Source organism: Streptomyces sp. NPDC007088 (assembly GCF_042869355.1).
In the GTDB taxonomy this organism is placed as follows: Bacteria; Actinomycetota; Actinomycetes; order Streptomycetales; family Streptomycetaceae; genus Streptomyces.
Map to the genome: position 1 here is coordinate 1 of NZ_JBIAFO010000035.1, position 43,756 is coordinate 43,756.

General features: G+C 74.0%; 38 protein-coding genes, 1 rRNA gene and 1 pseudogene. 13 read left to right on the top strand and 27 right to left on the bottom strand.

Features of this window, described 5'->3' with window-relative positions; translation table 11 throughout:
• Positions 1-540 precede the first annotated feature (540 nt).
• The 3 genes from ACFYMP_RS31035 to ACFYMP_RS31045 all read right to left on the bottom strand — a co-directional run bounded on the left by ACFYMP_RS31035 (position 541) and on the right by ACFYMP_RS31045 (position 4,022).
• The gene (locus tag ACFYMP_RS31035) at positions 541-1,587 is read right to left on the bottom strand and encodes a helix-turn-helix transcriptional regulator (RefSeq protein WP_388863826.1); all 1,047 of its coding nucleotides are present in this window, start codon (positions 1,585-1,587) and stop codon (positions 541-543) included.
• A gap of 309 nt (positions 1,588-1,896) precedes the next feature.
• On the bottom strand, positions 1,897-2,754 hold the full coding sequence (locus tag ACFYMP_RS31040) for a hypothetical protein (RefSeq protein ID WP_388863828.1): 858 nt from the start codon (positions 2,752-2,754) through the stop codon (positions 1,897-1,899).
• Positions 2,751-4,022 (bottom strand): glycosyltransferase family 4 protein, encoded by a 1,272-nt coding sequence (locus ACFYMP_RS31045; RefSeq protein ID WP_388863830.1) that lies wholly within the window; start codon positions 4,020-4,022, stop codon positions 2,751-2,753. Before ACFYMP_RS31045 ends, ACFYMP_RS31040 begins: the two co-directional genes overlap by 4 nt.
• Before the next feature lie 560 nt (positions 4,023-4,582).
• Between ACFYMP_RS31045 and ACFYMP_RS31050 the strand changes: the two genes are divergently transcribed.
• A complete protein-coding gene (locus tag ACFYMP_RS31050) occupies positions 4,583-5,353 on the top strand; it encodes a hypothetical protein (RefSeq protein ID WP_388863832.1) in 771 nt (256 codons plus the stop codon).
• A 514-nt stretch (positions 5,354-5,867) separates the two neighbouring features.
• Positions 5,868-6,260 carry a hypothetical protein gene (locus ACFYMP_RS31055; RefSeq protein WP_388863834.1) on the top strand — a complete coding sequence of 131 codons (393 nt, stop codon included), beginning with the start codon at positions 5,868-5,870 and terminating at the stop codon, positions 6,258-6,260.
• 84 nt (positions 6,261-6,344) lie between these two features.
• Here the strand turns inward: ACFYMP_RS31055 and der are convergent, their stop codons facing one another.
• The 4 genes from der to ACFYMP_RS31075 all read right to left on the bottom strand — a co-directional run bounded on the left by der (position 6,345) and on the right by ACFYMP_RS31075 (position 10,593).
• The gene (gene der / locus ACFYMP_RS31060; protein ID WP_388863893.1) at positions 6,345-7,829 is read right to left on the bottom strand and encodes a ribosome biogenesis GTPase Der; all 1,485 of its coding nucleotides are present in this window, start codon (positions 7,827-7,829) and stop codon (positions 6,345-6,347) included.
• A 65-nt stretch (positions 7,830-7,894) separates the two neighbouring features.
• On the bottom strand, positions 7,895-8,581 hold the full coding sequence (locus ACFYMP_RS31065) for a lysophospholipid acyltransferase family protein (RefSeq protein WP_388863836.1): 687 nt from the start codon (positions 8,579-8,581) through the stop codon (positions 7,895-7,897).
• Positions 8,539-9,219 (bottom strand): (d)CMP kinase, encoded by a 681-nt coding sequence (cmk, locus tag ACFYMP_RS31070; protein ID WP_388863838.1) that lies wholly within the window; start codon positions 9,217-9,219, stop codon positions 8,539-8,541. Before cmk ends, ACFYMP_RS31065 begins: the two co-directional genes overlap by 43 nt.
• A gap of 279 nt (positions 9,220-9,498) precedes the next feature.
• Positions 9,499-10,593 (bottom strand): prephenate dehydrogenase, encoded by a 1,095-nt coding sequence (locus ACFYMP_RS31075; protein WP_388863840.1) that lies wholly within the window; start codon positions 10,591-10,593, stop codon positions 9,499-9,501.
• A 242-nt stretch (positions 10,594-10,835) separates the two neighbouring features.
• Between ACFYMP_RS31075 and ACFYMP_RS31080 the strand changes: the two genes are divergently transcribed.
• From ACFYMP_RS31080 to ACFYMP_RS31105, 6 genes are all read left to right on the top strand, one after another.
• Positions 10,836-11,693, top strand: a complete 858-nt coding sequence (locus ACFYMP_RS31080) for a helix-turn-helix domain-containing protein (RefSeq protein ID WP_388863842.1) — start codon at positions 10,836-10,838, stop codon at positions 11,691-11,693.
• Positions 11,694-11,824: 131 nt separating this feature from the next.
• Positions 11,825-12,142 (top strand): hypothetical protein, encoded by a 318-nt coding sequence (locus tag ACFYMP_RS31085; protein ID WP_388863844.1) that lies wholly within the window; start codon positions 11,825-11,827, stop codon positions 12,140-12,142.
• Between the two features lie 2 nt (positions 12,143-12,144).
• A complete protein-coding gene (locus tag ACFYMP_RS31090) occupies positions 12,145-13,536 on the top strand; it encodes a hypothetical protein (protein WP_388863846.1) in 1,392 nt (463 codons plus the stop codon).
• A gap of 51 nt (positions 13,537-13,587) precedes the next feature.
• Positions 13,588-14,247 carry a hypothetical protein gene (locus ACFYMP_RS31095; RefSeq protein ID WP_388863848.1) on the top strand — a complete coding sequence of 220 codons (660 nt, stop codon included), beginning with the start codon at positions 13,588-13,590 and terminating at the stop codon, positions 14,245-14,247.
• Entirely contained in the window at positions 14,244-14,414 is a 171-nt protein-coding gene (locus ACFYMP_RS31100) for a hypothetical protein (RefSeq protein WP_388863850.1), read from the top strand. The genes ACFYMP_RS31095 and ACFYMP_RS31100 overlap by 4 nt, the downstream gene beginning before the upstream one ends.
• Positions 14,414-14,848, top strand: coding sequence for a hypothetical protein (locus tag ACFYMP_RS31105; RefSeq protein ID WP_388863852.1), 435 nt, complete (start codon positions 14,414-14,416; stop codon positions 14,846-14,848). The genes ACFYMP_RS31100 and ACFYMP_RS31105 overlap by 1 nt, the downstream gene beginning before the upstream one ends.
• A 17-nt stretch (positions 14,849-14,865) precedes the next feature.
• On the opposite strand, the gene ACFYMP_RS31110 is transcribed toward ACFYMP_RS31105, so the two are convergent.
• The 11 genes from ACFYMP_RS31110 to ACFYMP_RS31160 form a co-directional block, all read right to left on the bottom strand.
• A complete protein-coding gene (locus tag ACFYMP_RS31110) occupies positions 14,866-15,111 on the bottom strand; it encodes a hypothetical protein (protein ID WP_388863854.1) in 246 nt (81 codons plus the stop codon).
• A 99-nt stretch (positions 15,112-15,210) separates the two neighbouring features.
• Positions 15,211-16,212 carry an ADP-ribosylglycohydrolase family protein gene (locus ACFYMP_RS31115; RefSeq protein WP_388863857.1) on the bottom strand — a complete coding sequence of 334 codons (1,002 nt, stop codon included), beginning with the start codon at positions 16,210-16,212 and terminating at the stop codon, positions 15,211-15,213.
• A gap of 163 nt (positions 16,213-16,375) precedes the next feature.
• On the bottom strand, positions 16,376-17,560 hold the full coding sequence (locus ACFYMP_RS31120) for a pseudouridine synthase (RefSeq protein WP_388863859.1): 1,185 nt from the start codon (positions 17,558-17,560) through the stop codon (positions 16,376-16,378).
• Complete coding sequence (gene scpB, locus ACFYMP_RS31125; protein ID WP_388863861.1) at positions 17,560-18,291, bottom strand: SMC-Scp complex subunit ScpB; 732 nt, start codon at positions 18,289-18,291, stop codon at positions 17,560-17,562. Before scpB ends, ACFYMP_RS31120 begins: the two co-directional genes overlap by 1 nt.
• Positions 18,288-19,484 carry a segregation and condensation protein A gene (locus ACFYMP_RS31130; protein ID WP_388863863.1) on the bottom strand — a complete coding sequence of 399 codons (1,197 nt, stop codon included), beginning with the start codon at positions 19,482-19,484 and terminating at the stop codon, positions 18,288-18,290. Before ACFYMP_RS31130 ends, scpB begins: the two co-directional genes overlap by 4 nt.
• 174 nt (positions 19,485-19,658) lie before the next feature.
• Positions 19,659-20,279 (bottom strand): hypothetical protein, encoded by a 621-nt coding sequence (locus ACFYMP_RS31135; RefSeq protein WP_388863865.1) that lies wholly within the window; start codon positions 20,277-20,279, stop codon positions 19,659-19,661.
• Complete coding sequence (locus tag ACFYMP_RS31140) at positions 20,264-21,391, bottom strand: ParA family protein (protein WP_388863895.1); 1,128 nt, start codon at positions 21,389-21,391, stop codon at positions 20,264-20,266. The genes ACFYMP_RS31135 and ACFYMP_RS31140 overlap by 16 nt, the downstream gene beginning before the upstream one ends.
• Positions 21,392-21,817: 426 nt before the next feature.
• The gene (gene ald, locus ACFYMP_RS31145) at positions 21,818-22,942 is read right to left on the bottom strand and encodes an alanine dehydrogenase (protein WP_388863867.1); all 1,125 of its coding nucleotides are present in this window, start codon (positions 22,940-22,942) and stop codon (positions 21,818-21,820) included.
• Positions 22,943-23,095: 153 nt separating this feature from the next.
• Complete coding sequence (locus tag ACFYMP_RS31150; RefSeq protein ID WP_388863869.1) at positions 23,096-25,546, bottom strand: AAA family ATPase; 2,451 nt, start codon at positions 25,544-25,546, stop codon at positions 23,096-23,098.
• A gap of 291 nt (positions 25,547-25,837) precedes the next feature.
• Positions 25,838-26,464, bottom strand: coding sequence for an NUDIX domain-containing protein (locus tag ACFYMP_RS31155; protein WP_388863871.1), 627 nt, complete (start codon positions 26,462-26,464; stop codon positions 25,838-25,840).
• Positions 26,465-26,629: 165 nt separating this feature from the next.
• Positions 26,630-28,288, bottom strand: coding sequence for a CTP synthase (locus ACFYMP_RS31160; RefSeq protein WP_388863897.1), 1,659 nt, complete (start codon positions 28,286-28,288; stop codon positions 26,630-26,632).
• Between the two features lie 471 nt (positions 28,289-28,759).
• Here ACFYMP_RS31160 and ACFYMP_RS31165 point away from each other — a divergent pair, with 471 nt between their 5' ends.
• From ACFYMP_RS31165 to ACFYMP_RS31175, 3 genes are all read left to right on the top strand, one after another.
• Positions 28,760-30,586, top strand: coding sequence for a glycoside hydrolase family 15 protein (locus ACFYMP_RS31165; protein WP_388863873.1), 1,827 nt, complete (start codon positions 28,760-28,762; stop codon positions 30,584-30,586).
• A 109-nt stretch (positions 30,587-30,695) separates the two neighbouring features.
• Positions 30,696-32,363, top strand: coding sequence for a PucR family transcriptional regulator (locus tag ACFYMP_RS31170; protein WP_388863899.1), 1,668 nt, complete (start codon positions 30,696-30,698; stop codon positions 32,361-32,363).
• Positions 32,364-32,472: 109 nt separating this feature from the next.
• Positions 32,473-32,823: a hypothetical protein gene (locus ACFYMP_RS31175; protein WP_388863875.1), complete on the top strand. Its 351-nt coding sequence runs from the start codon at positions 32,473-32,475 to the stop codon at positions 32,821-32,823.
• On the opposite strand, the gene ACFYMP_RS31180 is transcribed toward ACFYMP_RS31175, so the two are convergent.
• The 5 genes from ACFYMP_RS31180 to ACFYMP_RS31200 form a co-directional block, all read right to left on the bottom strand.
• Positions 32,787-33,989, bottom strand: a complete 1,203-nt coding sequence (locus ACFYMP_RS31180) for a glycosyltransferase family 4 protein (protein ID WP_388863877.1) — start codon at positions 33,987-33,989, stop codon at positions 32,787-32,789. The two genes, ACFYMP_RS31175 and ACFYMP_RS31180, sit on opposite strands and share 37 nt — an antisense overlap.
• 148 nt (positions 33,990-34,137) lie before the next feature.
• On the bottom strand, positions 34,138-35,892 hold the full coding sequence (gene recN, locus ACFYMP_RS31185) for a DNA repair protein RecN (protein WP_388863879.1): 1,755 nt from the start codon (positions 35,890-35,892) through the stop codon (positions 34,138-34,140).
• Between the two features lie 50 nt (positions 35,893-35,942).
• Complete coding sequence (locus ACFYMP_RS31190) at positions 35,943-36,881, bottom strand: NAD kinase (RefSeq protein ID WP_388863881.1); 939 nt, start codon at positions 36,879-36,881, stop codon at positions 35,943-35,945.
• Positions 36,878-37,693 carry a TlyA family RNA methyltransferase gene (locus tag ACFYMP_RS31195; protein WP_388863883.1) on the bottom strand — a complete coding sequence of 272 codons (816 nt, stop codon included), beginning with the start codon at positions 37,691-37,693 and terminating at the stop codon, positions 36,878-36,880. The genes ACFYMP_RS31190 and ACFYMP_RS31195 overlap by 4 nt, the downstream gene beginning before the upstream one ends.
• Positions 37,694-37,725: 32 nt before the next feature.
• Positions 37,726-38,010 carry a hypothetical protein gene (locus tag ACFYMP_RS31200; protein ID WP_388863885.1) on the bottom strand — a complete coding sequence of 95 codons (285 nt, stop codon included), beginning with the start codon at positions 38,008-38,010 and terminating at the stop codon, positions 37,726-37,728.
• Between the two features lie 42 nt (positions 38,011-38,052).
• Between ACFYMP_RS31200 and ACFYMP_RS31205 the strand changes: the two genes are divergently transcribed.
• A complete protein-coding gene (locus tag ACFYMP_RS31205; RefSeq protein ID WP_388863887.1) occupies positions 38,053-38,400 on the top strand; it encodes an alkyl sulfatase C-terminal domain-containing protein in 348 nt (115 codons plus the stop codon).
• 30 nt (positions 38,401-38,430) lie between these two features.
• On the opposite strand, the gene ACFYMP_RS31210 is transcribed toward ACFYMP_RS31205, so the two are convergent.
• The gene (locus ACFYMP_RS31210) at positions 38,431-39,462 is read right to left on the bottom strand and encodes an HAD-IIA family hydrolase (RefSeq protein WP_388863889.1); all 1,032 of its coding nucleotides are present in this window, start codon (positions 39,460-39,462) and stop codon (positions 38,431-38,433) included.
• Between the two features lie 72 nt (positions 39,463-39,534).
• Between ACFYMP_RS31210 and ACFYMP_RS31215 the strand changes: the two genes are divergently transcribed.
• The gene (locus tag ACFYMP_RS31215; protein ID WP_388863891.1) at positions 39,535-40,824 is read left to right on the top strand and encodes a DUF1015 domain-containing protein; all 1,290 of its coding nucleotides are present in this window, start codon (positions 39,535-39,537) and stop codon (positions 40,822-40,824) included.
• A gap of 136 nt (positions 40,825-40,960) precedes the next feature.
• Here ACFYMP_RS31215 and ACFYMP_RS31220 read toward each other — a convergent pair whose 3' ends face one another.
• From ACFYMP_RS31220 to rrf, 3 genes and pseudogenes are all read right to left on the bottom strand, one after another.
• Positions 40,961-41,869 carry a tetratricopeptide repeat protein gene (locus tag ACFYMP_RS31220; RefSeq protein ID WP_388863901.1) on the bottom strand — a complete coding sequence of 303 codons (909 nt, stop codon included), beginning with the start codon at positions 41,867-41,869 and terminating at the stop codon, positions 40,961-40,963.
• A gap of 54 nt (positions 41,870-41,923) precedes the next feature.
• A pseudogene (locus tag ACFYMP_RS31225) lies at positions 41,924-43,264 on the bottom strand (hypothetical protein); the annotation flags it as partial.
• Between the two features lie 163 nt (positions 43,265-43,427).
• Positions 43,428-43,544: ribosomal RNA gene (gene rrf / locus ACFYMP_RS31230) — 5S ribosomal RNA — on the bottom strand.
• Positions 43,545-43,756: the final 212 nt, after the last annotated feature.

Here is a 43,756-nt window from a genome sequence, read left to right on the forward strand (position 1 = left end):
GGGGGGGGGGGGGGGGGGGGGCCGGCACGCCATGCGGCCACCGTAGGGCCGCCGGGCCCCGTACGGAAGCGCACGGGGCCGCCCCGAGGACGGTCAGGAGCCCTCGGGGCGGAGCGGGCCGGGGGGCGAACCGCGGCCCGGGACACCGAGACGCCGGGACGCCGGGACGCCGAGACGCCAAGGCACCAAGGGGCCAAGGGGCCAAGGGGCCAAGGGGCCGAAAGACCAAGGGCCCAAGGGAAAGCGCTACCAGCCGGTCCGGCCCGGTACCCGGTGTGACCGATGCCGACCCGGTCACACTTGTGTCACAGGACTGTGCCACGCGTCTCCGGGGAAGTTCGTCACACGTTTGGCCGCTCCATTCATTTATCTCTTTATTACATCGGACGCGTGAATGATCGCGCTTTCCGTTCGGCGCCCGACGGGAAAGCGCGCGGGCCGGTCACGGCAAATAGCGTGCGCTCGGGGGCCGGACGGGGGACGGACCGGAAAAGGCGGTGCCCGTCCAATTCACCGCCACCCGGCCGGGCCCGGGGAACGTCACTCGCTTTTGTCCGGGAGGGCGGGGAGCGCCGGGGGCGATACCGGAACCCGTCCTTCCTCGTGCGCCCCGTCCTCCCGGTTCCCCCGCTCCAGAGCCGCGTCGAGCCGGTCGCGGGCGAGGCGTATCCGGTCGGTGAGCCCGGCCGGCTCCAGCACCTCGAAGGCGAAGCCGAGGAGCACCACGTGGACGACCAGGGCGTCCAGGCCGGACGCCCCCGTCCGCAGCAGACAGGTCGTGGGGGTCTCCGCCTCGACTTCGCCCGCGCCCGGCCAGAGCGCCGCGGCCGCCTCCTGCCGGGGCACCAGGAGCCGCAGCACCGCCCGCTCGGCATGGGAACGGCTGCTGATCCCACGCCCCACGTAGGCCGCGAGGTCCTCGGCCGGCGGGGTGCGCGGGGGACGCCGGGGGCCGTGCGGCGGCTTCGGCACGAGCCGGTCCACCCGGAAGGTGCGCCAGTCCGCCCGGTCGGTGTCCCAGGCGACGAGGTACCAGCGCCGGTCCGAGCACACGAGCCGGTGCGGCTCCGCCGTACGGCGTGAGGCGACCTGATGGTGGTCCTGGTAGGTGAAGCGCAGCAGCTCCCCGTCCCGGCACAGGCGGGCCAGTTCGCTCAGCAGCCCCGGGTCGACGGCGCCGGCCCCCGCCCCGCGCGCCAGCGGCACGGTGTAGGCGTTGAGGGTGCCGACCCGGTCGCGCAGCCGCTCCGGCAACACCTGCTCCAGCTTGGCCAGCGCGCGGACCGAGGCGTCGGCGATGCCCTCGACGGCCTGGCCCGCGGCGGTGCGCAGACCGACCGCGACGGCCACCGCCTCCTCGTCGTCCAGCAGCAGCGGGGGCAGCCGGGCGCCGGCCCCGAGCCGGTAGCCCCCGCCCGTCCCCGGACTCGCGTGGACCGGGTACCCGAGGGCGCGCAGGCGGTCGACGTCACGACGGACGGTCCGGGCGGTGACCCCGAGGCGTCCGGCGAGTTCGGGACCGGCCCACTCCTGGTGGGCCTGGAGCAGGGAGAGCAGACGCAGGAGACGTGCGGAGGTGTCCAGCATGGCGGGGAGTCTGCCACCCCTCGCGGACAGCCCCGGTCCGCGAGACGCGGGGGCTCGTCCCGGTACGGGCGTCCATACGGGCCGGGCCTCCCGTACGGGCGTCCGCGTACGGGCCGGGGCTCCCCGTACGGGCGTCCGCGTACGGGCCGGGGCGCCACCCGGGCAGATGTGCCCGCGGCCCACCAGCGGCACCCGCGGCGCGTACGGGAGGGCCCGGCCGAGCACGGGGACGGCCAGGGCGCGCGCCCTGGCCGAGGGCGGGCCCGCCCGCGCCGGACTACCGCGGGCGGGCCCGCCGTCCCCGCCGGGTCACGCTCCGGCGGCCTCACGGACGCGCAGCACGAGGTCGTTGTCCTCCGTGTAGGCCGGACCCGCACACAGCCCACCGCTCTCCGCGGGCGGGTACGTGCAGATGGCGTGCCGGTCGTGCAGATCGTCCAGCAGCCGCGAGATCCGCACCTCGGGGCCGGAGACGCCGGCCGGCCGCAGCCACAGCGACCAGTCCCCCGTACCCAGGGAGACGAAGTCCCGGTGCGGCAGGCCGGCCGCGAACGCGTGCCCCTCGCCTGCCGCCTCGAAGCGCCGCACCCGCGCCGGGTCCTCGCCGTCCCCGAAGCGGGCCTCGACACAGGCGCCGGGGCCGAGTTCGGTGCCGTAGAGCCTGCCGTGGACGGTGCTGCGGTCGGGGTCCACCCGGATCTCCCCGGCCTCGGCGTGCGGGGCGCGCTGCCAGCTGCGGACGGAGAGGTTGCCGAACTTCGTGGGGTACGGAATCCGTACGGCGACCCGGGAGGCGCCCTCGGGGTCGCGGTCGACGAGGGCGCGCAGGTCGTTGAGGCCGGGCAGCAGGCGCACCGGACGGCCGCCGGCGGGTTCGGCGAACACGTCCCAGCGGCCCTCGGCGAGGTCCATGCTGCTGGGCAGCGCGGCCCGGAGCCGGCCCTCTCCCGCGGGGGTGAGCGGCAGTCGTACCTCCTCCTCGCTCGACCTGCGGCGCAGCAGCAGGTGGGCGCCGAGGAGCCTGCCCCGGTCGGCGAGGTCGAAGGTGAGGCCCCCGGCGAAGTCCGCGAGGCAGTCGGCCTCAGGTGCGGACCGGCGCCCGGGGGCGGGCAGAGGTACTTCGGGGCCGGGGCGGCGCGGTGCGGGCGGCGTGGCCACGGTCTTCATGCGGTGCGTCCCTTTCTGAGCAGTGCCTGACGCCCGGTCTCACGAGCGCCGAGCGCGCCGCCGACGAGGCTGCCCCGGCCCCGGTGCAGGGCGGCGCGCAGCCGCCCGCCGGGCCCCTTGCCGCGGGCGGACAGGCGGTTGGTGAACAGCGTTTCGTAGTGTTCGGCGATGCGCGCGGGGTCGAAGCGCTGCGAGGACTCGAGCGCGGCCCGGGACATCCGGCCACGCAGGTCGTCGTCGTTGATGAGCTGGAGCAGGCCCCCGGCGACCGCCTCGGTGTCCCCGACGGGGACGAGCCGGCCGTCCACGCCGTCCTCGATGATCTCGCCGGGGCCCAGCGGGCAGTCGGTGGAGACCACCGGGAGCCCGCAGCGCATCGCCTCGACGATGGTCATGCCGAAGGACTCCATGGAGGAGGTCACCGCGGCGACCGAGCCCTTGATCCACTCCGACTCGATGGGGTGCGCGGGGCCCATGAGGAACACGTGGTTGTAAAGGCCGAGTTCGTCGATGAGGCCGCGTAGCCGGTCGCGCTGGCCGCCCCCTCCGTAGATCCGCAGCCGCCAGTCGGGCCGCTCCTCGCGCACCCGCGCGAAAGCCCGTACGAGGAGGTCGTAGCGCTTGACCGGGGCCAGCCTTCCGGCGGCCACCACCCACTTGCCGTGGCCGTCCACCGGGTCGACGCTCGGCGCGGGGACCGGGTTGGGCACGGCCTGGACGGGCACGCCCGGCATCCGCATCGTGGAACGGTAGACCCGCGCGTCGGCCTCGGTGGTCGTGGTGAAGGCGTCGAGCCGCGGATAGGCGCGCTGGAGCGCCTGCCGCAGTTCCGGGCTGTGCGTGTCCAGCGTCAGGTGTTCCTGGCCGACTCTGACCGGGCCCGGCCTGGTCTGGCGGGCGAGGTGGACGTTGAGCCCGGGGCGGGTCCCGACCACGACGTCCGAGTCGACGGAGCCGAGGAAGGCGGCGATCCGCTCGTCGGTCAGGGCGCTGTACTGGTGGTGGCGCCCCTCGGCGGCCGGGAAGACGGTGGCCGGCGCCTTCAGCAGGGGGTGGGACCGGTCGGAGGTCGGACTGTCCTTGCGCAGGTCCACGAGGTGGCGCACGCGCACCCGGGGGTCGGGCGGGAGCGCCGGCACCTCCCGGTGGCGGAAGACGGAGACGACCTCGACGTCGTGGTGCTCGGCGAGCTGCGCGGCGAGGTTGTACGTCGTACGGATCGTTCCTCCGATTCCGTAGCCGTTGTGGATCAGAAAAGAGATCTGCATTCGTCCCCGTATCCCGCTCTTCGTGATGGTTGCCCCTGGTGGTCCGTCTTCTGCTGAGTGAGACGGCTCCGCCGGGCGCAAGGTTGGGCGACTTCCCGGTCGTGTTCCCGGGCCGCCGTGCGACCGGCGGCCCGCAAACGGGAACCGTCCGGGATCGCCGCAGGTCACGCACGGAAGACAACAACTTGGGAGCGAGTGCCCCACGACCCACTCCGGACGCACTCCCGAACGAACCCGTTCGACGGTTTCCAGCCAGTCCGTGACGGTTGTTTTGACAGCATTTGACGGATTCGCACCACGGGCGGAGGCACCGTGCACGCCCGGCACACACTGCGTTCACGTCCGGGAACCCGCCGTTCACCGGCTGGTTCGTCCCGGCGGACGGCTGCGGGCGACCCGCTCGGGTCCGACCGGGACCCGCGCGCCGGAGAGGTCCATTCCGCACCGGGTGCGGCGTGACCCGCGCACCGGTCGCCCGTTGACGGTGCATGAGCCGGGGACCGCCCGGTGCGTGCGCCGGACCCGCCGGCCACGCGGACACACGAAACCGAGGAGCCCCCGTGCCGCGCATTCTGGACGTCGCCGACGACGTACGCGCCGAGATCGGTGACGAAGAAGCCGACCGGCTGCTCGCCGGAGAGAGCGCCCCCGGCGCCTACGACTGCACGTCCTGCCGTACCCCCGGCGACGCGGAGCGCGAGCGGACCAGCACCGTCCTGTTCGTCGGCGAGGAGACGGCCGTGCTCGCCTTCGCCCACTCCGGCTGCCTGCCCTCCCAGGTCGTCCGGGTCTCCGAGGACCAGCTCCAGGGGGCCGTCGCCTCGATCACCGGCGGGGAGGGCCTGGACGCCGCGCCCGAGCAGGCGGTCCTGGGCGTGACGAGCGGTCTGGTCCTGATCGACGGGGAGCTGCACCCGGCCCTGGTCGTCGAGCCCACCGGGCCGATCGCCCGGCCGGGCACGACGGGCCCGGACGACGCCTTCCTTCCGCTGCTGCGCGAGCAGGGCTTCGCCCCGGTCCCCGATGTCGCCGTCGTCCCCGACGTCCTGCACGGCTGGTCGGTCCTGCTCGCGGTGGGCCAGCTGCACGCGGTGCTCCAGCCGGGCCAGGCCGGCGGCCCCCCGGTCGCGTGGTGGCAGGCACACCAGCCGCTCCAGGTCACGGAGGGCTGGCGTACCGCGGCGAACAAGCGCCAGACGGTGGTGGTGTACGCCGTCCCGGCCGGCACGGTGGGCCGTCAGCCCCGTGAGGACCTGCTGCGGGACGCGCTGGACCGGGCGGCCGCGGCGGGGCTCCTGGTGGCCGCCGCGATGCCGCTCGCAGGGACCTGAGCCGGTTCTGAGGCGGTCCGAGGCGGCTCTGGCCCGCATCCGGGTCCTTTCCCGGCCGGGTCCGGCCACCTCGCGGCCCTGCGGCCGGGAGCACGACGCGGCCCGGCGCGTGCCACGACGTCCGCCCGCGGCGCAGAACGGCCCGGCGGGTGCGGAGAGCGGCTCCGCACCCGCCGGGCCTCGGCGTGCCTGGACGGGGGCAGAGGTTCACCGGGAGGCGGGAGCCGGATGCCGGGAGCCGGATGCGGAGGCCCGTGGCCCCCGGCCTCGTGGACGCGTGGACGCGTGGACGCGTGGACGGCTCAGTCGCCCGCAACTCGCACGCGTGCGGACCGCCCCACGGCATGCGCGCGACCGCCCCACGGCTCCCGCATACGCGCACGGGGGTGGGCCGTGCGCCGCGGGAGGGCGCCACGCGCGGGGCACATGCCGTGTTCGACCGCATCCGTCCGGGTGCGGGGTCGTTGGCAGGTACGTGCACCTCTATGAGCCGCCCCGACGCCCCATTCCCGCGATGCGCCCCGCGCAGACGCCGCCCGGTCCCTCGCCGACGCCGATCTACGACGCGCTCTACGCGGAGTACCGCAAGCTGTTCCGCACCGTCCCCGGGGACCGGGGCGGCGAGGACGAACTGGGCCTTCCGCTGTTCGGCTCACAGGGCCAGGGGCTGAGCCGTTCGTCGCACGCGGCCGGCCGGTACGGGCCCGGCGCGCCGGGCGCCGCACCGCGCGCGGCCTCCGGCGCGCACCGGGGCCCCTCCGACACGGAGTCCGGCCACGGCTCGCCGGCCGCGCCCGGCCCGCACACCGGCTACGGCTGGGGCCAGCAGCCCGCGCCGCAGCCCGGCTGGCCGCGCCGGTCCGGCCCGCGCGCCGCGCTGCCCCCGGCACCGCGCGGCGGCCAGTGAGCGCCGCCCGGCGGGACGGCTCTCCGGGCACGCCGCGGGGCGCGAGCCGTCGCCGGCCCGCGCCCCGCGCAACTGCGCTGGTGGCTACTTCTTGCGGCCGCGCTTCTCGCGGACCCGGACGGAGATCTGGATCGGGGTGCCCTCGAAGCCGAACTCCTCGCGCAGCCGGCGCTCGATGAACCGCCGGTAGCCCGCCTCGATGAACCCGGAGGCGAACAGCACGAAGCGCGGCGGCCTGGTGCCGGCCTGGGTGCCGAAGAGGATACGGGGCTGCTTACCGCCGCGCACGGGGTGCGGGTGCGCGGAGACCAGTTCGCCGAGGAAGGCGTTGAGCCTGCCGGTGGGTACCCGGGTCTCCCAGCCCGCGAGCGCCGTCTCCAGCGCCGGGACCAGCTTCTCCATGTGGCGGCCGGTGCGGGCCGAGATGTTGACCCGGGGCGCCCAGGCGACCTGCGCGAGTTCGCGCTCGATCTCCTGCTCCAGGTAGTAGCGGCGCTCCTCGTCCAGGGTGTCCCACTTGTTGTAGGCGAGGACGAGGGCGCGCCCCGCGTCGACCGCCATGGTGAGGATGCGCTGGTCCTGGACGGAGATGGTGTCGCTCGCGTCGATGAGGACGACGGCGACCTCGGCCTTCTCGACGGCGGCGGCGGTGCGCAGCGAGGCGTAGTAGTCGGCGCCCTGCTGGAGGTGGACGCGCTTGCGGATGCCCGCGGTGTCCACGAACTTCCAGGTCACCCCGCCCAGCTCGATCAGCTCGTCCACCGGGTCGCGGGTGGTGCCGGCCAGTTCGTTGACGACCACCCGCTCCTCGTTCGCGACCTTGTTGAGCAGCGAGGACTTGCCGACGTTGGGGCGCCCGATGAGGGCGACGCGGCGCGGGCCGCCGAGGCCGGTGCCGCCGAAGGTCTCCCGGGGCGCCTCGGGCAGCGCTTCGAGGACGGCGTCGAGCATGTCGCCCGTACCGCGCCCGTGCAGGGCCGAGACGGGGTGCGGCTCGCCGAGGCCCAGCGACCACAGCGCGGCCGCGTCGGCCTCTCCGGAGAGGCCGTCGACCTTGTTGGCGCACAGCACGACGGGCTTGCCCGACTTGCGCAGCAGCCGGACGACGGCCTCGTCGGTGTCGGTCGCGCCGACCGTCGAGTCCACGACGAAGACGACGGCGTCGCTCGCCTCGATCGCGTACTCGGCCTGGGCGGCGACGGAGGCGTCGATGCCGAGGACGTCCTGCTCCCAGCCGCCGGTGTCGACGACCTTGAAGCGGCGGCCGGCCCATTCGGCCTCATAGGTCACGCGGTCCCGGGTGACACCCGGCTTGTCCTCGACGACGGCCTCGCGGCGGCCGATGATGCGGTTCACGAGAGTCGACTTGCCGACGTTGGGGCGGCCGACGACGGCGAGGCGCGGCAGCGGGCCCTGGCCGGCCTCGCCGAGGGCGTCGTCGACGTCCTCGGCCTCGAAGCCCTCCTCGGCCGCCAGCTCCATGAACCGCTCGTATTCGGCGTCCCCGAGCGCGCCGTGCTCGTGCGCGGACGGCTCGGCGTCGCCCTCGGACGGGAAGTGGTCGTTCATGAAGTGCGTACCTCTGTCATCAGTCATCGGCGGACCCCTGTCCGGGGCCGCTACTCAAGTGTCGCTCAGCGCCCGGTGAGGCGCTTCGCGTGGTCCAGGTGGGCGGTGAGGCGCTCCTGGATACGGACGGTGGCCTCGTCGAGCGCCTTGCGGGTGCGGCGTCCCTCGCCGGCGCGGAAGGGCTCCCCGAAGACGAGGTCGACCCTGCCGCGCAGCGCGGGAAGCTGCCTGACCAGGCGTCCGGCCCGGTCGTTGGAGCCCAGTACGGCCACCGGCACGATCGGCGCCTCGCCGCGCAGCGCGAAGTAGGCGAGGCCGGCGCGCAGGGCGGCGAAGTCGCCGCTGCCCCGGGTGCCCTCGGGGAATATGCCGAGGACGCCACCGGCCCGCAGGACGTCGAGGGCGCCGGTGATCGCGGCCCGGTCGGTGCCGGAACGGTCCACCTTCAGCTGCCCGATGCCGCGCAGGAAGGGATCGAGCGGGCCGACGAACGCCTCTTTCTTGATCAGGAAGTGCACGGGCCGGGGCGCCGTGCCCATGAGCATCGGGCCGTCGATCATGTGCGAGTGGTTGACGGCGAGGATCACGGGACCGCTCGCGGGCACCCGCCAGGCGCCCAGCACGCGCGGTTTCCACAGCGTGTTCATGAGGCCGATGCCGATGCCCCGGCCCAGGGCGGCGCCCTTCTCGGAGGGCGAGGGGGCTTCGGTCACCGGCCGGTCCGCTTCTCCTCGACCAGGGTCACGACGCATTCGATGACCTGCTGGAGGCTCAGGTCGGTGGTGTCGACCTCGACGGCGTCCCGCGCCTTGGCGAGCGGGGAGGTCTTGCGGCCCGAGTCGGCGGCGTCCCTCTTGATGAGCGCCTCGCGGGTGGCGGCCAGGTCGGCGGCCTCCTTGCCCTTCAGCTCTCCGCTGCGCCGGGCGGCGCGCGCCTCCGGGGAGGCGGTGAGGAAGATCTTGAGGTCGGCGTCGGGCAGTACGGTCGTGCCGATGTCGCGGCCCTCGACGACGATGCCGCCGTCCGCCTCCCGGGCGATGGAGCGCTGCAACCCGGTGATCACCGAGCGCACCTCGGGCACCGCGCTGACCGCGCTGACCTTGGAGGTGACCTCCTGGGTGCGGATCGGCGCGGCCACGTCGACGCCGTCGACCGTGATGGTCGGGGCGGACGGGTCGGTGCCGGAGACGATCTCCGGCTTGCCCGCGGCGGAGGCGACGGCGAGCGGGTCGGTGACGTCCACGCCGTTGTGCACCATCCACCATGTGATCGCGCGGTACTGGGCACCGGTGTCCAGGTAGCGCAGACCGAGCTTGGCGGCCACCGCCTTGGACGTGCTGGACTTCCCCGTCCCGGAGGGGCCGTCGATGGCGACGATCACGGATTCCACGGTGGCGGACACCTTCCTGGTGCGGATGTGCTGGGCGGTACGGATCTGAGGCACCACCCGCCGGGCGGCCGGCGGCGCGGGCCGGGCGGGTGGACGGCCGCGGGCAGGGCGCTACGCCGAACGGGCCATTGCCCTAGGTTACTGGCAACCCGGGGGGCCCGGTCCCGGGGCCGTCACCGAGCCGGTGCGCGCGGGGACGGCCGCCGTCCCCGGGGCCTCCGGGACCGCCACGTGGGCCCGGTCGGGCTCAGCGTGCGCCCGGCCCGGCTCGCCGTGCGCTCACTGGCGCAGGGACCAGCCGCGTTCCCGCAGCGCCGCGCCGAGCCCGGCTGCGGCGGCCGGGTCCACCGAGAGCTGGACGCGGCCCGCCTGCTGTCCGGTGGCGTGCTCGATGCGCACGTCCTCGACGTTGACCCCGGCGCGGCCCGCGTCGGCGAAGATCCGGGCGAGTTCCCCGGGCTGGTCGCTGATGAGCACGGACACCGTCTCGTAGCGGGCGGGCGCGGTGCCGTGCTTGCCGGGGACCCGGCTCTGGCCCGCGTTGCCGCGGCGCAGCACCTCCTCGACGGTACGGACGCCCTCGGCGCGCTTGTCCTGGTCGGCGGATTCCAGCAGGCGCAGCGCCCGGACGGTCTCCTCCAGGTCCTGGCCGACGGCGGTCAGGATGTCGGCGACCGGACCGGGGTTGGCGGAGAGGATGTCGATCCACATACCGGGTTCGGAGGCGGCGATACGGGTCACGTCCCTGATGCCCTGCCCGCACAGCCGTACCGCCGCGTCCTCGGCGTGCTCCAGCCGGGCGGCCACGAGCCCCGACACGAGCTGCGGCATGTGGGAGACGAGGGCCACGGCGCGGTCGTGCGCCTCGGCGGCCATGACGACGGGCACCGCCTTGCAGTGCGCGACGAGTTCGAGCGCCTGGTTGAGCACCTCGGTGTCGGTACCGGCGGTGGGGGTGAGCACCCAGGGCCGGCCTTCGAAGAGGTCGCCGGTGGCGGCGAGCGGGCCGGAGCGTTCCCGGCCCGCCATGGGGTGGGTGCCGAGGTAGCGCGAGAGCTGCGCCTCGTCCAGGCCCAGGGCCTCCAGCTCGCGGCGCGGGCCGCCCTTGACGCTGGCGACGTCGAGGTAGCCGCGCGCGGCCCCGTCCCGGATCAGCTCGGCGAGGGTGTGCGCGACGTGCGCGGGCGGTACGGCGACGACGGCCAGGTCGACGGGGCCCTCGGGCCCTTCCTCGGTGCCGGCGCCGAGGGCGGCGGCGGTCCGGGCCCGGTCGGGGTCGTGGTCGCGCAGGTGCACGGTGATCCCGCGGGAGGTGAGAGCGAGGGCGGCGGACGTACCGATCAGTCCGGTGCCGATGACGAGGGCGGTTCTCACAGTGCGACGTCCTCACGTTTCGTGGTGGCTCCACGGAGGTGGCCGGTCCGTTCCCCCGCGCGCCGGGCCTCGTCCGGCGGCTCCTGCCGCACGGCGCCCCGAACCGCTCGTACCGCCACTGTGCCGCTCCCTCGCCTTGCCGTGTCCCGTACCTGACCAGGGTAGTCAAGCCGTTGACCGGCCCGGTCCGGCAGCCCGCCCACCGAGACACCGCGCGCCCGGGGGCGGGGGACAATGGACGGATGAGTGAATCCTCCAGCGATCTCGGTACGGTGCTGCGCGGCTGGCGGGACCGGACGCCTCCCGCCGAGGTCGGGCTGACGGCCGGGCGGGGGCGCCGGGCGGCGGGCCTGCGCCGTGAGGAACTGGCCGCTCTGGCGGGGCTGTCGGCCGACTACCTCACCCGCCTGGAACAGGGCCGTTCCACCGCGCCCTCCCCGCAGGTGCTGTCGGCGCTCGCGCGGGCGCTGCGGCTGACCGAGGCCGAGCGGGCGCACCTGTACCTGCTCGCCGGCCGGCGCCCACCGGCCCCGGACCAGTTGCCCGGCCGTATCCCGCCCGGGGTGCGGCGGCTGGTCGACCAGTGGGCCGGGGCCCCGCTGAGCGTCCTGGACGCCGGGTGGAACCTGTTGTTGTGGAACCCGTTGTGGGCGGCGCTGATGGGCGACGCCTCCGCCCTTCAGGGGCGCGAACGCAATATCGCCTGGCGCCACTTCACGGGCCGTCCCGGCCGGGTCGTGCACACCCCGGAACAGGAGCGGGGCTTCGAGGAGACCGTGGTGGGCGATCTGCGGGAGGCGACGGCGCGCTATCCCGCGGACGAGGGGCTGCGCTCCCTGGTGGCCGGGCTACGGGACGTCAGCCCGGCCTTCACCCGGCTGTGGGACTCGGCGGTCGTCGGCCCCCACGAGTCGGCGCGCAAGACCGTACGCCATCCGCGCCTGGGCACCCTGCGTCTGGACTGCGACGTGCTGCTCGCCCCCGGCAGCGACCTGCGGATCGTGGTGTACACGGCGGCCCCCGGCAGCGAGAGCGCCGCCCGCCTGACCCTGCTCGACGCCACCCGCCACGAGGAAGTGGCCGCGGTTCCGCGCGGCTGAACGCGACGCGCGGGGGACCGCCGGAATTCCGTTCCTTTCGGGCGAACGGAGCGTGAGGCTCCCTACTATCCTCCGGGTTGACGGACCCCGCTGGGCGCGGCGTTCGGCACGACAGGGCAACGGGGAGCAGCATGTCAGGCGGCGGGGACCACACCAGGCTTGACCTGGACGTGATCAAGGCTATGGGCCAGGGGCTGGCCAAGGTGAAGAAGGCGTTCGACGGTCTCGACGACCTCGGCAACTCCTGTGCCGACGACTTCGGCGACGGCGATCTCGCGGGGAAGTTCGAGGACTTCGCGAACAACTGGAAGATCAGCCGGGAGAAGCTCACCGCGGAGGTCGACGCGCTCGCCACCATCGCGAAGGAAGCGGCGAAGGCGTACGAGAGCGTCGATCACCAGCTCGCGGAGGCCATCCGCGGCGCCCAGCCCGAGAAGAAGGGAAAGTAGCCGTGGGGCGCCCTTCCGACTGGGCCCCGGTCGCAGACCGTGACCCGGTACCCGGCGACCCCGACCGCATTGCCTCCCTCGGCCGGAGTCTGCGCAGGACCGCCGACGAGCTGGAACGGCAGATCAGAAATGTCAAGGCGGTCGCCGCGGTCGACGCGTGGGACAGCGAGGCGGGTCGTGAGTTTCGCGAGAAGGCCCACGGGAACGTCAGGAAACTTGAGGCCGCTTTCAAGCGTTACGACACCGCGGCGGACGTGCTGGGCACCCGCGTCGAGGAGATCGGCGGTGACTACGCCGCGAAGCGGGACGCCAAGGACACGACGTACGCCACCGACCTCAACCGCGCTCAGGAGATCGCGGATCAGGCCCGCAAGGAAGCCCAGCAGGCCGACGAGGACAAGACGGAAGCCAGACGGTCCCTCGACGCCGTCACCGGCGCGGACCGCGAGGAAGCGAAGAAGGCCGGGGAGGACGACCCCGGGAAGAAGTTCCAGCACCGTGTGGACGCGGCCGACGACGCGATCTCCGCGGCCCGCGACAAGATCGAGACGGCCAGGGAGATACGGGACCGCGCCGCCAGGAAGGCACGCGAAGCGCTCAGCGACGTGGTGGACCACGACTCGCTGAAGGACGGTTTCTGGGACACACTGCTCGACCACATCACCGAGTGGACCAGCAAGATCGCCACCATCTGCGGTATCGCCTCGATGCTCGTGGGCTGGATTCCTGTCATCGGGCAGGCACTCGCCGGGGTACTCGGCGCCATCTCGATGATCGCCACCCTCGTCAACACCCTGGCCACCCTCGTCCAGGTGTTGCGCGGCAACGCCGAGTGGATGGACCTCGGCATGGCCGCACTCGGCTTCGCGCTCATGGGTGTAGGCAAGGGTTTCTCGAAAATCGCCGGGAGATACGCGGGAAAGGTGCTCACCGGCCGACTCGGCAGGGCGGCTGCCGCCCGCACGCCGAAACAGCTCAGCAGGGCCGCGAGCAATCTCAACCGTTCCTCCCGTACCAAGCTGGGCCTGGGCAAGTCCGACGTGTGGAAGTCGCTCAAAGAGCCGTTCACCGACCCCTTCAGGGGGTCCACCTGGGGCAAGGACAGCTTCAAGGCCCTGTTGAAGCGCTCTAGTTGGGGCGAGATGCGCAACACACTGGGCGCTCGCGGCGGCGGCAGCGCTCTGCGCGGCGTGCCACGCTCGCTCTCGGTCGTGGACCCGGGCGTCGTCAGTCAGCTCAAGAACGTCAAGGGTCTCGCCGGCGCCGCCGCGCATGTCGCACCGGCCGCCGTCAACCGGATCAGCAGGACGGCGACCGGCCTCAGCGTCTTCGGCTCGGGAGTCACGCTCGCCGGGCTCGGACTGGACGGAAACCTGAACCCGCTGCTTGGCTGAGCGGACTCCGGTGAGAGGCCCCCGTGCGGAGCGACAAGATGAGGAGGCCACGTGCCGGACGCGCAGGACACCAACCGGCCGGGGACGGACGAGGGAGAACTGTTCGCGGTCTCCGCCGAACTGCCCAGCGGCTGGTTCGAGGTGAATCTCCTCGAAGGCACCGTCGCGGAGGCGACCGTCCGGGCCGGACACGTACTCGCAGCGATGAACCCCCGCGAACTCCGGGTACGCGAATCGGCCCTGACCGACGATGTCGTGGAACGGGCTCTGGCAGCGTACGAGCAACGCCCTGCTCTCAGCGCCCTCTGCTACACGACGGCGGGCGAGTGGGCAGCGGAGCTCCTCGTGGAAGGCTTCAGCCCCGACGAGGGCCGGCCGGAGCCGGCCGACATGGCGCGGATGCTGTACGACTGGGAGGACGCGACGATGGTCGCGGACCCTGAGGTCACTTTTCCCGAAATGCCCTCCGGCCCGTCGGTCCGGGTCCGGGGTACCTTCCGCAAGAAGCGCCGCAGGCTCTTCGGACGCCCCATGGCGGAGTTCATCCGGTACGCGATCTACGCGCCGCAGATACGTGGCGTCGTCGTCGTGACGGCGATCTGGAACACATTCGCCCTGGACGACGAGGTGGCGGCCTCCGCCGACCTGATCGCGCGGGGGCTGGAGATCGACAGCGGCGAGAAGGCCACCGAGGAGGACCGGGCCCAGTGAGGACCGCAGCCCAGTTCACCACCCCTCCTTCCGACTACCGGCTCGTGGTCCCGGACGGCTGGTATCAGCTCGCGCTGGAGCCCGAGCACGCGACGCCTCCGTACTCGCCCTCGCCGAGCGGCAGTTCCGCGGTGTCGACAACGCCCCCCACCTCAAGCACGAGTTGATGCGCGAACTCCAGCGCCAGGCCCGCGAGGCGTACGCGGCAGGCGGTACCGAGCTCTATCTCTCGACGCTCGTCGTGGGCCCGGTGCCGCTCTCCTCCTCGCTGTTGATCAGTGTCCCGCCCCCGGGCGAATGGCCGGGCATCAGCGGGACGGCGTCCCTCGCCCGCCACTTGGAGGGGCTGCCGGGCAGGCAGGAGGTGGGACTCGTCGACCTGGAGGCCGCCGGCCGGGCCGTGCGCACCCGGCACAAACAGGAGCCCGACCCCGCTCAGCAGTTCGGGAACACGCTGCCGACCACGTCTCTCGCGTACTACGTGCCCATTCCCCTCACCGGGAACTGGCTGGTCCTGGACTTCTCCACCCCGATCGACCCGCTCGCCGACCGGATGGTGGAGCTCTTCGACACGGTGGCGGGGACACTGCACTGGTTGTGAGCCGGTCACTTCTTCGGTCACTCCTGAGCGGTGCGCCAGCGCGTCGCCACAGCCACCAGGGCCCCCACCGCCGTCGCGGTGGCGAGGCCGCCGGTGAGCCGGAGCCACGGGAAGTCCTGGTACGTGTCCGTCGGCGGGCCGGGGTGGCGGCCCGTGGGCGCCCGTGTGGCGACGGCCACGGTCACGGCGATGGCCACGCCGAGGACGAGGAGCGCGAACGGCCACGAGAAGCGGTCCTCGTCGTCGCGCGAGCGGGTCCGCACGGGCGCGGGGGCCGGCCGTGGACCGGAAAACCGGCCGCCGCGCGGCGGCGGCCCGGACGGCGCGAGGAGCCCTCCGTGGGGGCACCGGTCAGGAGTCCCTCAGCCCTTGTCCCACAGCTCGCCCAGTGCGAGCAGTTCGCCGCGGTACTCGATCCGCTCCGTCCACGCCGCGGGCCAGGCGTCCGCGCCGAGGTGGGCGCCCGCGAACGCCCCGGCGAGGCAGGCGACGGAGTCCGAGTCCCCCCGTGTGCAGGCGGCCCGGCGCAGGACCCGCACGGGCTCCTCGGGGAAGAGCAGGAAGCACAGCAGGGCGGTGGCCAGGGCCTCCTCGGCGATCCAGCCGTCCCCGGTCAGTTCGCACGGGTCGCGTTCGGGGTCGCGGGGCGCCGTGTCGAGCCGGTCGAGCATCGCGAGGCACTCGTCCCAGCCACGGGCCGCGAAGGTCTCCGGGTCCGGGTCCCCGGCCCGCTGCCACAGGTCGCCCAGCCAGTGGCCCGCGTACGCGGTGCGCCGCCCCAGCGCGTAGGAACGCAGCTCGCCGGTCAGGCGCTGCGGCCGGGTGCCGTCGGCGAGCAGTCGCACGGCGCGCGCGGTCAGGTCGCTCGCCGCGAGGGCGGTCGGGTGGCCGTGGGTGAGGGCCGACTGCCACTGCGCGAGCGCGGAGCGTTCGTCCTCGGAGAGCCCCGGGATCAGGGCGACGGGCGCGACCCGCATGTTGGCGCCGCAGCCCTTGGAGTGCGTCTGGCTCGCCGCCTGCCAGGGCCCCTGCCGCGCGAGCCGTCCGCAGGCGACCATGCAGGTGTGGCCGGGCGCCCGGTTGTTCTCGGGGGAGCGCGACCACGCGACGAACTCCTCGCGCACCGGCCGCTCGCAGCGCGGCGGCCCGAGCGGGCCGCGCTCCCTCGCCGTCCGCAGCCCCCGTCCGAGGGCCAGGGTCATCTGGGTGTCGTCGGAGACGACGGCGGGGGTGGAAAGGGCCATCTCCTGCCAGGGGCCGCACCTGGCGAGGATCGAGGGGACGTCGTCGAACTCGGTCGGGTAACCGAGCGCGTCGCCCAGGGCGAGCCCGAGGAGGGCTCCGGTCGCGGGGTTCTTCGTCACACCAGTCCTTGCCGTCGACGTCAGCTCGCGTTACAGCGTCAGAATGACGATAAGGGGGGCGGCGGCACCCGGGCAAGCCCCGCGCACGAGGCAGCACACGCCTCAGGGCGGCCGTCCTCCGGTGGGGACGGCCGCCCTGAGGCGCTCGGGGAAAGAGGCGGGCCTAGAGGTCGACCTCCTGCATCAGCATCCCCACCTCGGTGTTGCTCAGCCGGCGCAGCCAGCCGGACTTCTGGTCGCCGAGGGTGATCGGCCCGAAGGCCGTGCGCACGAGCTTGTCGACGGGGAAGCCCGCCTCGGCGAGCATGCGGCGCACGATGTGCTTGCGGCCCTCGTGGAGGGTCACCTCGACCATGTAGTTCTTGCCGGTCTGCTCGACGACCCGGAAGTGGTCGGCGCGGGCGTAGCCGTCCTCCAGTTCGATGCCGTCCTTGAGGCGCTTGCCCAGGTCGCGCGGGATCGGGCCGACGATGTGCGCGAGGTAGGTCTTCTTGACGCCGTAGCGCGGGTGGGTCAGCCGGTGGGCCAGCTCTCCGTGGTTGGTGAGCAGGATGACGCCCTCGGTCTCGGTGTCGAGCCGGCCGACGTGGAAGAGCCGCGTCTCCCGGTTGGTGACGTAGTCGCCCAGGTTCTGCCGGCCCTCGGGGTCCTCCATCGTGGCGACGACCCCGGCGGGCTTGTTGAGCGAGAAGAACTGGTACGACTGCGTCGCGACGGTGAGCCCGTCGACCTTGATCTCGTCCTTGGGCAGCACCCGCAGGCCCTGTTCGAGGACGATCTCGCCGTTGACCTCGACGCGGGCCTGCTCGACCAGCTCCTCGCAGGCGCGCCGGGAGCCGTAGCCCGCGCGGGCCAGCACCTTCTGGAGGCGCTCGCCCTCCTGCTCGGCGCCGGGGAAGGTCTTCGGCGTCGAGACCTTCGGCTTGTCGGCGTAGCGCTGGCGGTTGCGCTCCTCGACCTTCGCGTCCAGCTCGCGGGGCCTCGCGGCGCCGCCGCGCCCGGAGCGCTGGGTGTCCTTCGCGGGCCGCTTGGGCCCGCCCTTGGCGCCGCCGCGCGCGGCGGCGCCCCGGCCACCGGCCGAGGGGCCCCCGCCGGAGCCGGGACGGCCCCCGCCGGACGCCGGACGGCCGCTACCGCCCGAGGCGGGACGGCCGCCGCCGGAGGCCGGACGGGCGCCGCCGGGCTTGCCGCCGCGCTCGTCCTTGCCGCCGCGCTCGTCCCTGCCGCCCCCTACGTCGTAACGGCGCTCCTCGGGACGGGGGCGTCCCGCCCTCTTCTGCTTGTCGTCGCGGCTGTTACCGGCGCCCCGGTAGTTGCCACGTCCGCTGTCCCTGCCGTTGCTTCGCATCAATGTTCCGTCGGATCGAGGTGGCTGTCTTCGGTCCCGGAGACGGCATCGCCGTGGTGGTCGGTGTCGTCGGCGTCCGGGTCGAACGACGGCACGCCCTCCAGTGTGTCAGCCTCGATCGCGTCCGCTTCCGGCAGGAAGGGCGCGAGCTCGGGGAGCTCGTCCAGGCCGCGCAGGCCCATTCGCTCCAGGAAGTAGTGCGTCGTCCTGTACAGGATCGCACCTGTTTCGCGTTCCGTGCCCGCCTCCTCGACCAGGCCCCGCTGCAGGAGGGTGCGCATGACCCCGTCGCAGTTCACCCCGCGCACCGCGGAGACCCGTGAGCGGCTGACCGGCTGGCGGTAGGCGACGACCGCGAGGGTCTCCAGCGCGGCCTGGGTCAGCCGGGCCTGCTGGCCGTCCAGGACGAAGCCCTCGACGGCCGCCGCGAACCGGGGGCGGGAGTAGAAACGCCAGCCGCCCGCGACGAGGCGCAGCTCGAAACCGCGGCCCTGCGCGGTGTACTCGTCGGCGAGCGCGCGCAGGGCGTCGGCGATCTGCCGTACCGGCCGCTGGAGGACCTTCGCGAGGTGCTCCTCGGTCGCGGGCTCGTCCACGACCATGAGGACGGCCTCCAGCGCGGGCCGCAGTTCCAGCTCGCCCACGGCGTGCGGGCCCTCGTCGAGTGCCGCGTACGGGTGCGGCCGGCCCTCGTCCCCGCGCTCCGTCCCCGTGTGTCCGGCGCCCGTCATCCCGTCTCCTCCTGCTTCTGCTCCTGCGGCCGGTGCTCCTGGTCGAACTCGTCGGTCACCGTGGGCGCGGTCCCGTCCTCGGTGCCCGTCCAGCGCACCGTGAGGGGCCCCAGGGCGTCCTCCTGGTCGAGGGCCACGGCCTTCTCGCGGTACAGCTCCAGGAGCGCCAGGAACCGTGCGACGACGGTGAGGGTGTCCTGGGCGTCGGCGACCAGCTCGGCGAAATCCGCCTGCCCCACGTCCCGCAGGCGCGCCACGACGACCTCGGCCTGTTCGCGTACGGAGACCAGCGGGGCGTGGATGTGCTCGACGTACACGGCCGGTTCGGGCCGGGGCTGCATCGCCTTGACGGCGAGCCGCGCGAAGCCCTCGGCACCGATCCGGATGACCACCTCGGGCAGCAGCGCCGCGTGGTGCGGCTCCAGGCTCACCGTACGGGGGTAGCGGCGGGCCTCCTGGTCCAGGCGTGCACTGAAGATGTCCGCGACCCGCTTGTAGGCGCGGTACTGGAGCAGCCGGGCGAACAGCAGGTCGCGGGCCTCCAGCAGGGCGAGGTCCGCCTCGTCCTCGATCTCGGCCGCGGGCAGCAGCCGGGCCGCCTTGAGGTCGAGCAGGGTCGCCGCGACCACGAGGAATTCGGTGGTCTGGTCGAGGTCCCAGTCACCGCCCATGGCCCGGATGTGCGCCATGAACTCGTCGGTGACCTGGGACAGCGCGACCTCGGTGACGTCCAGCTTGTGCCGGGAGATGAGCTGGAGGAGCAGGTCGAAGGGCCCCTCGAAGTTCGCGAGCCGCAGTGTGAACCGGCCGTCGGGGGCCGCGGGCGCCTCGTCCCGCGGCGTCTCGTCGTCCGGGGTGTCGCACTCCGGGGCCGCCTCCTCGCGTGGCTCGCTCCCGCGCGGCTCGTTCCCGCGTGGCTCGACCTCCGGGGTCCTGTTCCGCGCCGCCTCGTCCTGCGGCGGCCGGGACCGCGCGGCGGCCGGCCGCACGGGCTCGGGGGCCTCGGCCGTACGAGGACGGGACCCGGCGGTCCCGGTCGTTGCGGGACGGGGCTCGGGCTCCTCCGGCCGCGGCTCCCGCCCTTCCCTGTCCGCGCCCTGCCCCAGCCGCGGCCATCCGGTCGCGCCGCCCCGGCCGAGCGAACGGCGTCGGCGGGGCGGGGGCGGTCCGGTGGGCGGATCGGCGGGGCACATGGGGGTCAGCGGGGGTCCTGAGCGAGGGGAACGGGACGGCGGCGCCCGGCGCGGTACGCGGGCTGTGAGCGGGCACGCTACCCGCCCCGGGCCCTTGGACGGCTCAGGACGCGGCGGAGACGGCCGCACACGCCTTCAGGGCCCCCGAGTGACAGCGCGGAGGTGAACGGGGCCTCAGCGGCCGCGCAGCCGCCTGACGAGGATGCTCGCGTCTCCCCGGGACTCGAGGTCCGCGAGGACGACCGCGACCGCCTCGCGCACGATCCGGCCCCGGTCGACGGCGAGCCCGTGCTCGCCGCGCAGCACGAGCCGCGCGTGTTCGAGGTCCATGAGTTCCTCGGCGGACACGTAGACGGTGATCTTCTCGTCGTGTCGTTCGCGCCCGCTGGGCCTGCGGGCCGCCGCCCGGGAACGCCGTCCGGTCTGCCCTTGCGGACCGGGGCGGCCACCGGCTCCCGGCTGCCGGGCCTGGGGCACCGAGGCGGAGGCCGCCTCGGAGGGGCGGCGGGTGCCGTTCGCGGCGTCCCGCCCCGGTTCCTCCTCGCGTCCCCGGCCGCGGTGTTCGCGCGCGGCGCTCTCCGCGCCGCCCGCGCCGTGCTCGCCGGGCCCCTCTCCGGCGCGTTCCCCGCCGTCCTTGCCGTCCTTCGCCTCGCTCGCCGCGGCCGCCGTGTCGCTCTCGCCGGCCGGTCCCGGCACCTTCGCCTCGCGCCGCGGTGAGGACGGCTGGAGGGCCATCCCGCCACCGGTCGTACGGAACAGTTCGTCGGCCCCCGGCAGACTCACTCGGCGTGACACCGGGCGAGCACCTCCCTGGCGAGCTGACGATAGGCGGCGGCGCCCACGGAGTTGGAGGCGTAGGTGGTGATCGGCTCCCCGGCCACCGTGGTCTCCGGGAAGCGCACGGTACGGCCGATGACGGTGTGGTAGACGTGCTCGTCGAAGGCCTCGACGACCCGGGCCAGCACCTCACGGCTGTGGACGGTGCGGGAGTCGTACATCGTGGCGAGGATGCCGTCGAGTTCGAGTTCCGGGTTGAGCCGCTCCTGGACCTTCTCGATGGTCTCGGTGAGCAGCGCGACCCCGCGCAGCGCGAAGAACTCGCACTCCAGCGGGACGATCACCTTGTGCGCCGCGGTGAGCGCGTTGACCGTGAGCAGGCCGAGCGAGGGCTGACAGTCGATCACGATGTAGTCGTAGTCGGCCATGAGCGGCTTGAGCGCGCGCTGGAGCGTGGACTCCCGCGCGACCTCGGAGACGAGTTGCACCTCGGCCGCCGACAGGTCGATGTTGCTCGGCAGCAGGTCCATGTTGGGCACCGCCGTCTTGAGCAGCACCTCGTCGGCCGCCATGCCCCGCTCCAGGAGCAGGTTGTAGACCGTGAGGTCCAGCTCCATGGGGTTGACGCCCAGTCCGACCGAGAGGGCGCCCTGGGGGTCGAAGTCGACCAGCAGGACCCGCCGGCCGTACTCGGCGAGCGCGGCACCCAGGTTGATGGTCGAGGTCGTCTTGCCGACCCCGCCCTTCTGGTTGCACATCGCGATGACCTTGGCCGGGCCGTGGTCGGTCAGCGGCCCGGGAATGGGGAAGTAGGGAAGCGGCCGTCCGGTGGGGCCGACCCGCTCGCGGCGCTGCCGCGCGGCGTCCGGCGCCAGCGTGGCGGCGTACTCGGGGTCCGGCTCGTACTCGGCGTCCGGGTCGTAGAAGTGCCCTTCGGGCAGTTCCTCGTAGTCGGCGAAGGGGCCGGTTTCCCCGCCGCTTCGGTCGCCGGCCATGGCGTTCACGATATGGCCATCCATGCTCTGGTGTGCGGTCTGAGTCGGCTGGAGACTCTGGTGGGCCGCGAAGGTCCGCACGGCGACGGAACCGAGCGCCGGCCGCCCCGTTGGGGCCTGGCCCCGCGCGGCCACGTCCTGTTGGCCACCCCCGGGAGAAAATGTCGACTCATTCACAAGTCGTCTTACCTCCTTGGCGACCAGGAAACTTCTTGATAGGTCAGCGTGGCACCATGCCGACGGTTGGCGACTCTATGGCGTGTCACCACTCCGCAGCAACACAATCCGCCGCACTCGGCGCGATGTGTCGGCGCCCGGCGCGAGCGATGTCAAGGGTGCACGGCCGCACGGCGCGCCCTGATCACCCCGCCGAATCGCTCACCAAAAGGTACGTAAGCGTGACCTGTTGTGCCATCACGGCGATTCCGTGTCAATAGCCGTCAAATACCCTCACACTTACGGCCGGACCTGCTGGGCAAGGTCCGGCCGTAGGCGTGAGAAAAGCGACACGGGTTGACGCGCCCCCGTGCCCCGGCGAGGGCGCCGAGGGGGCGTGAACGCTCAGCCGAGGAGCGTACCGAGTTCGGTGTGCTCCAGGCCGTGCGCCTCCGCGACCTCGCGGTACATCACCTTTCCGTCATGGGTGTTGAGCCCCTTGGCGAGTGCGGCGTCGCGGCGCAGCGCCTCGGCCCAGCCGCGGCCGGCCAGCTCCACCACGTACGGCAGGGTCGCGTTGGTCAGCGCGTGCGTCGAGGTGTGCGGAACGGCGCCGGGCATGTTGGCGACGCAGTAGAAAACCGACTGGTGCACGGGGAAGGTCGGTTCGGCGTGCGTCGTGGGGTGCGAGTCCTCGAAGCAGCCGCCCTGATCGATCGCGATGTCGACAAGTACACTTCCGGGCTTCATCCGGGCCACCAGCTCGTTGGTCACGAGCTTCGGGGCCTTCGCGCCGGGGATGAGTACGGCCCCGATGACGAGGTCCGCCTCCAGGCAGGCGCGCTCCAGTTCGAAGGCGGTCGAGACGACCGTCTGGATGCGGGTGCCGAACAGTTTGTCGGCCTCCTTGAGCTTCGCGATGTCCTTGTCGAGCAGGGTCACGTGGAAGCCCATGCCGATGGCGATCTGCGCCGCGTTCCAGCCGGAGACGCCACCGCCGATGACGACGGCCTTGCCGGCCACGACCCCGGGGACCCCGCCGGGCAGCACTCCCCGCCCGCCCGTCGGCCGCATGAGGTGGTAGGCGCCGACCTGCGGGGCGAGCCGGCCGGCGACCTCGGACATCGGGGCCAGCAGCGGAAGCTGCCGGTTCGCGGTCTCGACGGTCTCGTAGGCGATGGCGGTGGTGCCGGAGGCGAGCAGGGCGTCGGTGCACTCACGGGAGGCCGCGAGGTGCAGGTACGTGAAGAGCGTCTGGTCCTTGCGCAGCCGGTGGTACTCCTCGGCGATCGGCTCCTTGACCTTCAGCAGCAGGTCGGCCTCGGCCCACACCTCGTCGGCCGTCGGCACGATCCGGGCGCCGGCCGCGACGTACTCGGCGTCCGTGATCGAGGAGCCCTCCCCCGCGGTGTGCTCGACCAGCACCTCGTGCCCGTGCCGCCGCAGCTCGTGGACTCCGGCCGGGGTGATCGCCACCCGGAACTCGTTGTTCTTGACCTCGCGGGGGATGCCGACCTGCACGTCGATCACGGTCCTTGACTCAGGGGGATATTTCAGGCGATGCATCGCATACCCCTCCGCAGGAGAGCGCGAGGAGAGGGCCGCGGATACAGCGACGAACTCAGTCTAATGAAGGAGTTCCCGCTGTCCAGCCTTCCAAAGCATCAATCTTTCGACAGGTGACTAGGGATTTCGTAGGTGAACACCGGTGGGTTCCTGAGTTCCCCGCATCCCGGAACGGGGCCGGGCCGGCGTGGGTGCGGAGGGCCCCGTGGGCCGCTCGTGCTCCCCGGCCTCCGCGTTCGCCGGTGTGTCGCCTCCCGCGCCCGGTGCCTCGGCCCCCTCGCCGGACCGCTCCGCGCCCTCCTCGGACGGGACGTTCTCCCGCGCTTCCCCGGACGGGACGTTCTCCCGCGCTTCCCCGGACGGCACAGGCTCCCGCGCCGGGCGCGCGGGCTCCTCCCCCGGCGGCGCGGGCGCCTCTTCCCGCGGCGCGGGCTGTGCCGGGGCGGACGACGGCGTGGTCCCCGACCTCCCCGCCCCGGCCCGCTCCGGCTCCCGTGGCCTCTCGTCGGCGGCCGGGGCCCGCTCCCCCAGCAGGTCCCGCGCGCTCGCGCGGTGGAGCCGGGCGGCGGCCGGGTCGCCGAGGCGGTCGAGGGTGTCGGCGAGGCTTTCGTGCAGCGCCGCCCGGAGGCGGTCCTCCCCGGCCTCCTCGGCGCGCCCGAGGGCCTCGCCCCACGTACGCAGACACTCCTCGGCCCGTCCGGCGTACTCCTCCGTCCGCCCCGCGCGCTCCTGGGTCCCGGCGAGTTCCGCGAGGGCCCGTGCCTGGGCCGGGAGGTCCCCGGTCCTGCGGTGGGCGGCCACGGCGGAACGCCAGTTGCGCAGCGCCGGTCCGTACTGGCCCTCCGCGGCGTGCACGGCGGCGATCCTGCCGTACAGCCGCGCCGCGTCGGCGTGCTCGTCGCGGGTGAGCCGGTGCGCGAGGGCCCTGCCGTACCAGTCGGCCGCGCGGTGCGGGTCCCCGAGTTCCTGGTGCGCCCCGGCCACGGACTCCATCGCGCGCCCGGCCGCCTGGGCGTCGCGCCCCTCGCGCGCCGCCTCCAGCGCGGCCCGGTAGCGTCCGAGCGCCATACCGGTGCGCCCGGTCCCCGCGTCGAGATCGGCGAGGTTGAGCAGCGCGGCGGCCCGCTCCCGGTGCAGACCGCGCCGTTCGGCCACGTCCAGCACGAGACGGTGCAGGTCGTACAGCTCGTCGGCGGTGTCCTCGGTGCCCCGGTGCGCGACCAGCGCGCGCACCAGTGCGGCCACCAAACGCCGGGCCAGCGTGTCGAACTCGCCCTCGGCCACGGCCAGCCGGGCGGCGGCGTGGAGCGCTCCCGCGCGGGCGGCGAGCCATCCGGCGGCGGCCTGGGCGTCCGGGAAGCCCGGCGAACCCGGCGGCCCGGCCGGCCGGCTGCGAGCTTGGGCCTCGCGCGGTGCGGCGGCCGCGCGGCAGGACTGGAGCAGCCGCACGGTCCGCTCCAGCATCCGGGCCCGCGCGAGCTGGAGTTCCCCGGGGCGGTCGGTCTCCTCGGCGAGCGCGCGCAGCGCCGGCTGCAGACAACCCGGTACCCGGTACGCGGGCCAGGGGCCGGGCAGCGGCCGCAGCAGGCCGTGCGCGGCGAGCCCTTCTAGGCTTTGGGCGGCGCCGGCGACCGAGCAGCCGGCGAGGGCCGAGGCGGTGTGCGGGTCGGCCAGGCCCTCGGGCGCGAGGTGCAGCAGTCGCAGTATCCGCCGGTCGCTCCCGGACAGCCCTTCGTAGCTGTGCCGCAGCATCCGCTCCAGCGGGCCGCTCGCCCGGTCCGCGGTCGCGGCCTCACTCTCCCGGGACCCGCGCAGCCGGGAGACGAGGTCGGCGAGCGAGGCCATGGGCCGGGCGGCGAGCCAGCCCCCGGCGAGCACGAGGGCGGCGGGCTGTCCGCCGCACTCCTCGACGAGCCGCTCGGCGGACTGCGGGTCGACGGTGACGCGCACCCGTCCGGCGCGCCGCTCCAGCAAGGTCACTCCGGCCCGGACGCCGATCCCGCCGAGCGTGCAGGGCCGTACGTCCGGGATGCCGGTGAGCGGTCCCGCGGCGACGGCGACGACGAGGCAGGCGGGGGCGTCGGGCAGCAGCAGGTCCACCTGCTCGGCGTCGGCCGCGTCGTCGAGGATCAGCAGGGCCCTGCGGCCGGTGAAGGCGGTGCGCAGATCGGCGAGGAGATCGTCCTCGGGGGTTCCGGCGGCGGCCACGACGCCGAGTTCGCCGAGGAGCCGCCGCGCCGTGCGAGCCGCCGGCACGGGGCTGCCGTCGGGGTCGGTGAGGCGGGCGTACAGCAGCCCGTCGGGATAACGCTCCGTGAGCTGCCCGGCGAGTTCGCGGGCGAGGGCGGTGCGCCCGGAGCCGGGGCGGCCGGCGATGAGCAGGACGCGGGCGCGCGGGACCTTGTGTCCGGTGAGGGTGTCGAGCCCGGTGCGCCCGATGTCCTCCCGCAGTTCCTTCAACTCCCGTTCCCTGCCGAGGAGGAGAGGGGGGCCGGACTGCGGGGGCGGACCCCCGCCCGGACGTGCTCGCGCGGCGGGACCGCTGGTGTCCACCACCTGATCCGTCACGGGCCACGCTCCCGTCCAGCCGCACGCTCCACGAGCCAACCGCCCCGGTCCGGCCTCTGGGACGGGACCGCTCCGAGCCTAGTTCACCCGGTGTGCCCGACTGCGGACAGCACGCCCCGAAGATCACCCCATCGGATCAGGTGTTCATCGGACGAGTGACATGAGCGGCTCGCACGGGACGCCGGAAATCACCGAGGGTGAGCGGTTCACCTACTCCGGGCGCCGACGACACCCCCACGCGTCGACGGCGCCCCCGGGCGCCGAGGCGTCCTCAGGCGCGCCGAGGCGTCCTCAGGTCTCGAAGGGGCGGGCCGGCCACGGCGCGTCGGCCGGGCGCAGCGACTGCGGGCCGTCGGCGGCGAGTACGGCGGCGAGGGCCAGGACGCCGGACACGAGGCCCGCGTTGTGCAGGTCTCCGGAGAGAGCGCCGCGGACCAGTTCCGGCAGCGCGACCCGGTCGTGCCGCATGTCCGCCTCCTCGTCCTCCACCGCGAAGCGCTCACTGCCCGCGTCGGCGAGTTCGGTGGCGAGGAAGACGCGCAGGGCCTCGTCGCTGCCGCCGGGCGTCGGGTAGACGTCGATCAGTACGCGCCACTGGCCGGCCTTGAGATGGACCTCCTCGTACAGCTCGCGGGAGGCGGCGTGCAGCGGGTTCTCGCCGGGGACGTCGAGGAGCCCGGCGGGCAGCTCCCACAGCCGCTGGCGCACGGGGTGGCGGTACTGGTTGATCACCACGACCCGCTGTTCCTCGTCGAGGGCGAGCACGGCGACCGAGCCGGGGTGCACCTGATAGTCCCGCTTGGCCACCGACCCGTCGGGCATGACCACCTTGTCGGTGCGGACGCTGGTCTTCGCCCCCTGGAACGGGGTCGAGCCGCCGGTGACCTGCCAGTGTTCGGCAGTGTCCTTGATCGTCATTGCGGAAGGTCCTCCTGGGGCGGGCGTACGGACGGGCACGCGAGGGGCGGGCCGGGCTGCGCGGAAGCCGGGGTACGGCCGTGGAAGGCCCGTACCCCGGCAACCGTATATGTCACGTCCCGGCCGGGACGGCGCGCGGGGCGCCGGCCCGGCTCACGGAGGTGTTCAGCTCTCCTGCCGGCGCTCCACCGCGGCTTTGACCAGGCCCGCGAAGAGCGGGTGCGGTCGCGTGGGGCGCGAGCGCAGCTCCGGGTGGGCCTGGGTGGCGACGAGGTAGGGGTGCGTCTCGCGCGGGTACTCGACGTACTCGACGAGCTTTCCGTCCGGGGAGGTGCCGGAGAACAGCAGTCCCGCCTTCTTCTCCAGCTCGCCGCGGTAGGCGTTGTTCACCTCGTAGCGGTGGCGGTGGCGCTCCTCGACGTACTCCTTGCCGGCGTAGACCTCGCGCACGATCGACTCCTCGGCGAGCTTGGCGGGGTACATGCCCAGCCGCATCGTGCCGCCCATGTCGCCCTCACCGGCGACGATGTCGAGCTGCTCGGCCATGGTCGAGATCACCGGGTGGCCGGTCGCCGGGTCGAACTCGGTGGAGTTGGCGTCGGTGATGCCGGCCAGGTTGCGGGCCGCCTCGATGACGATGCACTGCAGGCCCAGGCACAGGCCGAGCAGCGGTACGCGGTTCTCGCGGGCGTAGGTGATGGCGCCGACCTTGCCGTCGACGCCGCGGTCCCCGAATCCGCCGGGGATGCAGATCGCGTCGACGTCGGCGAGCTGGCCGGCGGCTCCGGCCGGGGTCTTGCAGTCGTCGGAGGTGACCCACTTGACCTTGACCCGGGCGCGGTTGGCGAAGCCGCCGGCGCGCAGCGCCTCGGTCACCGAGAGGTAGGCGTCGGGCAGGTCGATGTACTTGCCGACCAGTGCGACCGTGACCTCGTGGGCGGGGTTGTGGACGCGGTCGAGCAGGTCGTCCCAGGTCGTCCAGTCGACATCGCGGAAGGGCAGGTCGAGCTTGCGCACGACGTAGGCGTCGAGGCCCTCGCCGTGCAGGACCTTCGGGATGTCGTAGATCGACTTGGCGTCCGGGCAGGCCACGACGGCGGCCTCGTCCACGTCGCACATGAGGGAGATCTTGCGCTTGATGGAGAGCGGGACCTCGCGGTCGGCGCGCAGCACGATCGCGTCGGGCTGCACGCCGATGTTGCGCAGCGCGGCGACGGAGTGCTGGGTCGGCTTGGTCTTCAGCTCGCCGGAGGGACCGATGTAGGGCAGCAGCGAGATGTGCACGACGAAGACGTTGTCGCGGCCGACCTCGTGGCGGACCTGGCGGACCGTCTCCAGGAAGGGCAGCGACTCGATGTCGCCGACCGTGCCGCCGACCTCGGTGATGACGACGTCGACGTCCTCGGCGGCCAGCCGCCGGATGCGGCCCTTGATCTCGTTGGTGATGTGCGGGATGACCTGGACGGTGTCGCCGAGGTACTCGCCGCGCCGCTCCTTGGCGATGACCTGGGAGTAGACCTGGCCGGTGGTGACGTTGGCGGAGCCGTCGAGGTCGACGTCGAGGAAACGCTCGTAGTGACCGATGTCCAGGTCGGTCTCGGCGCCGTCGTTGGTGACGAACACCTCACCGTGCTGGAAGGGGTTCATCGTGCCCGGATCGACGTTCAGGTAGGGGTCGAGCTTCTGCATCGTCACCCGCAGACCACGCGCCTTGAGCAGGGCGCCGAGGCTGGAGGCGGTGAGGCCCTTGCCGAGGGAGGAGGCGACGCCTCCGGTGACGAAGATGTGCTTGGTCGTCGTGGACGTCGAGGTGCGGTTCGGCATGGCCAAGAGGGGGCTCCCGTGGTCGCGGTCTGGAGTGCGTACCGGCGCCCCGCACCGGAGTGCCGGAGGGGAGGGCCGTCGCTGCGGTCGGGGGTCTCACGGTCTGTAAAGGGCCCACCGGTCCACGGGCTACCAGGGTATCAGCGCCGACGGCAGGCTGCTTCCGGCCACGCTGCGCGTACGGACTGCCACCGTGCACATCCGGCACGCCCGGGGTTTACCGCCCCTCAACACAAGGCTCACCCGTTTGGCGTAACAGAGTCGAGGCGACGGTCGCGCGGATCAGGTGGGCGCGTCGTATCCTGCACGGACACTCGCCGCCGAGCTCGAAGAACTGGACGCGAAAGCGCTTCCTCACAAGGGTGGTGGTGGGCGACGGGGGGAGGGCACCAGACCTTCCCCCGCCCACCCTGGAACAAGAGCTTGGCGGCGGTTTCATGACCGCAGCGCGAGCGCCCTCACGGGGGCGACGTGGCCGTTCGACTGGAGATGCACGTGGCCGGGCGCATCGAGGATTACGCACTCATCGGAGACCTGCAGACCGCAGCCCTGGTCTGCCGGGACGGCACGGTCGACTGGCTGTGCCTGCCCCGCTTCGACTCGCAGGCGATCTTCGCGGGGCTTCTCGGGACCGAGGAGCACGGATTCTGGCGGCTTGGACCGGCGTTCGCCCCCGGTACCGAGCCGCCCACCGCGGACCGCCGGAGCTATCGCGGGGATTCGCTCATCCTCGAATCGGAGTGGGACACCCCGCGCGGCAGTGTCCGCGTGACGGATTTCATGGGGCCGCGCGAGCAGGCCCCGCAGCTCATCCGGATCGTGGAGGGCGTCAGCGGCCGGGTCCCGATGCGGTCCAGCCTGCGGATGCGGTTCAGCTATGGCCGGATCACGCCGTGGGTGCACCGGGTCGACGAACGCACCGTCGCCGTCTCGGGCCCCGACTCGGTGTGGCTGGACACGGACGCCGAGACGTACGGCAAGGACCTGACCACGTACTCCGACTTCACCGTCGGTCCGGGCGACAAGGTGGCCTTCGTCATCTCCTGGCAGGCCAGCCACCTTCAGCCGCCGGCCGTGCCCACGCCGTACGCGGCGCTGGAGGCGACCGAGGAGTTCTGGCAGGAGTGGGTCGAGCAGTGCACCTACCACGGCCCCTACCGGGAGGCCGTGATCCGCTCGCTGATCACGCTCAAGGCGCTGACGTACGCGCCGACCGGCGGGATCGTCGCGGCCCCGACCACCTCGCTGCCCGAGGAGATCGGCGGGGTCCGCAACTGGGACTACCGCTTCACCTGGCTGCGGGACGCGGCGATCACCCTGTCCTCGCTGCTGCGCACCGGCTACCGCGACGAGGCCCGCGCCTGGCGCGAGTGGCTGCTGCGCGCGGTGGGCGGGGACCCGGAGAACCTCCAGATCATGTACGGCATCGCCGGGGAGCGGGAGCTGGGCGAGAGCGAACTGGACTGGCTGCCGGGCTACGAGAACTCCTCGCCGGTGCGCGTGGGCAACGGGGCGGCGGGACAGCTCCAGCTCGACGTGTACGGCGAGGTCACCGAGGCCCTGCACCTCGCGCACATGACGGGGCTGGCCCGCAACGACTACGCCGCGCTGCTCCAGCTCAAGCTGATCCGCTACCTGGAGGACCACTGGTCGGAGCCGGACGAGGGCATCTGGGAGGTGCGCGGGCCGCGCCGCCACTTCGTGCACTCCAAGGTCATGGCCTGGGTCGCGGTGGACCGCACGATCAAGCTCATCGAGTCGGGTGACGCGGACGGTCCGCTGGAGCGCTGGCGCGAGCTGCGCGAGGACATCCACCGGGACGTGTGCGAGAAGGGCTACGACCCGGAGCGCAACACCTTCACGCAGTCCTACGGCTCCAAGGAGCTGGACGCCTCGCTGCTGCTGATCCCGCAGATGGGCTTCCTGCCGCCGGACGACAAGCGGGTGATCGGCACGATCGAGGCGATCCAGCGGGAGCTGTCCACGCCGGACGGCTTCATCCTGCGTTATCCGACGACGGGCGGCGACGCGGGCGTGGACGGACTCGCCGGCGACGAGGGCGCGTTCCTCGCGTGTTCGTTCTGGATGGCCGACGACCTCGCGATGATCGGCCGGGTCGAGGAGGCCCGAAAGCTCTTCGAGCGGCTGCTGTCGCTGCGCAACGACCTCGGTCTGCTCGCGGAGGAGTGGGACCCGGTGAACCAGCGCCAGGTCGGCAACTTCCCGCAGGCGTTCAGCCACGTGCCGCTCATCGACACGGCGCTGCGGCTGACGGCGAGCGGGGCGTACGGGGGCTGAGCCCCGGCGGTCACGAGGAGGGCGGTACCCGGTGCGGGTGCCGCCCTCTTCGCAGGTGACGCGCGGTGTGGCGGCGCGGTAGCTTCCGTGCGTGGACGGCGAGAGCGGCGTGGCCTTCGAGAGTGGCGAGGACGGCACCGGGGGGCCGGGCGGGCGGGCGCGGGGCGGCATCACCGTGCGGCGCGCGCTGGAGCTGCCGGGGCTGCACGGCGGGCTGCCGGAGGTCGTGGCCTGCGGGGACCGGCTGGGCCGTACGGTGCGCTGGGTGCACGCGGGCGAGGTGCCGAACATCGCCTCGCTGCTCAAGGGCGGTGAGCTGCTGCTGACGACCGGGCTCGGGCTCGGCAGCCGCCCGGCGGACCAGCGGGCTTTCGTGCGGCGGCTCGCGGAGCGCGGGATCGCGGCGCTCGTGGTGGAGTTGGGGCCCCGGTTCACGCGGCTGCCCCAGGTCCTCGTGGAGAGCGCGCGTGCGGCCGGCCTGCCGCTCGTCCAACTGCACCGCGAGGTCCCCTTCGTGACGGTGACGGAGGAGATCCACACCGAGATCGTCAACGGCCACTACGCGGTGCTGCGCCAGGCCGAGGAGGTGCACCGGCGGTGCACGGCGGCGGTGCTGGGCGGCGGCGGGGTCCCGCAAGTGCTGGAGATCCTCACGGACTTCGGCGGCAATCCCGTGTTCCTGGAGACCGCCGACGGCCAGTTGCTGTACGCGGCGGCGAAGGGCCCGCCCGGCGCCGATCCGCTGCGGGTGTGGGAGAGGCTGCGCGGCTCCCGGGCCGCGCGGGCGCAGGGTCCGCCCGCGGGTTCGGTGCTGGTGGACGTGGCGGGCACGGGTTCGCGGGGCGAGGTGCGGGCGCGGCTGGTGCTGCTCCCGGTGTCGGGCGCGGTACGGGAGGTGCACCGGCTGGCGGTCGAGCGGGTCGCGGGCATTCTCGCGGTGGTGCTGATGCAGGCCCGGCAGGACGAGGAGCTGGCGGCGCGGGGCCGGGGCGACTTCCTCAACGATCTCGCGCAGGGCCGGATCGTTCCCGGGGAGGCGCCCGCGCAGGCGGCGGTGCTGGGCTTCCGGCCGGGTTCCCGGCCGCTGCTGCCCGTGGTGATGCGGCTGCCCGAGGGGGCGGGGGATCTGTCCCCGGGTGGTGGCTGGGCGGTCCTGGTGCGCGCGGTGCTGGAGGAGCTGGCCGCGGTGGGGGTGCCCGCGCTGCTGGGGGTGCGGCCGGTGGAGGGCCGGGTGCCGCTGCTGCTCGGTCTGCGCACGCGTGAGGAGCGCGTGACGGTCGCCGAGCGGGCGGCCCGCGCGCTGCGGGCGGGCGTGGAGCGGGCCGGTCTGACGCGTGCGGAGGGGCCGCGGCCGGTCGTGGTGGTGGGGCTGCCCGGGGACTGGGCGGCGGCGGCCTCGGGTCTGCGGCACGCGGCCGAGGCGGCGCGGGCCGCCGAGGGGCTCACGCCCCGGCCGTGGTTCGACGCGGGGCGCCTGGACATCGACCTGTTGCTGTGGCGTCTGCGCGAGGAGCCGGATCTGGCGGCCTTCGTGGACCGGGCGCTCGGACCGCTGATCGAGCACGACCGCACGGCCCGCCCCGCGCTGCTGCCGACGCTCACGACGTACCTGGAGCACGCGGGCCGCAAGGCGGAGACGGCGCGCGCACTGCACCTGAACCGGCAGACGCTCTACAACCGGCTCGCGCGGACGGGTGAGTTGCTGGACGCCGACCTGGACGACCCGCAGACCGTCCTGACGCTGAGCCTCGCGCTGCGGGCGCGCCGGCATGTGTGAGGAGGACCGGGCGGTGGCGTCGCGGCCGCGCTCCGCGCCGGACGCGACCGTCCCCGGCCGCGCGCCCTGGCCGCCCGGACGGCCTCGGGGGGCGGGTCGCGAGGTGCCCGTGGCGCTCGCCGGACTCGGCTTCTCCCTCCGCCCGGTCGCGGGCCCGGCGGGCCGGGGAGCGGCCGCCCGTACGCTCGCGCGCCACCTGTTCGCGGACGGGCTGACGTTGCGTGAGTTCGCCCGCCGGCCGTACCGGCGCGACCGTCACGAGCCGCTCCTGACCGCGCGGCTCGCCGGGCGCGGCGACCGGTACGGCCTCCCCGGATACGGCGGCAGGACGGCGGCGCGGGTCGACGCCGCGTCCCGGCCGGGGCCCGCTGTTTCGTGGACCTCTCCCCCGCTCCCGCCGGGTCCGTGGGCCCTCGGCCCGGATCAGAGCGAGGACAGGGAGCGGGTCAGTTCGTCGTAGACGCTGAGTACTTGGGCGACCGTGGCGTCCTCGGTCGGCCAGGTCGCCGCCCGTTCGGGGCCCAGACGGGAGAGCTCCGCGCGGCGGGCCGGATCGGCGAGCAGGGCGCCGACCCGGGCGGCGAGCGCCCCGGGATCGCCGTACGGCACCAGTTCGGCCGCCTCGCCCACGAGTTCGGGGGTACCGCCGACCGCGGTGGCGACCAGGGGAACGCCCCGGGACAGGGCTTGCTGGGCGAGCGGGGAACGGGCCTCCCAGCGGCTGGGCAGGACGGCCACGTCGGCGGCGGCGAGCAGGTCGGGAAGGTCTTCGCGGCCGCCGGCCAGCAGGACGGGCAGGTCCTCCGCGTCGATCCTGGACTGCAGTTCACGGCGCAGCGGCCCCTCCCCCGCGACGACGAGCAGCGGCGCCGGATCGAGCGGGCGCCAGTGCCGGGCGGCGTCCAGCAGGACGCCGTAGCCCCGGTGTCGTACGAGCGAACCGGCCGCCATGATCAACGGCCGGTCGACGGCGCCGAGTTCGGCGCGGACCTTGTGGTCGCGGGGCACGGTCCCGGCGCCGGACGGAGTCGGCGGGGGCAGCGCGACCGGTGCGAGCCGTGCGTCCCTGGCCCCTCGGCGCCTGGCCCGGTCCACGAGATCGGCGGTGGTGGCGAGCAGGACGGTCGCGGCCCGCGAGACCCGGCGCTCGGTCAGCCGCAGCAGGTGGGCGCGCGCCCCTTCGGCGTGGGCGCGGGTGTGCCAGGTGACGACGAGCGGGACGGGGCGCGCGCCGAGCGCCAGGGAGGCGCGCAGCGCGGCGTGCAGTCCGTGGGCGTGGACGAGGTCGGCGTCGGCGCACACGCCACGCAGCGCGGCGAGGGAGGCCGGGTCGCCGCCGCGGGGTACGGGGACGTGGAGAGCGCCGGCCCCGGCGAAGTCGTAGGCGTGGCCGAGTTCGCGGGGCGCGCACACGGTCACCCGCACGCCGCGGGCGACGAGGCCCGCGGTCAGCGACCGTACGTGGCCGCTGCTGCCCGCGCTGCCGCCGCCGAGCACCTGCACCGTACGCAGGGACTGGCCCGGCGGGGTCGACTGGCTGGTCACGTTTGCTGGCGCTCCTGGGTCGGCGGTGCGGGCACGTGCGGTGGTGCTGCTGGGGCGGGCGCATCCGGGCCACCCCAGCATGCCAGGAACCCGCGAGGTGGCGGGGAGCGCGCCGGACGGCGGGGCGAGCGCGGACCGGCGCGAGCCCCGGGGGCAACGCGCCGTGCCCGCAAGGGCGTTCACCTCGACGCCGGGGCGGCCTGACGGGCCCGGCCTGCGCCCGGACCGCCTATTCCCCGTCCCCCCGCGCGGCGGCGAGCAGTTCCTCGGCGTGCGCCCGCGCGGTCTGCGAGTCCTCCTGTCCGGCGAGCATCCGGGAGAGTTCGCGGATGCGGTCCTCGCCCTCCAGTACTTTGACCCCGGAGCTGGTGACGGAGCCGTCGTTGGTCTTCTCCACGAGCAACTGCCGGTCGGCGAAGGCCGCGACCTGCGGGAGGTGGGTGACGACGACGACCTGCGCGGACTTGGCGAGGCGGGCGAGGCGGCGCCCGATCTCGACGGCCGCCTTGCCGCCGACGCCCGCGTCGACCTCGTCGAACAGGTAGGTCGGTACCGGGTCGGTGCCGGCGAAGACGACTTCGACGGCGAGCATGACGCGGGAGAGTTCGCCCCCGGAGGCGCCCTTGGCGATGGGCCGGGGCGGGGCGCCGGGGTGCGGGGCGAGCAGGAGTTCCACCTCGTCCACCCCGTACGGGCCGTAGGCGAGGCGCCGTCCGCCGACCTCGACGCCCTCGGCGTCCCCGGGGACCTCGGTCGCGCCGACCGCGATGGTGACGCGGGCGTGCGGCATGGCGAGGGAGGCGAGTTCGGCGGTGACGGCCTCGGCGAAGCGGGAGGCCGCCTCGGTGCGGGCGGCGGTCAGTTCGGCGGCCAGGAAGGCGAGTTCGGCTCCGAGGGTCTCGCGTTCCGCGGCGAGTTCGCCGATCCGTTCGTCGTCCCCCTCCAGTTCGCCGAGCCGTTCGGCGCTCTCGCGCGCCCACTCCAGTACGGCGTCGGCGTCGGCGCCGTACTTGCGGGTGAGCGCGGCGAGCGCGGACCGGCGTTCCTCCACGGCGGCCAGCCGCAGCGGGTCGGCGTCGAGGTCGTCGGCGTATCCGGCGAGTTCCCCGGCGACGTCGGACAGCAGGATGCCGACCTCGCCGAGGCGTCCCGCGAGAGCGGCGAGCGCCGGGTCGTGGGCGCCGGCCGACTCCAGGGCGCGCTGGGCGCCGCCGACGAGGGTGGTGGCGTCGACGCCCTCGGGGTCCTCGGGGTTCCCGGCGAGCGCGGCGTGCGCGAGGGCGGCGGCCGAGGCGAGGGCCTCGGCGTTGCCGAGCCGTTCGGCCTCGGCGGACAGTTCGGCGTCCTCCCCGGCGAGGGGTTCGACGGCGGCGATCTCCTCCAGCCCGAACCGCAGCAGGTCGGCCTCCTGGGCGCGTTCCCTGGCGCGGGTGGTCAGCTCGTCGAGCTGGGCGACGACGGCCCGCAGCCTGCGGTAGGCGGCGCGGTACTTGTCGAGCGGCGCGGAGACCGCGTCGCCCGCGTACCGGTCGAGGGCCTGGCGCTGCCGGGCCGCCTTGAGCAGTCCCTGCTGGTCGGTCTGGCCGTGCACGGCGACGAGGTCGTCGGCGAGTTCCCCGAGCAGCCCGACGGGGACCGAGCGCCCGCCGAGGTGGGCGCGGGAGCGGCCCTCGGCGGACACGGTCCGGCTGATGAGGAGAGCGCCCTCGTCCAGCTCGGCGCCCGCCTCCTCGGCGCGCCGGGCGACGGGCGCGCCGGGGCGCACCGTGATGCGCCCCTCGACCACCGCCGACTTCGCGCCGATCCGCACGAGGGCGGCGTCGGCGCGCCCGCCGAGCAGCAGCCCGAGGCTCGTGACCACCATCGTCTTGCCGGCGCCCGTCTCACCGGTGACGGCCGTGAAGCCGGGTGACAGCTCCACCACCGCGTCCTCGATGACGCCGAGCGACCGTATCCGCATCTCCTCCAACACGCACATGACCATACGAGGTTTTCCGCCCCGCCCGCGACGTCACCCCGTCCGGGGTTGACGGCTCAGCCCGGGGCACCCCGCCAGCCGGCGACCGGCAGGGCGAACTTCGCGACCAGCCGGTCGGTGAAGGAGGCGTGGTGGAGGCGGGCCAGCCGTACGGGGACGGCGCCCCGGCGCACCTCGACGCGCGCGCCGGAGGGCAGCGGCACGGTGCGGCGCCCGTCGCACCACAGGACGCCGCTGGGCGTACCGGGCTGGACCTCGACGGCGAGCACCGAGGTGGGCGAGGTCACGAGGGGTTTCGCGAACAGGGCGTGGGCGCTGATGGGCACCATGAGCAGCGCCTCGACCTCGGGCCACACGACGGGCCCGCCGGCCGAGAAGGCGTACGCGGTGGAGCCGGTCGGCGTCGCGCACACGATGCCGTCGCAGCCGAAGCCCGTGACCGGCCGCCCGTCGATCTCCAGGACGACCTCCAGCATCCTTTCGGGCGAGATCTTCTGCACGGCGGCCTCATTGAGCGCCCAGTCGGTGTGCACGACCTCCCCGTCGCTGTGCACGAGCACGTCGAGGGTCATGCGTTCCTCTACGTCGTAGGAGCGGCGCACGACGCGGTCCACGACCTTGTCGAGGTCGTCGCGCTCGGCCTCGGCGAGGAAGCCGACCCGGCCGAGGTTGACGCCGAGCATCGGCACCCCGGAGGCCCGGGAGAGTTCCGCGCCGCGCAGCAGGGTGCCGTCGCCGCCGAGGACGATGAGCAGTTCGCAGCCGACGAGGGCGTCCGGGGTCGCCTCCTGGACGAGTTCGACGTGGGGTTTGGCGGGCAGCGGCAGATCGGCCGCCTCCTCCTCCAGGACCCGGACGCCGAGGTCGCAGCGCAGCAGGCCCTGGACGACGAGTTCGGCGCTGCGGATGGCCGCGGGCCGTCCGGTGTGGGCGAGCAGGAAGACGGTGCGCCGGCCGGGGGCCGGGCCGTCCGTGGCCGGGCTGGAGTGCTTCATCGGGGTCCCTCCGCTACCGCTCGGTCGACGTCCGCCGGGTCGAGCGGGGGTGCCCCGGCGCGCAGCCACAGAAAGTACTCGACGTTGCCGGAGGGTCCGGGAAGGGGGCTCGCGGTGACACCGAGGACACCGAGCCCGAGCGCGGCGGCCTGCCCGGCGACGGTGCGTACGGCCTCGGCCCGCAGCCGGGTGCTGCGCACGACCCCGCCGCTGCCGAGGCGCTCCCGGCCGACCTCGAACTGGGGTTTCACCATCAGGACGAGGTCGGCGTCGGGGGCGGAGCAGCGCACCAGGGCGGGCAGGACCAGGCCGAGCGGGATGAAGGACAGGTCGCCGACGACGAGGTCGACGGGCCGGCCGTCGATCGCTTCGAGGCTGAGTTCCCGCACGTTGGTGCGGTCCTTGACCACGACCCGTTCGTCGTTCCGCAGGGACCAGGCGAGCTGCCCGTAGCCGACGTCGACGGCGAGGACCTGAGCGACCCCGGCCCGCAGCAGGACATCGGTGAACCCGCCGGTGGAGGCGCCCGCGTCGAGGGCGCGGCGCCCTTCGAGGCGCAGCCCGCGCGGCCCGAAGGCGGCGAGCGCCCCGGCGAGTTTGTGCCCGCCCCGGGAGACGTAGCCGGGGTCGTCCTCGTCGGCCTTGACCACGACGGGGGCGCTCTTCTCCACCTGGGTCGCGGGTTTCACGGCGAGCGCTCCGCCGACGCTCACGCGGCCGGCCGCGATCAGCTGGCTCGCGTGTTCCCGGGAACGCGCGAGTTTGCGGCGTACCAGCTCCGCGTCGAGGCGGTTGCGGGCCACTCCTGCCACGGTCGGTTCAGCTCCTGTGCTCGTACGGAAGGTCAGCCGGGGACGGGGCCCCGGCCGGGCGGTGCGGGGGCCGGCGGCCCCTGGGCTGCGTCGAGCGCGCTCAGCGCCTTGCGCAGTCCCCGGTGTACATCCTCGTACACCTCCATGTGGCCCCCGGTGGCGAGGTGGTCCACGTCGCCGAGCCGGTCGAGCGCGGCGTCCACCGCGGCGTCCCCGGTGGGGGCGCGGTCGAGGCCGAACGGGGCGGCGTCCGTCCGCCCGGCCTCCTCGGCGGGCGTCGTGGCGTCGGCCGGGCGGGGCCGCGTCGAGTCGTCCATGCCGCGACGCTATCGCGGAAGGCGGGTGTAACGTCGGTCACCATGGCCACCGTCGAGCAGTGCCGCGCCGCACTCGGCCGGCTCGCGGAGAAACTCGCGGGCGCCGAGGGCGCGGCGAAGAACGCCGCCGCCCCGGACCGTTCCCTCAGCTGCCGGGTCACGGACCTGGAAACGACCTTCCTCGGCCGGCTGTCCGGGGGCGCGCTCACCGTCCACGACACGGTGCGCGGGCGGCCCGAGCAGCGGGCCGACATCCGCTTCACCCTGTCGAGCGAGGACCTCCTCGCGCTGGTCGCGGGCGAACTGGACTTCGCCCGCGCCTGGGCCTCGGGCCGGGTCCGCCTTCAGGCCCCGTTCCGCGATCTGCTGCGCCTGCGCTCCCTGCTGTGAGGCGGTGGACGGTGGGAGGGTGAGGCCCGGCTACCGTGCCAGGGCCTCGCGTGCGGCGTCCGTCCTGCCCTCGTAGGCGTGCTTTCCCGCGGCCGTCCAGGCGGCCGCGCACAGGGCGCGCACCCCGTCGGCGCGCTCGCCCCCGCCTTCGATCGTGAGGGCACCGGAGGAGGCGGTGGCCGTCCAGCCGCCGCAGGAGAACCGTCCCCCTTCGGCGCGGACCTCCGGCTGGGCGGTCAGCAGGTCCCGCAGGTCCTGGCCGATGTACGTGGGCCGGTGCTCGGGCACGGCGCGCAGCAGCTCCTCGACGCCCGCGACCCCGGTGAGGACGAGCAGTGAGTCGACGCCGCCCTCGTGGGCCCCCTCGATGTCGGTGTCGAGCCGGTCCCCGACGACGAGGGGGCGCCTGGCCCCGGTGCGCAGGATCGTCTCGCGGTGCATGGGGGGTCGCGGTTTGCCCGCGACGCGGGGTTCGGCGCCCCCGGTCGCGATGCGGACCACCTCGACGGCCGCCCCGTTGCCGGGGGCGATGCCGCGTCCGCTGGGGATGGTGAGGTCGGTGTTGGACGCGTACCACGGCACCCCGCGGGCGACGGCGTACCCGGCCTCGGCGAACCGGGACCAGGGCAGGTCGGGACCGCCGTAGCCCTGCGCGACGGCGAGGGGCTCGTCGTCGGCGGACTCGACCGGTACGAGCCCGCGCTCCTCCAGGGCGATCCGCAGCCCTTCCCCGCCGATGAGCAGGACCTTCGCCCCGTCGGGCAGTTCCTCGGCGATGAGCCGGGCCACGGCCTGCGCGGAGGTGATGACGTCGGCGGGGTGGGCGGGCACTCCGAGTTCCGTGAGGTGGGCGGCGACGGCCTCGGGGGGCCGCAGCGCGTTGTTGGTGACGTAGGCGAGGTGCATGCCGCCCTCGCGGGCGGCGGTGAGGGAGTCGACGGCGTGGTCGATGGCCTCCCCGCCGGCGTAGACCACTCCGTCCAGGTCGAGCAGCGCTGTGTCGTACGCCTCGCTGAGCGGCTTCTCGCTCGTTCCGGTCGTCGTCCGCACGGACTGGGTCATGCCGCATCGCTCCTCGTTCGGTGGGTCTCCCCCGATCATCGCTCATGCCGGATTCCCGCATACGATGCACGGATGAACTCTGCGGGTCCCGGGAAGAGCGGGCTGGACCTTGTCCCGTTCCGGGGCGTGCGCTACGTCCCGGAGCGGGTCGGCAGCCTGGCGGCGGTGACGTCACCGCCGTACGACGTCGTGGTGCGCCCGGACGGGCTGCTGCACCTGGAGAGCGCCGATCCGCACAATATCGTCCGGGTGATCCTGCCGCAGGGCGAGAGCGCGGGGCCGCGTCACCGGCACGCCGCCGACACGCTGCGCGGGTGGCTCGCCGAGGGGGTCCTGGCCGCCGACGAGGCCCCGGCGCTGTACGTCTACGAGCAGCGCCGGGGCGATCTGCTCCAGCGCGGGGTGATCGGGGCGCTGCGCCTGTCGGAGCCCTCCGAGGGGGTCGTCCTGCCGCACGAGGACGTCATACAGGACGTCGTGGAGGACCGCGCCGACCTGATGCGGGCGACCGCGGCCAACCTGGAGCCGCTGCTGCTGACGTACCGGGGAGACGGGCCGGGCCCCGACGCCCCGGCCTCGGGCACGGCGGCCGTCGTGGAGCGGGTGGTGGCCTCGCCGCCGCTGCTGGCGACGACGACGGAGGACGGCTTCGCGCACCGGCTGTGGGCGGTGCGCGATCCGGAGGAGCTCGGGGCGATCCGTGCGGACCTGTCCGGCCGGCAGGCGCTCATCGCGGACGGCCACCACCGCTGGGCGACGTATTTGCGGCTGCGTGAGCGCCATCCCTCGCCGAGTCCGTGGGACTACGGCCTGGTCCTGCTCGTCGACACGGTGCGGCATCCTCTGCGGGTCCGGGCGATTCACCGGCTGCTGCGCGGGCTGACGGTGGGCCGGGCGCTGCGGCTGCTGGGCGACGCCTTCCGGGTGCGCGAGGTGCCGGGACCGTTGGCCGGGGCCGAGCGGGCGCTGGCGGATGCGGCGGCCGGGGGCAACGCGTTCCTGCTCGCGGGCGACGGCCGTTTCCACCTCGTGGACCGTCCGGACCCGGCTCTGCTGGCCCGGACGGTGCCCGCCGGCCGTCCCCGGGCCTGGCGTGCGCTGGACGCGACGGTGCTGCATTCGACGCTGATCGCCGAGGTGTGGTCCCTGCCGGACAGTTCCGAGCGGATCGCCTATCTTCACGAGGCGGACGCCGCCGTGGAGCAGGCGGTCCGCACGGACAGTACGGCGGTGCTGATGCACCCGGTCGCGGAGTCGGTCGTCCGCGACCTGGCGGGTGCCGGCGTCCGGATGCCGCGCAAGTCGACGTCCTTCGGCCCGAAGCCGGCGACGGGCCTGGTCCTGCGCGATCTGGAGCTGTGAGTCCGGCTCCCCCGCCGCGGAGGGAGGGGGCTGTTGCCGGATACGACGAAGGAGGCGGTGGCCCTCCCCGTGGGGACGGACCACCGCCTCCTGTCATGTGCCGGTGTCGCCGCGCGGGCCCCGGCCTGCCCAGCCGCTAGTCGGCGGCGGGCGGCTCGAACGGCCGCGTGGACGGGGCGGGCGCCCCGGCGGCGGCGTCCTCGTCGGCCGCTTCCTGGCCGGTCGCGTCCTGGTCGGCGACATCCTCGTCGGCGACGTCCTCACGGCCGCGGTCCGCGGCGACCGGCTGGTCGTCCGTCTCCTCCGCCTCGTCCGTGACTTCCGCGTCCTCCGGCTTGGCCGTCGCGGGAACGGCCGGGGCCACGGGCTCAAGGCCCTCGCCCTCGTGCACGTCCTCGACGTCGTCGTCCTCGACCAGCGCGTCGACGAACTCGATGCCGTCGAGTTCGGCGAGCCGGTCGGAGGCGTCGGTGCTGCCGTCCTTGTCGGACTCGACGGCCTTGGCGAACCATTCGCGGGCCTCGTCGGTGCGTTCCGCGGCGAGCAGCGCGTCGGCGTAGGCGTAGCGCAGCCGCGCGGTCCACGGGTGGACGGCGTGCGAGGCCAGTTCGGGGCTCTGCAGCGTGACGATGGCCGCGTCGATCTGGCCGAGGTCACGGCGGGCTCCGGCGGCGACGAGGCGCATCTCGACCTGTCCGGCCTTGTCCAGCTTGTGGACCTCGGGGGCGCCCGCCATGTCGAGGGCCTTCTCGGGGCGGCCGAGCCCGCGTTCGCAGTCGGCCATGATCGGCCACAGGTCGACCCCGCCGGTCATCCGCCGGGCGGCACGGAACTCGGCGAGCGCCTCGTTGTACTTCTGCACCGCGTACGCGGCGAAGCCGGCGGCCTCGCGGACGGCGGCGACGCGCGAGGCGAGCCGCAGCGCGATGCGCGAGTAGGCGTACGCCTTCTCGGGGTCCTCGTCGATGAGCTGGGCGACCATGACGAGGTTGCGCGCGACGTCGTCGGCGAGCGTCTTCGGCAGGCTCATCAGTTCCTGGCGCACGGACGGGTCGATCTCGAAGCCGGTGACCTCGTCGGGGATCGGGAGCCGCTTGATGGGCTCGCGGTCCCGGTCACCCCGGTAGCCACCGCGGTCGTCCCGACGGTCGTCGCGACGCGGTCCGCCCCGGTCGTCGCGACCGTGGAAGCCGCCGGAGCGACCCCCCGAGGGCCCGCCACGCCGGTCGTCACGACGGGGCCCGCCCCGGTCGTCACGTCCCCGGAAGCCCCCCCGGTCGTCGCGCCCACGGTCGTCCCTGCGGTCGTCACGCCGGAACGGAGGGCGGTCGCCGCCCCGGTCGTCCCTGCGCTCGTCACGGCGGAACGCGGGACGCTCCCCGCCACGGTCGTCCCGTCCACGGTCGTCGCGACGGAACGGCGGACGGTCCCCGCCACTGCGGCGGTCGTCACGCCCACGGTCGTCCCTGCGGTCGTCACGCCGGAACGGGGGACGGTCGCCGCCCCGGTCGTCCCTGCGCTCGTCACGACGGAAGGCGGGGCGGTCCCCGCCACGGTCGTCGCGGCCTCGGAAGCCGCCACGGTCCCCACCGCGCTCGCCGCCCCGGTCGTCCCGTCCACGGAAGCCGCCTCGATCGCCACCACGGTCATCGCGGCGGAAGGCGGGACGGTCGCCGCCCCGGTCGTCGCGTCGCTCGTCACGGCGGAACGCGGGACGCTCCCCGCCACGGTCGTCCCGTCCACGGTCGTCGCGACGGAACGGCGGACGGTCCCCGCCACCGCGGCGGTCGTCACGCCCACGGTCGTCCCTGCGGTCGTCACGCCGGAACGGAGGGCGGTCGCCGCCCCGGTCGTCCCTGCGCTCGTCACGGCGGAAGGCGGGGCGGTCCCCGCCACGGTCGTCGCGGCCTCGGAAGCCGCCACGGTCCCCACCGCGCTCGCCGCCACGGTCGTCCCGTCCACGGTCGTCACGGCGGAACGGGGGACGGTCGCCGCCCCGGTCGTCGCGTCGCTCGTCACGGCGGAAAGCGGGACGCTCCCCACCACGGTCGTCGCGGCCTCGGAAGCCACCACGGTCCCCACCGCGCTCGCCGCCACGGTCGTCACGCCGGAACGTGGGGCGGTCGCCCCCGCGGTCGTCACGCCGGAATGACGGGCGGTCGCTTCCCCGGTCGTCACGGCGGAACGTGGGGCGGTCGCCCCCGCGGTCGTCGCGGCCTCGGAAGCCGGCACGGTCCCCACCGCGCTCGCCTCCACGGTCGTCCCGGCCTCGGTCGTCACGGCGGAAGGGGGGACGGTCGTCGCGTCGTGCGTGGGTTCCACGGTCGTTGTCGCGTCGCTCGTTGTCACGACGGGGGGCGCCGCGATATCCGCCCCGGTCGCCGCCCTCGCGGCCGCGAGGCCCGCGGTCCGGTCGCTCGTCGGAAGGGTTGGGGGACATCGGTGACTCCTCGTCTCAGGTACTGCGGCTATTCTCGCGCGGCCGGCGTTGCGCCGCGCTCGGGCCAAGTATTTCGGGTCGTACTTCAGGGTTGTGCGGGGCAAAACAAAAAAGGACCTCTGGTCCCAGCGTGAACGCTGGGACCAGAGGTCCTTCAAAGATTGTTCGGCGACGACCTACTCTCCCACAGGGTCCCCCCTGCAGTACCATCGGCGCTATGAGGCTTAGCTTCCGGGTTCGAAATGTAACCGGGCGTTTCCCTCACGCTATGGCCACCGAAACCCCTTCAGACACTCCACCCGTGCGGGCGGAGTACGAACAGGGTCAGCGAACAAGCACACTTTTTAGTTAAGTGAAACTGTTCCAGCCGACACAGGCTGTTCGTTACCTGAGAACAAACACAGTGGACGCGAGCAACTGAGGACAAGCCCTCGGCCTATTAGTACCGGTCAACTCCACCCCTCACAGGGCTTCCATATCCGGCCTATCAAC

Excerpts from the sequence above, each read along its gene's own strand:
- ACFYMP_RS31035 (WP_388863826.1), bottom strand. The coding sequence starts at position 1,587 with ATGCTGGACACCTCCGCACGTCTCCTGCGTCTGCTCTCCCTGCTCCAG.
- ACFYMP_RS31040 (WP_388863828.1), bottom strand. The coding sequence starts at position 2,754 with ATGAAGACCGTGGCCACGCCGCCCGCACCGCGCCGCCCCGGCCCCGAA.
- ACFYMP_RS31045 (WP_388863830.1), bottom strand. The coding sequence starts at position 4,022 with ATGCAGATCTCTTTTCTGATCCACAACGGCTACGGAATCGGAGGAACG.
- ACFYMP_RS31055 (WP_388863834.1), top strand. The coding sequence starts at position 5,868 with ATGCGCCCCGCGCAGACGCCGCCCGGTCCCTCGCCGACGCCGATCTAC.
- der (WP_388863893.1), bottom strand. The coding sequence starts at position 7,829 with ATGAACGACCACTTCCCGTCCGAGGGCGACGCCGAGCCGTCCGCGCAC.
- ACFYMP_RS31065 (WP_388863836.1), bottom strand. The coding sequence starts at position 8,581 with ATGCGTCGTGACCCTGGTCGAGGAGAAGCGGACCGGCCGGTGACCGAA.
- ACFYMP_RS31080 (WP_388863842.1), top strand. The coding sequence starts at position 10,836 with ATGAGTGAATCCTCCAGCGATCTCGGTACGGTGCTGCGCGGCTGGCGG.
- ACFYMP_RS31085 (WP_388863844.1), top strand. The coding sequence starts at position 11,825 with ATGTCAGGCGGCGGGGACCACACCAGGCTTGACCTGGACGTGATCAAG.
- ACFYMP_RS31105 (WP_388863852.1), top strand. The coding sequence starts at position 14,414 with ATGCGCGAACTCCAGCGCCAGGCCCGCGAGGCGTACGCGGCAGGCGGT.
- ACFYMP_RS31120 (WP_388863859.1), bottom strand. The coding sequence starts at position 17,560 with ATGCGAAGCAACGGCAGGGACAGCGGACGTGGCAACTACCGGGGCGCC.
- scpB (WP_388863861.1), bottom strand. The coding sequence starts at position 18,291 with ATGACGGGCGCCGGACACACGGGGACGGAGCGCGGGGACGAGGGCCGG.
- ACFYMP_RS31130 (WP_388863863.1), bottom strand. The coding sequence starts at position 19,484 with ATGTGCCCCGCCGATCCGCCCACCGGACCGCCCCCGCCCCGCCGACGC.
- ACFYMP_RS31155 (WP_388863871.1), bottom strand. The coding sequence starts at position 26,464 with ATGACGATCAAGGACACTGCCGAACACTGGCAGGTCACCGGCGGCTCG.
- ACFYMP_RS31160 (WP_388863897.1), bottom strand. The coding sequence starts at position 28,288 with ATGCCGAACCGCACCTCGACGTCCACGACGACCAAGCACATCTTCGTC.
- ACFYMP_RS31180 (WP_388863877.1), bottom strand. The coding sequence starts at position 33,989 with ATGCTGGGGTGGCCCGGATGCGCCCGCCCCAGCAGCACCACCGCACGT.
- recN (WP_388863879.1), bottom strand. The coding sequence starts at position 35,892 with ATGGTCATGTGCGTGTTGGAGGAGATGCGGATACGGTCGCTCGGCGTC.
- ACFYMP_RS31190 (WP_388863881.1), bottom strand. The coding sequence starts at position 36,881 with ATGAAGCACTCCAGCCCGGCCACGGACGGCCCGGCCCCCGGCCGGCGC.
- ACFYMP_RS31200 (WP_388863885.1), bottom strand. The coding sequence starts at position 38,010 with ATGGACGACTCGACGCGGCCCCGCCCGGCCGACGCCACGACGCCCGCC.
- ACFYMP_RS31205 (WP_388863887.1), top strand. The coding sequence starts at position 38,053 with ATGGCCACCGTCGAGCAGTGCCGCGCCGCACTCGGCCGGCTCGCGGAG.
- ACFYMP_RS31210 (WP_388863889.1), bottom strand. The coding sequence starts at position 39,462 with ATGACCCAGTCCGTGCGGACGACGACCGGAACGAGCGAGAAGCCGCTC.
- ACFYMP_RS31215 (WP_388863891.1), top strand. The coding sequence starts at position 39,535 with ATGAACTCTGCGGGTCCCGGGAAGAGCGGGCTGGACCTTGTCCCGTTC.